The sequence below is a fragment of the Gluconacetobacter aggeris genome (assembly GCF_014174395.1).
Lineage (GTDB): Bacteria > Pseudomonadota > Alphaproteobacteria > Acetobacterales > Acetobacteraceae > Gluconacetobacter > Gluconacetobacter aggeris.
Window position 1 is genome coordinate 230,305 of record NZ_JABEQD010000003.1, and the last position, 57,671, is coordinate 287,975.

The following is a 57,671-nucleotide window of genomic DNA, read 5'->3' on the forward strand; positions in this document are numbered from 1 at the left end:
AGACCCGGTCGAACACTATGTCGGCCAGGTCGCCGTCGCCGAACATGGTCCCGACCGCTGCATCGTAAGCTGGGGTAGCCGCTTCGTGCCTGTGGGCCTGAGTGAAGCAGACGCGGCCGCACGATATCACGCCACTTATACGACGGCACTCGCACACGCAAAGAAGCTGCTGGAAGGCATGCCCTGACCGTCGCGGCATCCTCCAGTCCACTCATCACGATCATCCGCTGCTGAAATCACCGACAGGATAACCGAGCATGAAAAACATCCTCCTTCTGAACGGCGGGAAGGTTTTCGCACATTCGCACGGCCGCCTGAACGATACGCTCCATGCGGTAGCGGTCGAGGCCCTGTCGAACGCCGGCTTCGCCATCCGCCAGACGAAAATCGATTCCGGCTACGACATCCAGGAGGAAGTCCGGAATTTCCTGTGGGCCGATCTGGTCATCTATCAGATGCCGGGCTGGTGGATGGGCGCGCCATGGATCGTCAAGAAATACATGGATGAGGTCTTCACCGCCGGCCACGGCGCGCTTTACGCAAACGATGGCCGCAGCCGGGCGCATCCGGAACGCAAATACGGCTCAGGCGGCCTGCTGCATGGCAAGCATTACATGCTCTCCCTGACCTGGAATGCGCCGGAGGAGGCCTTCCTCGACTCCGCGCAGTTCTTCGAAGGCAGGGGCGTCGATGCCGTCTATTTTCCTTTCCACAAGGCCAATCAGTTCCTCGCCATGTCGCCCCTCCCGACCTTCCTGGCCTCGGACGTCATGAAGGCCCCCGCAATCGACACGACCACCCACCGCTATCGTCGGCATCTTGCGGAAACCCTGGCGTTCGGCGAGGCCTGAGCGCTCGGACGGGCGGCCCCGCGTTTCACGCAGGGTCGTTCCGCATGAAGATCTGCAGACGCGGAATCATGAAATCCAGGAACAGCCGAATGCGCTGCGGCATGCGCTGGCCGCCCGGATAGAGCGCATGGACCTCTTCCTCGTCGCCATGGCCGGCCTGGCCCAGCACTTCGATCAGCCGGCCGTGGCGGATATCCTCCCGCACATGGTAATCGCCCAGACGGGCCAGCCCCATTCCCGCCAGCGCCAGCCGCCTGACGGTTTCGCCATTATTGGCCAGCAGGTTTCCACCCACCATCCGATCGACGATCCGTCCGCCATCCTTCAGCGGCCAGATCGGGGCCGCACGCCGGAAATTGAACCCAAGGCAGTTATGCCGGTCGAGATCTCCGATCGTGAGCGGCGTCCCATGGCGTTCAAGATAGGCCGGGGCGGCGACGATCTTCCGGCGTGCGACCCCGATCCTGCGCGCAAGCAGGCTGCTGTCCGCGAGCGGACCCACGCGGAACGCGATATCGGCGCGATCAAGATAAAGATCGACAATCTCGTCCGACAGCGACAGATCGACCACCATGTTCGGGTAGGTTTCCCAGAACGCAGGCAACAGCGGCTCGATCCCCAGCACACCGAATGCCACCGACGCATTGACGCGGATCGTGCCACCGGCCCCCTTGCCGCCCTGACCGACCTCGCGCTCGATATCGTCCAGTTCCGCCAGCAGGGCACCGCTCCGCTCATGGAAGAGACGCCCTTCGTCGGTCAGTGACAGCCGCCGCGTCGACCGCTCGACCAACCGCACACCAAGGCGATCTTCCATGCGCGCGATCAGCTTGCTGACCGTCGATGGCGTCATCAGAAGCTGCCGCGCCGCTTCGGAGAAGCTACCGGACTCCGCGACCCGGACAAAGACCAGCATCTCTCCCGCCCGGTTATCCATCATCGCTCCGATCTGTGAATTCCTGTCGAAGATAACGGCATGACCGGGACAGGGCCAGCATCACGGCCTCTTCGATACAATCCGCTGCAATCCGTCCTCAGGAATATTGAGGAATAAAACTCAAACGCGCCGCCACAAGATGCATCATCGCAATATTTACCTCTGGCAATATTGCGAACTGCGGCAAGATCGTGACCGACAGCCTCATTGCCTGGCGGTCACGCGGTTCCGAAGAGAAGGAATACCCCCCTATCGCTCGTCGCCGTCCTCGACGAACGCCCGAAGCCCTTCGATACGGGCATCCCACACTGCCGACAGCCGGTCCAGATGCTCGCGGACGATCGCGATCTGTTGCGCCCGTAACTGCCATTGTCGAACCCGGCCAACCCGCGCGCTTTCCACCAGCCCGGCATCTTCCAGCACGCGCAGATGCCTGTTGATGCCCTGACGCGTGATCCCCCCCGTGCCGTCCTTCAACTGGACGGTGGGCAGCGGCCCGTTTTCGCTCAGCCGCGCGACAATCGACAGGCGGACCGGATCGCCCAGAGCCGCAAAAACCGGCACTGCGGATTGCAGATTGTCCGAACAATATCCGCTTTCCATCAGCGCGCTTTCTTTGGGGTCATTCGTAAGAACACCCTTGGCGGGCAAGCCTGTTTTTCAAACAGAGTGTCATTCGTCTCCCAGGGCGAGATATCTCTCCACCAACCTGGCCTGATGCGCCCAGCCACCATCATTCGCCTTGATCGCCTCCGCTCGCCGGGCAGACGGCAACCGGTCGAAACCCGTCTCCGTAATGGTAAGCCGGATGCCCTCCTCCACCTCCGCCAGTGCAAACGTAACCAGCGTCATCGGCTCGGCGGCATAATCATGGGCCGGATCGATGGCATATGGATGCCAGCGGAACGAAAACAGCCGCATAGGCTCGATCCGCTCGACGTGAACACGCCAGGGAGTGCCGCGATACGGTTCCTGCATGCGGGCGACATCCGGGTCGACCTGGGTGGGAACGATCCGCCCGATCGCCTCCTGCCCCGCGATAAAGGGGCCATCGACCTCCACACCGAACCACTGGCCGAAACGGGTGGAATCCGTGATCGCGCGCCACACACGGTCGTGCGTCGCCTTCAGCACGACCGTCTTTTCGATCCTGTTCGTCTCCATGAGCAACCTCTCAGTTGCTCGAACCCTATTGTCGCAGGCGTCGAAGCGCAACCATATTGTTGCGCTTCGACATACGATCAGCACAGACTGCCAAGCTGCTCCCGAAAATCCGTTTCCAGGGCGACTGTCCAGACGCGCGCGAAGAAAGGCGAAGGCGGCTGTTCGCTCAACCGCACCAACCCGATCGCCCCCGGCGAAAAACCGGCCAGCCGGCGCATCTGCAGGCGACCGGCCGGCGGCACCCGCAGCGGAAAAGAGGATAGCGGCAGGATGGTCGCCATGGCGCCACGCATGATTTCGGCATGGATCAATTCCAGTGACGCGGTCTCCAGACGAATGATCGGTTCCACCCCGGCGGTCTGAAACCCGATATCCACCAATTGGCGACAGCGCATGCCGCGACTGAGCAGGGCGAGCGGAAATGTCGCGGCCTCCTCCCAACTGATTTCCCCCTGGTCGGGAAAGACATACGCCGTGGTACCGGCCAGGACCTGCTCTTCCGCATAAAGCGCCCGGACCGTAAAAGCCTGCGCCTGCGGGCACTGATCATAATACATGATCCCGATATCAAGCTGCTTGCTGGCAAGCCTCCCGATAATGTCCGCATTCGGAAGAACGGCGACATCGCTCGAAAAATCGCCGATTTTCTCCTTGATTGCTTCCAGGAGGATCGGAACGATATGCACGGCGGTGGGGATGACGCCAATCTTGACCGATCCCACCAGTTCCTGCCGCGACAGCGAAACCTCATTCCGCATCTCCGACACGCTGCGCAGGATATCATGCGCCCATTTCAGTATGCGCGTACCCTCAGCCGTCAGGCCGAAGACTTTCTTCTTGCGATCGACGATAACGACCCCAAGCTCGTCTTCCAATTGCCTGATGGCGCGTGAAAGCGCGGGCTGCGAGACGTTGCACGCATCCGCGGCCTTCGAAAAACTCCGCAGCCTGTCGATTTCCCGAAGATAATGAAGCTGCCTCAGAAACATTTATCGTCTTCTCATTCAAAACCGACGCCGCCGTGCGCGCACTTTCCGCCCGGCGCCCGCTTATTGCACAAGTCGTTCCCCGCCGCAGAACAGGACCTGTCGATCACGTCGCGCAATGGCGATCAATGTCTGTTTCATCGTTTCAGCAAGCCGGCAGGCCCGATAGGTCGGGGCCGAGACCGCGACGACGATCGCGATCCCGCTCCGCAGCGTCTTGAGGGCCATTTCAAACGAATAGCGGCTGGTCAGGAGACAAAATCCCTCACCCGCGTCTTCGGCGCCACGCGCCCGCGCGCCAATCAGTTTGTCGAGCGCATTATGCCGCCCCACATCCTCGCGAATCATCAGGATATGGCCGTCGCGATCGGCCCAGGCGGCTGCATGCACCATCCGCGTCGCCGCATTCAGCGTCTGCCATTCGCCAAGCGCGTTCAACGCACGCCGCACCGCCTCGATCGAAACCACCGGCCCCGGCTCCAGTACCGGCGCCCCGATGGCATCACAGGACGGCACCGCATCGCTGCCGCAGATCCCGCAGCTCGAATGCCCGGTCTGGGCCCGCGGCCCGCGCCTGATCAGCGACGTCAACGCGTCTCCGGCAATCGAGACATCCACTGTCAGGCCGTCATCCGTTTCCGCCACGACGATCGACCGGATCTGCGCCGAGGCGCCGACAATCTGTTCCGTCAGGCAGTAGCCGACTGCAAAATCTTCCAGATCCTCCGGCGTCATCATCATGACGCCATAGGAAAAGATCCCGTTGAAGATCAGCCGGACCGGCACCTCATCGGCCACGTTCAGGTCGAACGCCCGGTCCGGTTGGCCCAGGGATGTAACCCGCAATCGGTGAAAGAGAGAGGACATCCCGCCAACCTTGCCAGAATCGGCCGCACCGGCCGTTCAGCCTCCGATATAATGCATTTCGATTTTCTCCGCCGCCCGGGCCTTTCCCTTCACGGCGCTGCACCCGCGTGGAATCGCGCGCTCCTCACTGTAGCGATCCGCACGGCCGCGCCAGATGCCTGACAACGTAGCGCGCAGCTTCATATCGCCCTGCACGGTGTCATCCTCACGCAGGATCGCCCGCAAATCCGTCCCCTCGGCCGCGAAGAGGCAGGTATAGAGCTTTCCGTCTGAAGAAAGCCGCGCGCGCGAACAATCCCCGCAGAACGGCGCGCTGACCGAGGAAACGAACCCCACCTCGCCTTCCCCATCGACATAGCGATAGCGCCGCGCCACCTCGCCGCGATAGTTCGGCGACAGGGGCATCAACGGCCAGCGCGCATCGATTCGCCCCAGTATTTCGCGTGAGGGCACGACATCGGCGCGCTCCCAGCCATTACGGGTTCCCACATCCATATATTCGATAAACCGCAGCACGATATCCGTGCCGCGAAAACGCGCCGCCAGATCCAGGATACCGGAATCGTTCACACCCCGCTGGATGACGCTGTTGATCTTCAGCCCGCCCGGAAACCCAGCCGCCCGCGCGGCCCCGATCCCGTCAAGCACAGTCGGCAATTCCGCGCGCCCGCCACTCATCCGGGCGAACACGGCCGCATCGGGACTATCGAGGCTCACCGTCACGCGATGCAGGCCCGCCGCACGAAGGGCAGCGGCCGACCGTGCCAGCAGCACGCCATTGGTGGTCAGCGCGACATCCTCGATGCCCGGCACCCGCACCAGCCGCGCGACCAGATCCGGCAGGCCGGGGCGCAGCAGCGGCTCGCCCCCCGTCAGGCGCAGCTTGGTCACGCCCAGCCCCGCCGCAACCCGCGCGACACGCGCGATCTCGTCGAAATCCAGCCGCTCACGCGGCGCCAGAAAGCGGAATCCCTCATGATAGGTCGCTTCCGGCATGCAGTACGGACACCGGAAATTGCACCGATCCATCACCGAAATCCGCAGATCCCGCATCGGGCGCCCGATCCGGTCCGCAAGCGGCGCATCCATGTCCATCAGGAAACTCTCATCCACCCACAGGCCGGCGATCGACGGTTATCCGGCAATCCTGATCGGCGCCGCCGATGCGACACTCTCCACCACCTTGACGGGAATGGACTTGGCAGCCGGCGTTCCGCTGATCTCATCGAAATAATCGAGCGGCAGCAGCGGATTGAGTTCCGGATAATAACCCGCGATGGCACCACGCGACATCGGATAGTCGATCACGGTCAACCCATCGACATAACGCCGGAACCCGTCATCGCTATAGGTCTCCAGCCCGATCACCGCGCCGTTCTCCAGCCCGCGTTCCTTCATGTCCTCCTTGTTCATGAAGATCACCAGCCGGTTATTGTAGACGCCGCGATAGCGGTCGCTATTGCTGTAGATGGTCGTGTTGTACTGGTCATGCGACCGGATCGTCGCCAGACGCAGCATCGCGCTATCCTCGACCGGAACATTCACCTCCAGCCCCGGCAGCACGAGAAAATTCGCCTTGCCGTTCGGCGTCTGCCACACCAGGCGACGCGGCGGAATGTCGAGGTGAAAGCCTTTCGGATTCTTGATCTTCTCCGAGAAATCCGAATAGATCTCCGGATAGACTTCGGCGATCTTGTCGCGGATCGGCGTGTAATCGACCATATAGCGCGCCCAGGGCGTCTTCGAATGGGGCAACGTGGCCATGGCCATCCGGCATACGATCTCCGTCTCCGGCCGCACATGCTCGGTGACGGGCTCGAACACGCCACGCGAAGCCGTCACATTCGCCATCGCATCCTCGATGGTCACGAACTGCTCGCCTGCTGCCGTGCGAATGATCTCCGATCGCGCCACCACCGGCAGCAGCAGGGCATCCCTGCCATGCACCAGATGCCCGCGATTGAGCTTGGTCGCGATGCCGACGGTCAGGTTGAGCTTCCGCATCGCCTCATAGGAGCGATCGGTATCCGGCACCGCCCGGATGAAATTCCCGCCCATGCCGATAAAGACCTTGGCGGTCCCGGCTTCCATGGCCTCCAGCGCCTCAAGCACATGGTGACCATGCGCGCGCGGCGGCTCGAAGCCGAATGCATCGCGGACCCGATCCAGGTAACGCTGCGTCGGCTTCTCGTCGATGCCGACGGTGCGGTCGCCCTGCACGTTCGAATGCCCGCGGATCGGCGCAATGCCTGCACCGGGCTTGCCGAAATTGCCACGCAGCAGCAGCAGATTCGCCACCTGCTGCAACAGGCGCGACCCTTCCTGGTGCTGCGTCAGGCCCATCCCATAGCAGATGATCGTCGCCTTGGATCTTTTATAGATCTCCGCAATCCGCCGGATCTGCTCCTCCGACACGCCCGAGATCCGGGTGATATCCGCCCACGAACACCCCATCACATCGTCACGCAACGCATCCAGGCCAGCCGTGTGCTGCTGGATGAACGCCATGTCGAGCACCCGCTCGCCCTGCTCCTCGGCCTCGAAGAGCGCCCGCATCATCCCCTTGAAGATGGCCAGGTCCCCGCCGATCCGCACATGAACGAACTCGCTGGAAATCGGGGTGGAACCGAACGTCGCCATCTGCAGCACATCCTGCGGCTCCGTAAAGCGGATCAGCGCGCGTTCCGGCATCGGGTTGATCAGCACGATCGGCACACCGCGCTTTCTCGCCTCCACCAGGTTGGTCATCATGCGCGGCGAATTGGTGCCCGTATTCTGCCCGATGACAAAGATCGCGTCGGCATGCTCGAAATCCGACATGACGATCGTACCCTTGCCGATCCCGATCGACGCCGGCAGCCCGCGGCTGGTCGGCTCGTGGCACATGTTCGAGCAGTCGGGGAAATTATTGGTGCCGAACTCGCGCACGAAGATCGAATAGAGGAACGCGGTCTCGTTGGCCGTGCGCCCCGACGTATAGAATTCCGCCTGGTGCGGGCTGTCGAGCGCCTGCAGGTGCCGCCCGATCATCGCAAAGGCATCATCCCACGCGACGGGCACATATTTGTCGGTGGCGGCATCATAGCGCATCGGCTCGGTCAGGCGCCCCTGCATCTCCAGCCAGTAGTCGCTCTTCTCCATCAGTTCGGTGACGGTGTATCTGTCGAAGAATTCACGCGTCACCCGCGCCTTCGTCGCTTCGTGCGCCAGCGCCTTGGCGCCGTTCTCGCAGAATTCCAGCGTCTTGCGATGGTCCGGGTCCGGAAACGCGCAGCTCGGGCATTTGAAGCCGCCCGGCTGGTTCATGGCCAGCAGCCCGCGCGACCCTTTGACGAGCACGCTCTGCTCCATCAGCACTTTCGCGGTCGCGCCCGCCGCTCCCCAGCCGCCGGCCGGATGATGATAGGGCTTGAACTCGGACGGCTTTTCTTTGCTCATGACATCAACCTCCCAAGGCCGCTTCCTGGAATACGCGCGTCCGTCACAGGACGCCGAACTCTCTCAGGGCCGGCACGAAATTCTCATTCTCATGCTGCGAGCGCGCGAGCTTGATCAGCGCAAAACGTTGCAGCGGTGTCAACATGGACCATTGCTCCGGCGTCGGGGGCGCCACGCCGTCCGCCTCGGCCTGCATCCGCACGGCCTCCGGCATCCGGTCGGCCTCCCGCCAGTCGTCAAAGCCATCCACGACAAGCGGGCGTGGCGGCTCATCGGTCCGCATCGCAACCAGATGCAGGACCAGCGCCCGATAAGCCGCCTGTTCGGCGACGGTCTCGCACGGCAGGTCGGCAAGCTGCCCCCGCTCTTCGCGGGAGAAGCGGCTCCATTGCCGCAGGCTCAGTTTTATGCCGGCGATATCGAGCTTCTGCCGTGCGATCATCGGGATACAGCGCAGCGAGCCCGCGAAGTCACTCTCAAAGTCAAAAATCATCGAACCAGGTCCGGAACTTCTTCTGTCAGTCGAAGCAGTCGAAAATGCGAAGAGCCGCCCCGTTTATTTGGGAACAAGCAGGTGCAGCAGCGACGCCATCGCGAAAAACACCACCGTGCTGAGCGCCCAGATGGCAACGAACCACCCGATCCGCGCGCCAAGGCGCTTCGGCGCATCGTCTCCATTGCCCTTGACGATCTCAGTGATAGCCATCGGCTTCCGTCACTTTCCCGCGGAACACACGGTAGGAATAAATCGTGTACGTCAGGATGATCGGCAGCAGGATGGCGGTGCCGACAAGCTGGAAGAACTGGCTCGACGGCGGCGACGACACATCCCACAGCGTCAGGCTGGGCGGCACGGCATACGGCCAGACCGTAATCCCGAGACCGGAAAGACACAGGAAAAACCAGCCCAGCGCACACAGGAACGGCACCCGCGAATGGCCGCGACGCAATCCCGTGCCGAGCAAAATGCCCAGCACGACGACCAGCACCGGCACCGGCGCGACGAAGAGGATGTTCGGCCAGCCGGTCCAGCGCCGCAGATAGGGCGCATGCAGCAGCGGCGTCCACAGGCTGACCGCCACGATGCCCAGGAACAGCCCGGCAGCCAGCCACCGCCCCCATTTGCGGCACGATGCCTCCAGCACGCCGGTCGTCCGCCAGACAAGCCAGGTCGCGCCCAGCAGGGCATATCCGCACATGACCGCCAGCCCGCACAGGACGCTGAAGGGCGTCAGCCAGTCGAACGCGCCGCCGCTGAAGGCGCCATCGGTCACGGCAATGCCCTGGATCACCCCTCCCAGGATCGCCCCCTGGGTGAAGGCGGCGATGCCGGACCCGGCCATGAAAGCGGTCTCCCACAGCCCCTCACGCGCGGTTCCCCGCGTCATGATGCGGAATTCGAACGCCACCCCGCGAAAGATCAGCGCCAGCAGCATCAGCACGATCGGCAGGTAGAACGCCGGCAGCAGCGTGGCATACGCCCCCGGAAAGACCCCGTAGAGCACGGCCCCCCCCAGGACCATCCACGTCTCGTTGCCGTCCCACACGGGCGCGATCGTATTGACCATCACATCCCGCCGCCCCTGGTCGCGTTCCAGCGCGAACAGCATCCCGATCCCCAGGTCGAACCCGTCGAGAATGACGTAGATCGTAATCGCGGCGACCAGGATGACGGCCCACACGATCGGGAGCCAATACGCGAAATCCATCATGGCTCAGGCTCCTTCGGCGGGAATGGGGCCGGCGATCCCCGGATGCGTGTGCGTCGCCAGCACGTCGGCGGGGTGCGCGGGGCTGGGATCGTGCTCGCCTTCCTCCGGCGCGCGCCCCAGCAGGCGGAGCAGGATGGCCAGACCCGATCCGAACACGATCACATAGACCACCACGAAAGCCGCCAGCGTCACCGCCATGCTGGACAGGACGATCGGCGAAACGCTCTCGGACGTCCGCAGAAGACCATAGACCGTCCAGGGCTGCCGCCCGACCTCGGTGGTGATCCATCCGCACAGCAGCGCGATGAAGCCGGCAGGCGCCATGCACAGCGCCACGCGATGAAAGACCGGGCTGGTGAACAGGGCGCTGGTCCGGCGCAGCCACAGCGACCAGAACCCCACCAGCGCCATCAGAAAGGCCAGGGCGACCATGATACGGAACGAGAAGAAGATGATCGGCGACGGCGGCCGCTGGTCGCGGGGGAAATCTTTCATCCCCGGCACCTTGCCGTCGAGACTGTGCGTCAGGATCAGCGAGCCCAGCAGCGGCACCTTCACGGCATAATCCGTCCGCTCCGTCTCCATGTTCGGAATGCCGAACAGAAGTTCCGATGCCCGTCCCTCGGTCTCCCAGTCGCCTTCCATCGCGGCGATCTTCACCGGCTGGTATTTCAGCGTATTCAGCCCATGCGCGTCACCGGCCAGGATCTGTAGCGGCGCCACGATCGCGGCCATCCACATGGCCATGGAAAACATCACCCGGACCGGTTCGCTCGCGATCGCTCCCGCCCGCCGCGCCTTCAGCATGTGCCACGCGCCGGTCGCCCCCACGGCGAACGCGACGGAGAGAAACGCCGCCAGCCCCATATGGACCAGCCGGAACGGAAAGGACGGATTGAAGATGATGGCCAGCCAGTCGTCGGGCATGAAGCGCCCGGTGGCCGGATCGATCGTATAGCCGCGCGGGGTCTGCATCCATGAATTCGATGCCAGGATCCAGGTCATCGAAATCAGCGTCCCCACCGAAACGCAGCAGGTCGCGGCGAAATGCAGCCCCCGCCCGACCTTGCCCATGCCGAACAGCATGACGCCGAGGAAACCCGCTTCCAGAAAGAAGGCGGTCATGACCTCGTAGGACAGGAGAACGCCCGTAATCGGCCCGGCCTTCTTCGAAAAGACCGACCAGTTGGTCCCGAATTCGTAGGACATGACCAGTCCGGACACGACGCCCATGCTGAAGACGATCGAAAAGGCCTTGATCCAGTAGCGATACAGATCGAGAAAGACCTGGCGCCCGGTTTTCAGCCACAACCCTTCCAGAACGGCCAGATAGGCCGCCAGCCCGATGGAGAAGGCCGGGAAGATGATATGAACGCCCACGGTAAAGGCGAACTGAAAACGCGCCAGGATCAGCGCAAGGGCAGCGGTCTGCATCAATACCTTCCTAAAAGCCCGACATCGGTGTCTGCGTCAGGCAACGGATTCCGGGGAATGAAGCGTGATGAAGTCTTCCCGCCACGGGCGACCGCCGTGCCTGTTATTTTGTCCTGCAGGACCTGCCACGATGTTCCAGCATCCCAGCCAGATCACGCGAGCGGCGGGGCGTCCAAGACCTTTTGCTTATGGCATTATGCACCACATGCATAACGATCAGTAATGTGTGACCATCCTGGTTATTTAGTTCATCCCGATATCTTGTCATGAACGATCATCTGCCTATGCTGAGCGTCCGCAATCGTTATACGAGCCCGCCCGCAGGGAGTTTCAGTCCGTTGGCCACACCGCAACCCGTTGGTACGAAGCTGACCCAGGCAGCCATTTTCCTTGTTGCGACATTAAGCGAGAGCCCTTCGATCAACACGCAGGTCCGCGATCTTCTGGGAGATCTCTCCTCTCTCGTGCGCGGTGTCGGATTCCGGGTCCCCGACGGGAGGTTAAGCTGCATCACCGGCATCGGTTCGAACGCCTGGGATCAACTCTTCGGCACCCCTCGCCCCCGGGACCTGCATCCGTTCCAGGAAATCCGGGGCGTGCATCACGCCCCCGCCACGCCGGGCGACCTGCTCTTCCATATCCGCGCGGCCAGGATGGATCTCTGCTTCGAACTCGCTTCTTCCATCGTCTCCCGGCTGGAGGGCGCCGGCAAGGTCGTGGATGAAGTCCACGGATTCAAATATTTCGACGAACGCGACCTGCTCGGCTTCGTGGATGGTACCGAAAACCCCTCCGGCCAGGTCGCGATCGACGCGGCCATCGTCGGCGACGAAGACCCCGTCTTCGCCGGCGGCAGCTATGTCATCGTCCAGAAATACCTGCACGACCTCAGGAAGTGGGATGCCATCCCGACCGAAGTGCAGGAACATATCATCGGCCGTCGAAAAGTATCGGACATCGAACTCGCCGACGCAGCCAAGCCCAGCTATGCCCATAACGTCCTCACCAATATCGAGGAGAACGGGCAGCAACTGCAGATCGTGCGCGACAACATGCCCTTCGGCGAAGTGGGCAAGGGGGAGTTCGGCACCTATTTCATCGGCTATGCGCGCTCCCCCGCGCGCACCGAGCAGATGCTGCGGAACATGTTCGTCGGCAAGCCGCCCGGCAATTACGACAGGCTCCTCGATGTCAGCACGGCCGTGACCGGGGCCCTGTTCTTCATTCCCACCGCCGAATTCCTGGATAACGCGCCGGACATGGACGCCGAAGCCCCCGGGGCCTCCAGCCCGGACGACCAGCCCTCCCTCCCTGCCTCCTCCCCCGATCGGCACGGCACAGGCCCGCACGACGGCTCGCTGGGCATCGGCTCCTTAAGGAAGGACATCTGACATGAACAATCTCCACAGACATCTCGCCCCCATCTCCAGCGCCGCCTGGGCGCAGATCGAGGAAGAGGCGTCACGCACCATCCGTCGCCACCTGGCCGGCCGCCGCGTCGTCGACACGTCGGAACCGCGGGGGACCGCCTTCGCGGGCGTCGGCACCGGGCGCGGCACGCTGATCGACGCGCCCGGCAACGGCATCCGCGCCCTGCGGCGCGAGGTCCTGCCGCTGGTGGAACTGCGCGTTCCCTTCACGCTGTTGCGCACGGAAATCGATGCCGTCGAGCGCGGATCGCTCGATTCCGACTGGCAGCCCGTCAAGGACGCGGCGAAGCAGATCGCCTTCGCCGAGGATCGCGCGATCTTCGGCGGCTACGCGGCGGCCGGCATCCCCGGCATCCGCAACGGCACGTCCAACGCCCATCTCACGCTCCCCGCCCAGGCCCGGGACTATCCTCATGCCATCGCCGACGCCCTGAACGCGCTGCGCCTGGCCGGCGTGAACGGCCCGTATTCGGTGGTCCTCGGCGCCCAGGCCTTCGCCAATGTCAGCGGCGGCGACGATGACGGCTATCCGGTCTGCAAGCATATCGAGAGCATGATCGACGGAAAGATCATCTGGGCCCCGGCCATCGAGGGCGCATTCGTCGTCTCGACGCGCGGCGGCGACCTGGCGCTGGATATCGGACAGGATTTTTCGATCGGCTACCTGTCCCACTCGGCGGATACGGTCGAATTGTACCTGCAGGAAAGCTTCGTCTTCCGCGTCCTGACCAGCGAGGCAACCGTCGCCCTCGATCAGCCCGGACAGGCCCCCGCCTGATCGCCGCACCCGCGCCCAAACGGCGCGGGCAACGGACATGGGCATGAAGCGTTTCATATCGCAGGAACCCGCCGCCCCGTCACAGCCCCTTGCGAGGATAATTGGAATGGAAAACCCCCTGGAATCCTCTCCCGAAAGAGACGCGCGCATTCTCGCCAAGGCGAAGGAGATGTGGATCGCCGACGGAAAGCCCGCCTCCGGCCCCGAGGCCTACAAGGAAGCCGCCGCCGACCTGATCGGGATGGAACTCAATGCCGACGCCGGGCAGATCCCGGTGGAACCGCCCGTTCCCCTCGACGCCAACGGCCAGCCCATCGAGGAAGCCTGGCTGGAAGAGAATCTGGGCAACCCGGGCGGCTACATGAACGAACTGGACGACAAGCGGGAAACCCCCTTCGCAACCCGGCAGGACGAGGAAAAGGCCCTGAAGGACGAAACCTGACGCCCCTTCGGCCGCCGGCCCCCGGCAGATCGCCCATGAAGGAGAATCCCGGATGATCGCGATCTATCTTGACGACAGGACCGCCCCCGTCGCGCCCCGCGAAAACGGATGGTACATCATAGATGGCACCACCATCCTTCTGGCCGGCCCCTTCTCCAGCAGGGAACAGGCCCTCCTGTCGATCGACGAGCAGGAACCGGACCCGGAACCGGGCGTCCCCGCCTTCTGACGCCATTCGTCCATCGCAGTCAGCGAATCGCAGTCAGCGAACGGGCGGATCGGGATGAACGGGGCCCCCAGCCTCACCGTCCGGTTCGCCACTCCCCGGGTCGGCGGGATGGTCGATCAGGCGCATCAGGTCGTCCGGAATGGGTTCGTCGATCACGCTTCCGAACAGGCGGCGCAACCCGCGCTCCAGCCACAGCGCAAATGCCTGCTGGCCGGGATCGGCCCGGCCACAGCCGGCCTCCGATGGGTCTCGCCCGCTCGATGGCCCGCTCAATGGACGGTATCGCTTTTCCGGCGCGCCGTCCTCAGCAAGGCATCGGCCCTGTTCCTGACCCGAAGCCAGAATACGGCCTCATCGGTCAGGTCATCCTCCACGCATCGCCTGATCTGACGCCGGATCACCCCAGGAGCCTCCCCGCCATAAATCCTGATCAGGCTCGCCGCGACGGTGGAAGCGGTTATCCCCGCTTCGTCAAGCTCTTCCATCCCCGCACCCCGATCGTCTCCGATGGACGTTCGACGCCAGCGCGCTGGATCGGGGAAAGAAGGGTACACGTCTCCCCCGCCGTCCCTGGCGTCGGGCGGTTAGCAACGTGTTTCAACTAGGCAAAAGCACGCCCTGCCTATTCCCAGACGACACGCGGCCGAAACCACGCACCGCTGGACCATAGGTCCGGGTGTTATATTCGGCAGGCCACCCGACAGAGGAGGCCGCCTAGTTGAAAGGCGTTGCTAAGCGCCACTTTCAGGATAACACAGGGTGATCGCTCCCGCCAACACCCGTACCGGCACGCGTGGCGAGCCGCCCCTTGCCGGACCAGCCCGTCCTACGCCGCGCAGGTGCCACGCCGCTCCACTCTCCTAATGAAAATCCCTCGATCTCACGGCGATTCTTTTTCCGTTCTTTCTCTGGCACCGGCCCGTCGCCCGGAGGGGCTGCTGGTTTCGCCTGTGGTGGCGTCCATTCTGCCGACAGCAGCGGGGAGTCGGATCGCTGGGAGACCGGGATCGCGACGATGAGGAGTACACGACCTCAGAACTGGAAGACTAAGGCCTGTTGGATCTTGATCCAATCTGCGGCTGCTGCGAGGTGAAGGTCAGCGAGGAATGAGGCGGCGGTTTTTTCGTATCGCATTGCGATGGCGCGCCATTCCTCCAGACGAACCCAGAGGTTTTCCAATAGCACCACGAAAATTCGTGGTGCCGGACATTATATTAATTCTTGACGGTAAAAACGACAGCATGCTGACCGGTAAAATAGTTTGCTGTTGTCACGGTCGCTGAGCACGAAGAATTCGAGTAAGCCGAGGGCGTCAGGGTCCACGTCACGGTTCCGTACACCGGGTCAACGTTCTCAAGGGTGCCCCAGTGAAAGGAGCAGGCTTTATATTGAAGCGTGCCGGCGTCCACAACACCATCTGTCGTAAACAGGATGGGGCCGCTCGTGCCGTTCGCAGGGATCGTTGTCGGTACACCAGGGCTCGCGGTCCCGCTGATATTGATCTTTCCGATCAAAGATACGGGCGAAGATGTCGCGTTATTGAACGTAACCGTTGTCTGGATTGTATCTGCCTGAGCCTTTGCGGTTAAACCTGTCAGGCCATAAGCGGAGAGAAGAACCAGAGCCGACGTGGAGAGGAATTTTTTCATTGGCAGAGTATCCTATGGTCACGAATTTTCGTCGCAACAGTATCATTACGAGAACGGTATTTGAGCATTGTCGCTGGAATACCACGTTGGATACGCTAACAATTTTCTCTTATGACAAAGAATTGTATTAATGAATTTAACTTATACGGAAACCGCATCACCAATATTAATGACTTGTTAACCATTGAACGGATTGTATCTGATTAACATTCGCATAGTGGGACAAGCTGATGACGACAGTCAGCGCGGCACAATCCGCCGCCATTTACCTTTCCGCGTCAAAAAATGATAGCTCGACACAAGAGTTAGACAATACGACAACGAAAATATCGGGTTATTCAAGCTCATCCACGTCCCACAGCGGAGATACGATTACCCTTTCTGCGGCTGCCACGGCTGCCCTTGCCGCAACATCCAGCACGACGACGGATTCGCAAGCGGCCTATTACGCGCAATTCTTTCCCACGCGCTCGGGCACGTCCGCGAGTTTCGGTGAAAATGTGCTTGATCCTGCGGCCACAACGATCTCGACCGGACTCAGTGCTTCAGGGATCGCACAGGCTGCGCGTGCCAGCATGGATGCGGAATACGCCTCCATGGACGCTAGCGGAAAGCCATTCAATTACGATAGTGCGAACGGGACGGACTGGTACACGCTGATGTCCGGTCTGGACAGAACTGCTCTCGCTGCGGTGTCGTCGAATCAAGGTGGTCTGTTCTCTACAAAAGAACAGGGCATGGCGCAGTACATCATGCTTCAGCAGGAGCAGCTTGCTACAGGAAATTACTCCGGACCAATGGACCTTGAGTCAAAATTCATCCCTGCACCTGCCAGTGGTCAAGGATATTCCATTGATTCAAGTGATGCAACGGTTTCAAACCGGTCGAATGTGACCTATTCTTCTATAGCCAGTTCGAAGAATTTGAGCATGTATTTAGACAAGGCCGGTTCTTACGAAAAATCAACGATCGGATGGGCCTTCAATCGTGCCTCCGTGCAGACTGCTTATGAAGAAGAGATGGGCGCGGCAAACAAGCCTGTCGATTCAAAATACGTCAGTAACCTATCCATCGTCGGGATGCTGAGTGAGTTGATGAAGAATGCCCAGAAAGCGCATGTCCGCAGTAACCCATCTGTTCTCAATGTCACCGATCTGTTCAACGAGACATGGGCCAAGGGGCATGAAGCCACGATCCAGGCGGCACTGACCACGCCCCGCAAGGAATTGGGGTTCTCCCAAAGTTGATTCAATCCGTCAGTCAGGACCACCAAACGATGTTCGTCTCCGCTACGACCACATACACCGGCAACGACCGTTCGTCTGTGGCGGATAGTGCGACCAACGGCAAGGTGGCCTCCACCGCCACCGGTCAGGTGGACCAGACGGACACGTCAGCCGTTTTGGTGACGCTTTCGCAGACCGGTCTCGATTTCCTGAAGGGAGCATCCCCCGACAGCGGCGCCGCGCTGTCCGCCCAACAGGAAGCCGTGACCCGGCTGGATCAGATGATCCAATCCGGCCGGCAGTTCGCCAAGGAGGCTGCGGAAGAACGGGTCAACATGCTCAATGCCCAGATGCGACTGCTTATGGAAATGAAAGCCCTGCTTTCACCCAAAGCCCTCGCTCTGGAAGTGGCGCAGCTTACCACCCAACTCGCGGCTGCCGTGGCGCAGTACGTGCAAAGTGGCGGAACGAACGCCAGCGGCTCAGCTGTCGGTAGCATGGTGCTGGCAACGCCGCAGGACGGCGGACAGGCTCCATCGGGAGCCGATCAGGCCGCAACCGACGGGACGGATCTGGATGCCCAGCAGGCGGCAACAGGTGCGACGCGGGATTCGGATGGATCTGATCCCATGCCCAGACAGGCCGTGACCGCCGGACAGTCCGGAGCGTCGGCAGACGGCAACCCGGAATTCCAGCAGGCCGTCATCGCCCTGGCCAGCCAGATGAAGGCCCTTCTCCGGGAAAGCAAGGAACACCTGAAAAAGCAGGACGTGACATCGGACAGCAATCTCCAGAGCGCTCAGAACGCCCTTGATACCGTCGACCAGCTCCTTCCGACCGTATCCTGACCGGCGGCCCGTGGCGGTAACAGCTCCGGGCCTGTCGGGTGAGCTGAACAAAGAAATTGCTGATGCCCTTTTTGGATCGTCCGGTCAGAAGAAGAAAACAGCAAAAAAACCTGAGACTGATACGAATCATCCGTCATCTGACAGTGATAGAACTTAAAAACGGAAGTTTTCTTAGCGCATATTTGGTTATTCTGTTTCTTTCGATTTCCCAATCTCATGCTCAGGGCGCCGGCAATGCGCCCACAGGCTCAACGGATGTCGTCGTTACCGGCCGACGGACACCAAAGACAAAAGACGTCATCGATCAATATTCGGCGCGAAACATCGACAATCTGGCCGCCATGACGATTGGGGAAGTCATCACCCGTCTTGAACGCCGAAATGGCGGTCGCCCCTTCTCGATCATCGTCAATGGTAGGCGACTGGCGGACATATCGGATCTGCGTGAGATCCCCCCGGAAGCCTTGGCCAAGATCGAGATCCTGTCCAATTCCAGCGCCGGCCGCTATGGCTTCAGCCCCGCGAACAAGGTCCTCAATCTGGTTCTGAAGAAGAATTTCTCATCGCTCACGGCGGACGCCGGCACCCGTTTGCCGACAGAAGGCGGGGGCGACAGCGGCAACGCCGCCCTCAGATATGTGAACATCAAGAACGAGAAACGCTTCAATGCCGCCCTATCCGGGCAGGCAAGCGAAGCCCTCTACGGGCGTGATCGCAAGAGCCTGCTTGATGACAGCGCCGACGACGCCGCGCTACTCCCATATCGCACCCTTCTGCCATCCAACCGCACCATCTCCCTGACGCCCGGCTTTGCTCTCCCCTTGGGGGCGGTGAATCTCAACGCCTCCGCGTCGCTGAGCGACATGCTGTCACAGCAGCTCGGCCGCTTCTTCTCGGCCGATGCAACGTTGGACGGAACGCCGCAACCTGTTAGCGCGCACGGCATTATCGACCTGTCGCACACGCTCTCATATCGGCTGGGACTGAATGCCTCGGGCATGATGAAGCGGATCAACTGGACAGCCGAACTGACCGGCTCCCTCGTGACCGGACAGACCAGCAGCCGCATCTCCCGAAAGCGCATCGCCGTTGCCTTGCCTGGTGGAAGCCAGACGATGCTCCCCACGGTTTATACGCCGCTTGCCACGTCCACGAACAGCTCGGACCTGGGAGGCGCGCTGACAGCCAATGCCCCGCTGACCTCATTGCCGGCCGGCGACATGACCATGAATACCCGATTGAGCGTGGATCTTCAGGATCTCGCTTCCACCACCAGATCCGCAGAATTCTCCCACCAGGCCAACGCGCAGATGCGCTCGCGGGCACATTTCGGGCTGGATGTTCCCCTGACCAGTCCGGATTTCACGCCTTTCAAAATGCCCGGCAGCACGTCCCTCTCCCTGAATGGCGATTATGAGCGGGCACAGCATGTCGGCGGCATGCCGAGTTACGACCTCTCCTGGGAATGGCAGCCGATCGACTCTCTGTCGATCAGCCTGGACAGAAGTGCGACGGGCTCCCTGACAGCTCTTTCCAGCAGCAATGCCCCCGTGATTTACACGCCTGGCGCTTTGGTCGTGGATGCCGTTACCGGCGATTACGCCCTTGTCACCCGGATTTCAGGCGGCGCACCCAATCTCCGTTCCACGTCACAGAGCGACATGACGGCCAGAATCAGCTTCAATAAGACAGTCGGCGCAACGAACATGGCTGCGACCGTAGAATACGAATCATCAAAGATCACAAATCCGATCATCTCGATTGTGACGCCGAACCCGCAATTCCAGCGCCTGTTTCCCAATCGGTTTATCCGAGACGCAGCCGGGCACCTGACAACAATGGATACCCGCCCCTTTAATGCCGCCGGGGAAATGATTACCGCCCTGCGACCCAACATTCATCTCTCTGGCACGATCGATACTCAGAGTGAGCGCCAGGATAACGGTGTGGATTGGGATTTCAGCCTGTCGCACGAATGGAAATTGAGCGATCAGTTGAATCCCACACAGGGGGCGGAAAGTGTCGATCTGCTCAAGACACCGCTTGACGGCGTGCGCGGAGCCCCACGCCATCAGGTGGATGTAGAAGCCGAGGCATCGTACCGCAGACTCAATGCCCAACTCTCCGCGAAATGGCGCTCTGGATCGCGTGTGCAAGATGTAACCGCCGCCGAACCCTATTCCATTCATTATGCAAGTTTCTGGACCGCCGATGCTGTTGTTTCCTATACCTTCAAGCTCCAAGGGAAGGCTGCGGGCACATCAAAATCCCTCAGAGTCTGGCTTTCGGTGTCGAATATATTCGACAGACGACAGAGTATCCGGGATTCTGCTGGTGATACGCCGGCAGCCTATCAACCGGCGTTTCTTGATCCAGCCGGACGCATCGTTGCCATTCGAGCAAGCGTACCTCTGTAGGAATACGATTGAGGCGCTTAGGCTTCGGCGAAGCTGTGGCATTCGACCTGCGCGAGAATGAGCTTTACCCGATCATCGCCTTCGACATGACCGTGCTGCTGGCCACACGACCAGCCCATAACCTGGTCCAGAACATCGTCAGGGATCACAAGCTTCTTGCGTCGGACATCATGCCTCCTTCTCCGGCATCACACCAAACACATGAAACTCAGGATAGGCCCGTCGCCTGCCCATAATGGGCTTATTGTAATCGGCATCTGGTGGAAAACCTCCAGGCTTGTCTGACGAATGGCACGCCGTCGCAACGCGATACGAAAAAACCGCCGCCTCATTCCTCGCTATCCTTCACCTCGCCGCAGCCGCAGATCGCACCAATATCCAACATGATTTAATGAAAATCCCTCGATATCACGTCGATTTTTTCCGTTTTCTTACCCTCTCCCGCCCCGTTCTCCAGGCCCGCTCCCCGGTTTCCCACATCGGCCAGCAGGTCTGAAAGATCCGTGATCTCGCGTGCCACCAGATGCACGACCTCCCCTTCCTTCTGCACGCTGCCCATCACGGCAAGCATCTGCCCCGACATGACCAGGCTGCGATATGTCTCGAACAGGTCGCGCCATATGATGACGTTCAGCGCACTGGTTTCATCTTCAAGTGTCAGGAACACCACGCCCTCGGCCGAGCCGGGGCGCTGGCGCACCAGCACCAGGCCGGCCGCCGTCAAACGCCTGCCATCCCTGGCCTCCATGACGTGCCGGCACGGCACGATCCCCATCCCGCGCAGATCGTCGCGCAGAAAGGCAACGGGGTGGTCGCGCAGGCTCAGGCCGATCCGGTTGTAATCCCGCGTCACCTCGGCCCCCTCGCGCATGGGCTGAAGCAGCACGGCGGGTTCCTCCGCCTCCCGCGCGACGGAGGCGGCCGCGAACAGCGGCAGGGGCTCGTCACGCAGCGCCTTGATCGCCCACAGCGCCTCACGCCGCGGCAGGCCCAGGCTGGGCCGGAACGCATCCGCCTCGGCCAGATGCGTCAGCGCCGCGACCCTCACCCCCGCCCTGCGCCACAGATCGTCGACGGAAGCGAAGGGCCGGTCCCCCCGGGCCCCCACGATGCAGGCCGTATCCCTGTCGCTCAGTCCCCTGACCAGGCTCATGCCCAGCCGAACGGCAAGATACCCTTTTTCCGTCGCCGGCCCTTCCAGCGTGCTATCCCAGCGCGAGGCGTTGATGCAGACGGGCCGCACTTCCACCCCATGCTCGCGCGCGTCCCGCACCAACTGGGCCGGCGCATAGAACCCCATCGGCTGGGAATTGAGCAACGCGGCCAGGAACACATCGGGATGCCTGCATTTCATCCAGGATGACGAATAGGCAAGGATTGCGAAACTCGCCGCATGGCTCTCCGGAAATCCATACGACCCGAATCCCTCCAACTGCTGGTAGATCCGTTCGGCGAATTCGGGCGCATAGCCGTTCGCCTTCATGCCTTCGACCAGCTTGGTCTGGAACCTGCCGATCGTGCCGGTATTCTTGAAGGTGGCCATCGCGCGCCGGAGTTGATCGGCCTCGCTGGCGGTAAAATCGGCGCAAACCATTGCCACCTGCATCGCCTGCTCCTGGAACAGGGGGATGCCCAGCGTCTTTTTCAGCACCTTCTCCAGTTCCGGGGTCGGATAATCTTCCGTCTCGATCCCTTCCCGCCGCCGCAGATAAGGATGGACCATATCCCCCTGGATCGGGCCGGGCCGCACGATGGCAACCTCGATCACCAGATCATAGAATTCGCGCGGCTTCAGGCGCGGCAACATGGACATCTGCGCCCGGGATTCGATCTGGAACACCCCGATCGTATCCGCCTTGCGGATCATGGCGTACGTGTCGGGGTCCTCGGCCGGAATGGTGGCAAGCGTGAAATGCTCCCCTTTATGGTCGGCCAGAAGATCGAGCCCCTTCTTCATGCAGGTCAGCATGCCCAATGCCAGGCAATCGACCTTCATGAATTTCAGGACGTCGATATCGTCCTTGTCCCATTCGATGATCTGCCTGTCATCCATCGCCGCAGGCTCGACCGGCACCAGTTCGTCCAGCCGGTCACGGGTCAGCACGAAGCCGCCCGGATGCTGCGACAGATGGCGCGGCACGCCGATCAGGCAGCACGCCAGGTCCAGCGTCAGCCGGATACGCCGGTCGGACAGGTCGATGCCGGTATCCCGGAACTGCTCGGGGTCCGCATTCTTCGACCAGCCCCAGATCTGGCCCGAAAGCGTGCGGATCAGATCCTCGGGCAGACCCATGACCTTGCCGACATCCCGCAACGCCCCCTTGGCGCGATAGCGGATCACCACGGCCGTCAGGGCCGCACGATCGCGGCCATAATGGCCATAGACCCACTGGATCACCTGCTCGCGCCGTGCATGCTCGAAATCGACGTCGATATCGGGCGGTTCCCCCCGTGCCTCGGAGACAAACCGCTCGAACAGCAGATTATTGCGCGCCGGGTCGATGGCGGTGATGCCCAGCACGTAGCAGACCGCGCTATTGGCCGCCGATCCCCGCCCCTGGCACAGAATATCCTCGGCGCGGGCATGGCGCACGATGCTGTTCACGGTCAGGAAATAGGGCGCGTAGTTCATGCGCGCGATCAGGGCCAGCTCATGCTTCAGGCTTTGCCTGACCGTATCGGGAATACCTTCGGGATAGAATTTCTCGGCCCCTTCCCACGTCAATTCCTCCAGCGCCTGCTGCGGCGTCCGGCCCGGTACCGACACCTCGTCGGGATATTGATAGGCAAGGTCATCGAGGCTGAACGTGCAGCGTTCCACGATCTCGATCGTGCGGCCCATCGCCTCCGGATAGCGGGCGAACAGGCGCGCCATCTCATGCGGCGGCTTGAGATAACGGTCGGCATGGCGCTCGCGTGCGAAGCCGGCCTCATCGATGGTGGTATTATGCCGGATGCAGGTCACGACATCCTGCACGATGCGCCGGTCGTGGGTATGGAACAGCACATCATTGGTCACCACGGTCGCTACCCGGGCCTGATGCGCCAGGTCGGCCAGCGCATACAGCCGCACCTGGTCATTGGGCCGCCGCAGCAGCGTCAGCACCATATAGGCACGATCACGAAACGCTTCCTTCAGCATGCGCAGACGCTGCGCACACGCCTCATCGGCCCCATCCGGAACCAGAAGGACGATCAGCCCCTCCCCCCATGCGACCAGGTCTTCCCACAGCAGATGGCACCTGCCCTTCCCGGCCCGCGCCTTGCCGATGGTCAGCAGGCGGCACAGGCGGCCATAGGCGGCCCGATCGGTCGGATAGACCAGCACAGGCGAAAAATCGGCCAGATCCAGGCGACAGCCGACGACCAGCCGCACCCCGGCTTCCTTCGCCGCCACATGGGCCTGCACCATGCCCGCCAGCGTATTCCGGTCGCAGAGCCCAAGGGCCTCGATCCCCAGCGCCTTCGCCTGCTGGAACAGGTCGGCCGGCGCGGACACCCCGCGCAGGAAGGAAAAATAACTCGTCACCTGCAATTCGGCATAACGGGTCATCCGAAGATCCCATGCAGGAACCAGCCCTGCGACCCGGTCTCGCCATGTTCCCCGTCACCGGCACGATAGATCCAGAACCGCTCTCCGGATGTATCCTCCACCCGGAAATAGTCGCGCGCCGTGGTCAGTTCGGCATCCCCCTTCCACCATTCGCCAAACACCCGTTCCGGCCCATCGGCGCATTTCACCTTCCGCCGCACACCGCGCCAGATGAAGAAGACCGGCGGCTGGTCGGGCAGTTCGGCCATGGCCTGCACGGGCTCGGGCCGGGGCAGCAGGCGCGTCGGGCGCGGCCAGTGATCCGGCCAGTCCCGCGCGTCGTCCGGCGCCAGGGCAGGCACCCGGCAGAAGGAACGTTCCGGAATATCGCTTTCGACCGGCGCGACGCGATACAGCGCCCGCATGCCGACACGATTGGACAGGATATCGATCAGGCCGGAAAGATCGGGTTCCTCCGCCTCGCCCAGCAGCGACAGGGCCTGGCGCGCCCCCACCCTCTCGGCCTGCGAGGCCGTCAGCACCATGCGCTCGATCCCGAAACCCGGATCGATGGTCTCGATCTTCTCGCAGAGCAGCCGGATCAATCGTCTGGCGTCCCGTACCGGCTGGGCAGTGGCGACCCGGATCGCTTCGGCACGATCGTCCACCCGGTGCAGCAGCAGGTCGAAACACCGGCCACCCTGCCCACGCTCCTCCAGCATCTGGCAGAGCGGGGGCACCAGCGTGCCGATCATGCGGGCGATCGTCTCGGCTGCCCCGATCGGCTCGGCAAAATTCCGGCAGACCTCCACCGGTTCAACGGGGCGCACAGGGACAATGGCCTCGGCCACACGCCCGAACGCCTGGTCCAGCCTGCACGCGACCTCCGGGCCGAACCGCAGGGCCAGCGGCGCGCGCGGCATGGCGGCAAGCGCACCGATGCGCGACACGCCCAGCGCATGCAACCCGTCGACAATGCCCTCAGGCAGACGCAGGGCCGCGACAGGCAGATCCGCAATCGCGGCCACCACCCCGCCGGGCGGCACGACCAGCATCCGCGCCCGGCCATAACGCGCCAGCGCATGGGCGGCCCCCAGCGTATCGGCGACAACCGCCTTGACGGTGATTCCGGTGTCGCGCAGCCGCTGGACCATCGCCGCCAGCATGGCCGGCTCGCCACCATGCAGGTGATCGGCCCCACTGGTGTCCAGCACGATGCCATCCGGCGGGTCGGCGGCCACGATGGGGGCGATACGGCGCTGCAACCACAAGGCCAGCTTTTCCAGCCCCTCACGGTCCCCCTGCGGATCGGCCTCCATGATGGTCAGGTCGGGATGAAACGCCTGCGCCTTGGCCACCGGCGTACCAGGACGCAACCCCGCCTTGCGGGCGGCAAGATCGACCGAGAGCACGACCCGGCTCCGCCCCTCGCGGCCAACCAGCGCCAGCGCCGCGTCAGGCGCGGGCGCGCCGTCGCCCAGCCTCTTCCTGACCCTGTCCGTCGGCCAGAATGGCAGGTAGAGCGAGACGATTCGCGACACGGGCGCTTTGGGCAAGCCTCCCTTCTCCATCGCAGGCCTCCACGTCGAAAACGGCTTCGTCCCCAGCCCGGGCCCGAATCAGCTCCAGCCTCCAGCGCGGCCGCCCCACGCCCGGCACCGGCAGGGCAACGGATGGCAGCACCGACACCCGCCAGCGCGTGACGCTGGCCGTCGGCTGGCCGAAATCGGCCGCCCCGGTCGGATGCCGCCACCGCCGGATCGCGATACCCAGCGCGCCCGACGTCTCGGCGGCCAGTTGCAGGCGGCGCGAGGCCGTCATCGACAGCCGCGCCACTTCGGCCACCACGGCCCCCAGCCCGCCATGCCGCAGCCCCTCTTCGAAACAGGCCAGCACATCGACCTCCGATCCCGCCTCGACATAGATGACCCGCCGCCCCGACAGCCCAACCTGCATCAGGGCCGGCGCGAAGACATCCTGTCGGCTGACGATCCACAGAATCCTGCCCCGCGTCCGGGCCGCGATCCCGGCCGAAAACTGGCCGGCGGCCGCGGCGTGCTGGGCATCGCACCCACCGCCCGCCACCTCATGCAGCGCCCCCAGCGTCAACCCGCCGCCCGGCAGGCGGCTGTCGATCTCCTCCAGGCCGAACGGCAGGACCGCCCGCCTGCGCCCGGCCCCGCCTTCCAGACGGCTGATCTGCTCCCGCAGCACCTCCAGCGCGGAACGGGGTTCGGGTGCGGGCATGCGGCAAGACAGTCCATCCATGATATCCCGACCGAGGCTTCCCGATCGGCGGCCAGGTAAATATGTTCCCTATTTGTTCCATATCAGGGGTCGGCGTCAACGACTTTCCAGACGGCCCCCGACATTTGATCCGCATTTGATCCGCGTCGCCCGATGGCGGAAACTATAGACACCCAACAGGGAACACCCTCATGTCCGGTGGGTTATGGGAGCAATCGTGGGCGACGGATATCTCGACAGGCTGAATGACGCGCAACGGGCCGCCGTAACGCATGGAGTCGCGCAGGGCGCGGCACCTCCGGCCGCCCCCCTGCTGGTCATCGCCGGGGCCGGCTCGGGCAAGACCAATACGCTGGCCCACCGCGTCGCGCATCTGGTCGTCAACGGCGCCGATCCCCGTCGCATCCTGCTGATGACCTTCTCCCGCCGCGCCAGTGCCGAGATGGCGCGGCGGGTGGAGCGTATCTGCGGCCAGGTGCTGGGCGACAGGGCCGGCGCAATGGCCGACGCCCTGACCTGGGCCGGCACGTTCCACGGCATCGGCGCGCGGATCATCCGCGACCATGCCGAACAGCTCGGGATGGACCCGGCCTTCTCGATCCATGACCGCGAGGATTCCGCCGACCTGATGAACCTGACCCGGCACGAACTGGGTTTTTCCAAGACCGAAAGCCGATTCCCGACCAAAAATACCTGCCTGGCGATCTATTCCCGCGTGATAAATGCCGAACAACCGCTGGGCGACGTGCTGCTGAAACATTACCCATGGTGCGCAGGCTGGCAGGAACAGCTTAAAACCCTGTTCGGCGCCTACGTGGCGGCCAAGCAGGCCCAGAACGTGCTGGATTATGACGATCTGCTGCTGGTCTGGGCACAGATGATGGGCGATCCGGTGCTGGCGGCCGAAATCGGCGGCACCTGGGACCATGTGCTGGTCGACGAATATCAGGACACCAACCGCTTGCAGGCCACGATCCTGCTGGGCATGAAGCCCGATGGCACAGGCATGACCGTCGTCGGCGACGACGCCCAGAGCATCTATGCCTTCCGGGCCGCGACGGTGCGCAACATCCTCGATTTCCCGTCCGCTTTTCCCATTCCGGCGACTGTCCTGACCCTCGACCGGAACTACCGCTCCACCCAGCCGATTCTCGCCGCCGCCAACGCGGTGATCGAACAGGCGTCCGAACGCTTTGCCAAGAACCTCTGGACCGACCGGGAATCCGACGCCCTGCCCCGCCTGGTCTGCGTGAAGGACGATGCCGACCAGGCCCGCTATATCGTCGAACGCGTGCTGGAAGAGCGGGAACAGGGTACGGCGCTGAAGCAGCAGGCGGTGCTGTTCCGGACCTCGCACCATAGCGGGTCACTGGAAGTCGAACTGACCCGGCGCAACATCCCGTTCGTGAAGTTCGGCGGTCTGAAATTCCTCGACAGCGCGCATGTCAAGGACGTGCTGGCCATGCTCCGTTTCGCGGAAAACCCGCGCGACCGGATGGCCGGATTCCGGGTGATGCAGCTTCTGCCGGCCGTCGGCCCGACCTCGGCCCGGCGGGTACTCGACGCCATGCAGGACGCGGCAGACCCGATCGCCGCCCTGATGCAGGCCAGGGCACCGGCCCGTGCGGGCGAAGGCTGGGCCGGGTTTGTGGAAACGATGCACGGCCTGGGCAACCGATCCGCCGGCTGGCCGTCCGAAATCGGCCTGATCCGCCATTGGTACGAGCCGCATCTCGAACGGCTGCACGAGGACGCGACCACCCGCCTGGCCGACCTGCTGCAACTGGAGCAGATCGCGGGCGGCTACCCCTCCCGCGAGCGGTTCCTGACCGACCTGACGCTGGACCCGCCGGATGCGACCTCGGATCAGGCCGGCGTGCCGCTGCTCGATGAGGATTATCTGATCCTCTCCACCATCCATTCCGCCAAGGGGCAGGAATGGAAGAGCGTCTTCGTGCTCAACACCGTCGATGGCTGCATCCCCTCCGACCTCGGCACCGGCGAGACCGAGGAAATCGACGAGGAACGCCGCCTGCTCTACGTCGCCATGACACGGGCAAAGGATTCCCTCGACCTGATCGTGCCGCAGCGTTTCCATGTTCGCGGACAGCACGGCATGGGCGACCGCCATGTCTATGCCGCACGAACCCGCTTCATCGACCGTGAGATGCTGCCGCTCTTCGAAACGCGCGCCTGGCCGCTCGTCACGCCAGAGGACGAAAAGCGCCAGGACGCGGCAAAACATGTCCGCATCGACATGGCCGCACGGCTGCGCGGCATGTGGGGGTAGAACCGGCCGACGCGCCGCGCCCTATTTGCCCACCATCACGTCCGATGCCTTGATGACGGCATAGGCTTCGTCACCCACGGCCAGGGCAAGCTCGTCGATCGCTTCGTTCGTGATGGCCGAGGTGATCACGACGCCTCCGCCGACATCGATCGTCACATGCCCGGTGGTCTGGCCCTTGGTCACAGCCGTGACCGTGCCCTTGATCTGGTTACGTGCGCTCAGTTTCATGCCGCCCTCCTTGCGCCCTGTCCGCGCCGCACCGATTACACGCCGCCATAACCATTGGGGTGGCTCAAACGCCAGCGATAGGCCGTCTCGACGATCTCGTCGAGCGCCACGAAACGCGGCGCCCAGCCGGTTTCCCGGCGCAGTCGCTCGGCCCCGGCAACCAGCCGCGCCGGGTCACCCGGGCGACGGGGGGCCAGATGCCAGGGGACGACGCGTCCGGTCACGCGCTCGACGCTGCGGATCACCTCCATGTTCGAATGGCCGCACCCGGTGCCGACATTATAGACCACACTCCGGTCCTGGATGGCATCCAGCGCCGCCAGATGGGCGTGAGCCAGATCCGTGACATGGATATAGTCGCGGATGCAGGTTCCATCCGGCGTCGGATAATCATCGCCGAACAGGTGCAGCGCGTCCCTGCGCCCCAGCGCCGCGTCGATCACCAGCGGGATCAGATGTGTTTCGGGGCGATGATCCTCACCGATCCGCCCATCCGGATCGGCCCCGGCGGCATTGAAATAGCGCAGGCACGCACTGCGCAATCCATGAATCCGGTCGGCCCAGAGCAGCGCCCGCTCGACCATATGCTTGCTTTCGCCGTAGGGAGAGCCGGGAATGATCGGCGTCTCCTCGGTAATCAGCGCATCATCGGTCTGGCCGAACAGGGCGGCGGTCGAGGAGAAAACGAAGCGTTTCACGCCATGGCGGATACAGGCGTCGATCAGGGTAAAGCCCAATCCCGCATTGGCTTCCATGTAGCGTAGAGGGTGCTGCATGCTCTCGCCAACCAGCGACAGCGCCGCGAAATGCAACACCCCATCCCACGGGCCGCTGGCCAGGATCGTATCGACCATGGCGCGGTCCGCCAGGTCCCCTTCGACAAACGTCACGTCATCGGGGACCGACTCCCGATGGCCGGTGCGCAGATTGTCGAAGACCAGCACGTCATGCCCCGCGTCCCGCAAGGCAGCGACGACATGGCTGCCCACATAACCCGCTCCACCGGTAACCAGAAAACGGGATCGATTCGTCATGTCCCTAGCCTCAAACTGTCTCGCGGCCTGCACTCCGCGCGTGATTCTGGCCCCCGATGAGCCCTCTGCAATCGCCTGACGATCCTCAGGTCCGGTTGTAAGTATCCTCGAAGCGGACGATATCGTCCTCGCCCAGATAGGACCCGGTCTGGATCTCGATCAGCACCAGCGGAATCCTGCCCGGATTTTCCATCCGGTGGGTGCATTCCTGCGGCAGGTAGATGCTCTCGTTCTCATGGACGGTGATCTGCTCGGCGTTGCGCGTCACCAATGCCACACCACTGACGACGACCCAATGTTCGGCGCGATGGTAATGCTTCTGCAGCGACAGTTTCTCGCCGGGCATCACGACGATGCGCTTCACCTGGAAGCGCGTGTCCTGGATCAGGCTCTCGTAGAATCCCCACGGGCGATAGCAGCGATTATGGGCTTCGGCTTCCTTCCGGCCCTGGGCCTGCAGGCGGGCGACGATCTTCTTGACATCCTGCGCCCGGCTCCGCTGCGTGACCAGAACGGCATCCCGGGTCGCGACCACGACGACGTCGTCCACGCCCACAACGGCGGTCAGGATCTCGTCCGAATGAACATAGCTGCCATGGACCGATTCCAGGCAGACGTGACCCTGCGTCACATTGCCGTCGGCATCTTTCTCGCCGATATCCCACAGCGCATCCCAGCTGCCGATGTCGGTCCACCCGAAATCGCCGGCAATGACCGCGGCCTGGTCGGTATGCTCCATGACGGCATAATCGAAGGAGATATCCGGCGTCGAAAGGAAAGAGGCAGGGTCGAGACGCTGGAAGATCAGGTCACTGGTGCGGCGCTCCACAGCCTGCCGGACCGGCGCCAGCACCACCGGGGCATGGGTTTCCATTTCCTTGAGCAGCGTGCGGGCGGTAAAGACGAACATGCCCGAATTCCACATATATTTGCCCGACGCCACCAGTTCGGCGGCGGTTGCCGCATCCGGTTTCTCGATGAAGCCGGCAACCATGCTGGCCTCAGGCAGTCGCGACAGCGGCTTGCCGGCCTCGATATAGCCATACCCGGTTTCCGGCCGCGTCGGCTGCATGCCAAAGACAACGATATGGCCGCGCTGCGCGGCGGCAGCGGCGGCGGGCAGGAGCTGTTCAAGCGTTTCCGGCCGGGTGATGACGGCGTCGGCGGCCATGATCCACAGCACGGCATCCGGGTCGCTTTCAGCAGCCAGCAGGGCGGCCGCGGCGATGGCGGGCGCGGAGTTGCGGCCCGCGGGCTCCAGCACGATTCGCGCATTCTCGATCCCGGCCTCGCGCAGTTGCTCGGCGATCAGGAAGCGATGGTCGTTGTTGCAGATCACGATCGGCGCGTCGAACATCGCGCCAACCCCGCGTCGGGCCGTTTCCTGCAGCATCGTCCGGGAGCCGACCAGCGACCAGAGCTGCTTCGGGTAGCTGGCCCGCGACAGCGGCCACAGCCGGCTGCCTGTTCCACCGGACAGAATGACCGGCACGATCCTGATCGTGCTGGCAGCCTTGGCGCCAATCATCGGAAGAGTGGTGTCAGACATGGCATGGTCCTTCTGCTCTACTTGCCTGCAAAATCATGTCGCCCCCGGCCCCGCTCGCCGCATGGTTCCGGCACCTGCCGCCGCAATATCTCCCGGCAAACTGGCCATGCTGGCCGGACCACGAGGAAATCGTGTAACATAGCAGGTAACACATGCCATGCCGAGTGTCAGCCAGAGACGACGGCATACCGTTCAATAGCTTTGTTTCGCCTTTATTATGGCAACCCGTTCGTTATGGATTCACCCGACCATACGCCCCGCCCCTGCATGGCAGCCAGCCTCCGCCACCATCCGGCGGTCTCCTCACTGGCTTCAAAAAGAAGCCCCGACGGAAGGCCTCAGCACAGACTGGACCGCCCCCACATCCCGACCGGGCGGCCCCTGAACAGCCTCATCCCGCTTCAAGCCGCTTTCATAAGCCAGGATACGCTGCCTTTTCGCGCCGAGTCCCCATGTGACCAGCGCATGCACGCGCTTGTAACGCTGATGGAGGTGATGGCGCAGCCACGTGGCGCGTCTCAGCCTGCGCCAATATCGCGCCGTTTGCGGAAAATCCCGCGCGACCTCGCCATATACCGCCGAGGTTTCGGCATTCCAGGGCGGAAACGTGCCCTCCCACGGCTTGGGGCGTGCCATGTAATGAACGATCCGCGGGCTGATCATGGAAGATACGCGGACATTGTTCATAAAGACCGGAAAATTCCACGACAGCGACATGGAAAGGCAATACGGCAGGCCGACGAGGTTCAGAACATCCTGATCGGGAAAACGGGACGCCACTGGCTGGCTGGAGAAAATCCTCCATGCCTCCGCTCCAATGCGCGCCCAACCCCAACGCTCGGCATAGATCACGCCGGAATTGAAATACCGGCATGCATCGGCCGACGACAGACCGAGCGATGCAAGATGCGCCGCAATGATGCGGCTCTGCCGGTCCGTATCGTCCCGCGCAAATGTCATCGGATCGGGAGCGCCGTAGAACATTCCATACGGAACGGGCTTCAGCAACAGATCATCCAGCGGACCGCGGATCTGGGTATCGCCGTCCACGTACAGAAAATAATCATATTGCTGCGGAAGAAGCTCCGACAGAAACAGACGCGCCAGCATGGCCGGGGCACCCCGAATATCGGCCTCGCTTCGGCTCATGAACACGATATCGGCGCGCGCGCAAGCCTCGGCGAATATTGCTTCGGCAACAGTGTCGATTCCAAAGGCAATAATGACAATATCCGCCAGATCACGCCGCGTGAACCGGCGTGCCTGCAGCGCGCTGACGAAACTCGGGAACAGATAGGACATATCTGTGGTGTAGCAGACACAGCTCTTTGTCACACGCTCGGCCTTCTTTGCGATTTTCACGGATTCTTCAGTTCCCATAGACTCAGACTCCTGAAGGAGATCACCCAAGGCATTCCCTGAAACGATAACATAACATGCGCTATAGCCGGCCAACCCCGTGAAATACGCTGTGACAATACTCCGGATAAAGCAAGCATCGCTCAACGAACCCGGTTATGGGGCGCTCCCGTTCCTTCGACGTCCATGAACGCGATTTCTGTCCGACGTCCGGTAGACCTTCACTGAAAGGAGTCCTGCGAGACGGAATCGACGACGATCCGGTTGGCGGGAAACGTTACGGGCTTACGAAAGATGCCGATAATTTTTCCTCTTATCGCGAACAAGGCCAGATAGCCACGATCGAAGACCAGTCGCTCGATACCATCAGGCCGACCGGACATGAACCAGAACATGAAAAGGGAACCTGTGTATGCAACCGCGCCACCGATGCCGCAGGCGGCCAGGTCAGCAGCGGCATGTCCAAACGTATCGACAGGCGGCAGCAGCCATTTCAGCATCTCGACCGCGAGCACCATGAACAGGGACGCCCCGACGCTGAATTTCCACTCCAGAATCTGCCGCCAGACGCCAAGGCCGATCAGGCCACGCACCAGGAAAAGACCGAAGATATCCGCGGCGAGTTCCGACACGAAACGCGCGGCGATAACGCCCGAGAATCCCGCCCACAGGACGCCGATGATCACCAGAGGGAATTTGACGATAAATTCCAGAAGATTGCGCATCAGGACAGTCTTTGTCCGACCGAACGCCATCAGCAGCGGCAGGGTGGCGAGGGTGAACACGGCGGGCGTCAGGCTCAGGGCCAGCCAGCGGACCATCGGAGCTGCCCCCGACCAGGCCGGGCCAACGACGACACGGACCGTACTGTCCGCAACCAGGCTTTCGCCAATCAGCAGCGGCAACCCGATCGTCGCCATGGCAGCGGATGCCTTCTGGTAGCTGGCCGCCAGTCGCTCCTTATCATCCCCCAGATGAGAGAACGCCGCCAAAAGAGGGCGCGCCATCGGCCCGAACAGCGCGAAGAAGGGAATGTTGGTGATGTCGCCCGCGGTCGCGAACAGGCCGAGAGAGGCCCGGCTCACCACCTTGCCCAACAGCAGGCGTTCAAACTGCCAGTTGAGCGCGCTGACGATCTGCGCCATCGTTATCCACCCGGCGAAGTCTATAAAGACATGTCTCTCGCGCAGGCTCAGCCGTGGCCGGTACGGCGCAAAACAGTATGACTGCATCATAATGGCGCCGGAATACATCACTGTATTGAGCGCAATGGCCCAATAGCTGTGCGTAAGGAGCGCGATCACCGTCCCGAGGACGAAGCTGATGCCCTTGCCGGAGAGTTCGATGGCAAAGTCGCGCCAGAAACTGAGCTGCTTCTGGAACGCCGCCATGCGCGGGCTCACGAGACCACGCATGAAGGGACTCAGCCCAAGAACACATATAAGCGGGAGCAGGCGCGCATCATTGTAGAAATGCGCGGCAGGCACCGCACTGGCCATAAGGATGGCCATCAGGACGGCACCGCGGATCAGACCGATGGTGAAGGCCGTATCGTAATGCACACGCTCGATGACCGGCAGACGCAGCAAGGCCTGATTGATCGGCAGCTCCAGGACTGATTCCATCAAGGCGCACAAGCTTGCTGCGATCGCCACCAGCCCGAAATCGGCCGGCAGCAGGATGCGCGTCAGAACCAACATGCTTGCGAGATCAATGAACCGCGTCACCAGTCGGGCACCAACCATCAGCGCCGCGCCGGTCGCCGCGCGCGCACCGATATTGGCCGGCTTCGCTATCTCAGACATGCATCCCCCTGCTGTCCGCTCGCAGAACGGGGGCTGACGGCTGCGTCATGTTCCGAAACAAGGACGCCACGAGACGATCCACGGGACGATCCCTGCCCGGCCCGACGCCTGACAATGATTTCTTCGTAGATATTCATATAATCCGGGACCAACCGCTTGGCATCGAAGATCTCGGCGCCCCGCCGCGCGGCTTGTCTCATCGCCTCCCGCTGGTCGGGATCGCGCATGATCTCGCCAAGTGCCTGCGCAAGAATGCCAGGCTGCCCCGGAGGAACCAGGCGCCCGGCCGCTCCGAACTCCAGCATCTCGGTCGTTCCACCGACCGATGTCGCGACAATGGCGCAACCGGCGGCACGGGCCTCGCCAATCGTCAGGCTACCGGGATCGGCATAGGACGCAAGGACAAAGATATCCGCCTGACTATAGAGCAGTTGGGGAGTATCCACATAGCCCAGGAAGATGACCCGTTCCGACAGGCCGCACGCCGCGACCCGCGCTTCCAGGTCCGCCCGATCGGGGCCCTCCCCGGCGATATAGACGGTCCATTCAGGCATCGACGGCAGAAGGTGCGAAGCAGCTTCAATAACGTCGGCAACTCCCTTGCGTGCATGAAGACCGCAGATCAGCGTGATGTTGGGATGACGCAATGTCGGCACGATCCCGGCATCTCCCTTCATGGATACCATATCATGCCTGGCGGACCCGACCGGCGCATTCCACACCACGCGCGTCCGCTCCGGCGGAAACCCGCGCTTGACAAGCGCCTGCCGCTCGGCCTCGCTGACGGCGACAATTCTGCCCCCCATGCGCATCAGGATCGAGTGCCGATCGAAGGAATTGTGAACTGTCGTCACCAGCGGAACGGAAGCGAGACGAGACGCGATGGCGCCGATCAGGGCACCACCCATCATATGGGCATGGATGATATCCGCCCGAATGGCGCGACACAGCCGCGTCAACGCCACCGCACTGCGCAACATCGCGAAAGGCTTCTTCTGGTCTTGCGGCAGCATCACGTGGCGGACGCCCTCGCTCTCCAGAAGTTCGACGAATGTGCCGCCTCCGCTGCAGAAATAGACGCTATGCCCGGCTCGGGCCTGCTCGCACGCCAGGTCAACGGCAACATGCACGTTGCCATTGGCACGGCCGCAATGCTTCGACAGATGAATGATCGTTTTACGGTATTCATAAAAAGCATTCATAACACTTCATCTTTCATACCGTGATGCTGCGACTCACGCGAGCGATCCGCCATGCCATCCCCCGCATCCCGCACGATCCCGATCCTGTCGGTCGTGCCGGACCGCTGACAAGAGCGCGCGGCCATGGCTTCGTCGACGATTTCCATGAAACGCCGACGAAATGCCTCCTCCGAGAAACGCATGGCGTTGGCACGACACGTTTCGGCACGGATACGATGGTGATTTTCCTCGAACGTCCGCACGGCCGCGACAATCGCCTCCGCCGTCTGTTCTGGAAACAGCACGCCGGTGGGATCGGTTTCATTTTCTCCGATCACGATATCGCAGGCTCCCCCCACGCCGTAGGCGATGACCGGCGTGCCACAGGCCTGCGCCTCGGCCATAACGATGCCGAAATCCTCCGCTGCGGCAAAAACGAAAGCACGAGCCTTCCCCATCAGCGCAACGAGTTCGTCGATCCGCACGGGCTTGCGGATCTCGATATTCGCGCAACCGGCAGCAGCCGCCCTGATCGCCGCATCGCCCTCACCTTCCCCAATGATGACGAGCCTGCGATCGGGCATCCTGCTGAACGCCTCGGCGATCAGGTCGATCCGTTTGTAAGGAACGAAGCGCGAGACGACGAGATAGAAATCCTGTCTCTCGGACGAAAGACGAAATTTCTCTACGGCGACGGGCGGATTGAGAACCAGAGCCTCCCGGCGCCAGGCCTTCTGCACGCGCCGGGCGATATAGCGCGAATTGGCAATAAACAGATCCACCCCGGAAGCCGAACGCGCATCCCAGTTCCGAAGCCGATGGAGAAGCCACCGCGTGTAAAGACCCATCGCCCCCCATCGCAGCCCTCGTTCCTCCAGATAGCGCGCCTGAAGGTCCCACGCATAGCGCATCGGACTATGGACATAGCTGACATGAAGCTGGTCCGGTCCGGTAATGATCCCTTTCGCAACCGCATGATGGCTGGAAATCACGAGGTCGTAGCCGGTCAGGTCGAATTGCTCGACAGCCAGCGGCATCAGGCCAAGGAACTTGCGAAAATGACGTTTTGCAAAAGGAAGTTTCTGTATAAAGGAAGTCCGGACGATATGCCCCTTCAGAAACCCCCTCTGCTTCTCCGACATGAAATCCGCGACCACGAAGACATCCGCCGAAGGATAGCAGAGCAGGACCTGTTCCAGAACCCGTTCCGATCCGGCATACTTCTCCAGCCACTCATGGATGACGGCAATCCTGGGGGACTGTTCCTTCGGTCCGCCCCCCTCCTGCGCCGGCACGACATGCGAATTGCGCATCATCTGGATGGCTCCATGCTGGAGGGACGATGAACAGGGGTGGGAACGGCGTGCCATGCGGCAGCGATAATGCCGGCCATGGCGGCACTGGCCTGCGCCCAATTGTAGCGCAGCAGACGCCCCGCCCCGGCGTCGCGAAGCCGTCCGGCCAACCCGTCCTCGTCGAGGATACGCATGACCTGACGCACGAAAGCATCCTGGGAGAACGGATCTGCGAACAGCGCAGCCTCGCCGCAGACTTCGCGCAGGACCGGAATATCGCTCGCAACGACCGGACAGGCGCAAGCCATCGCCTCCACCGCCGGCAGCCCGAACCCCTCGTAGCGCGAAGGAAACACAAAGCAGGCGGCATGCTCGTACAGCGCGCGCAGGGCGCCGTCGGATACCCGGCCCAGATAGCGGGCGACCCGTGGCATATCCTCACCACCCTGCTGCTGGAAGATCCCGTCCCGTCGTGCCCCCACAATGGCAAGCACCAGGCCGCGTGCCGCCAGCGCCTCGCCGAGCTTCGCGAGAACACGCAGATTCTTGTGCGCAACAAGATTGCCGACCACGAGCACATAGCGCCCGGGTACCAGATCATTCATGGCCAGAACCGTGGCGTCGGCCGGAACGGCCCGGACATGGTCCCCCCCCTCCGGAATGACGGAAACCTGCTCCTCCCGCGCACCCAGATGGTGCATGATCTCGCCCCGGGCGAATTCCGACACCGTGACGATCCTCACCCCCCTCGCAACCAGCCCGGCCTGCATCACGCGGTAAATCGTCCGGAAGCGTGCGGAATAGGCCTCCGGCACGCTCGCCCAGCCGCAATCATGGATCACGACGATCTGCCGGCGCGCCAGAAGCGGGGCGGTATTGCCAAGATTGACCAGAAGACCGCCGGACGTCGCCCAGGGAAGCACGGCCTGCTCCCACAGATGCCCTCCTCCGACGCCGAATGTCCTGATCCGGACATTCCCGAAACGGCCCCCCTCCCGCCCCCCGCCCTCCTTGCCGGAAGGCGGGACGACGATTTCCGAAATCACCCCCTGCCGCACAAGCCCGGCGGAAATTTCGGTCGCGAAACGCTGAACGCCGCTCAGCGTCTGCTTCAGGAAACGGCCGTTCAGATAAACGGGGAGTTCCCGCGCCTCATGCGTTGTCATAGCCGTGCAGATCCTGCGCCAGATAGGCATGCATGCTGCTGTCCCGCCCGAGGTCGTTCATGTCCGCCTGGGTCAGAATCCCACCCAGCACGCGCACACCGCACGCGTGAAGCCGCCGCATGGTCGTCAGCACGGCGTCCATCTCGGTCCGCTGCCACCGCACGGCGATGACCGCGCCATCCACCAATCGTCCGGCAGATGCGGCATCCGGAATGACCAGGACGGGCGGCATGTCGATCAGGATCAGATCGTAGAGCGTCCGCGCTTCCGCGATGATCGCCGCAAGCTGCTTCAGGTCGAGCAGATACCGCCCACTCCCGTTGGAGCGCGTGCCCCGCAGCGTGATCAGGTCGACATTCTGCATGATGTCCCGCGTAAGCCCCGGCAGCCGGGACGCGCCCGAGCCTTCGCCCTGGGGGGGCCGGAAGGTGGGACGGATCGACAGGCCGACCTGGTTGCGGCGGATATCCGCATCGATGATAAGCGCCCGCGCCTGGCTGCGCGCCGTGCTCGCGGCGAGGGCGACGGAAAGGAACGTCTTGCCCTCTCCCGGCAGTGCGGACGTCACCAGCACGACCTGCGCGCGAAACCGCTCGTCGCCATGACGCAGCATGTTGCAGATATGATCGACCGAAAGCGTATAGGACGATGTCCTGTATTCCAGCAGAGGCCGGCGCTCGCGCCCCGCGAAGGGAACGACACCGAGTGGAAACAATGTCGTCCTCTGTTCAAGCTGCTCCAGCGTGCGCACGCCGGGTCTCAGCCGCTCGAGCAGGATTGTGCCGAAGCAGCCAACCGCGAGCGAAAGGAGGCCGGCCGCGCCGATCAATTGTCCCCGATGCGGACCCGACGGGGCGAGAGGCGCCTGCGCGTAAGAGATGAGTACGGCATCCGGCTCCTGCATCGCCGCCTGGGCGGATGTCTGCTCAAACCGGGTCAGGTAGTCGCGATAGACAGCCTGCGCCGCCTCCGCCTCGCTGACGAGCTGACGCAGTTGCACCTCGGCCACGTTCTCACCCGCGACAGCGCCCTTGAGATCACGCACCCGCGCCTCCAGCGTCGCGACCTCCGCACGCGTCGCCTCGAGCTGCGCGCGCAGGCTGCCGGCAATATGGCTCTCCTCCGCTCCAAGCTGGGCACGAAGCCCCGCGATCGCGGAATTAAGCTGGCGCAGACGCGGGCTTTCCGACATATCCGTCGTCTGCAGATCAGCCCTCTGCTTTTCCAGTTGCGCGAGTTCGCCCGAAATCTGCTGGACGAGCGGCGACGCCACCACCGCGGGCAACGCCCCCAGCGATCCGCCGCGCCGCGCTGCCTGCACCTGGTCATAGATGCTCTGCTGCTCGGCGAGCTTGTTGGAGGCTTCCGTCAGCGCGATGTCGACGCGGCTCATCCGGCGGCCCGTCAGCGTCGTCTGGTCCCCATCGCGGGAAACCTCCTGACTCAGGACCAGGCCATGCGCCCGGCGAAACTCTTCGACGCGCCCTTCCGCCTCGGCCACTCGCGACTGAAGCGCGCCGATCTGCTCGTTCAGCCACTCATGGGCATGGGCAACAGTCGTGATCTTGAGATCGCGCATGAAGTCCAGATAGGTGGCGGCGTACGCATTCGCGATCCTCGCACTCAACGCCGCATCGTTCGTCTTGGCGCTGACCGCGATCGTGTACGAGCGGCCGTCATTCCCGACCGTCACATGCCGCAGCAACCAGTCGATCGCAACCTGGCGCTGCTCGGTGCGCGAGAGCGGCTTGGGGGGCGCGGGATCGAGGCCCAACCGGTGACGGACAACATCCATCACCCCCCACGGCCCGGGTGACGGCGCAGACGGATAGATGATCTTCTGAAGCTCGGGCCGATGGACGAGATCGATACGGTCGACCACCTTTCCAGCCATGTCTCTCGACAGGAGGATGTCGGTCTGAGTGTGAATCATGAGCGTGTCGCCGCTGACGGCGCCGCCATGAGCCTGAAGATCGGTGAACTCCGTCTTTCCCGTATCGACAAGGAGCGAGGACTGGGTTTCGTAATAGCGCGGGATGGAGAGGATCACGCCCGCCATGGGAATGAACAGCCCGGCTGTGATCAGCAGGACGGTCCATTTCCGACGCCGAACGATGACCAGCGCGTTTCCCAGCGGCACATGTTCCGCCGCCGTTGCCGCAAGCGGCATGGGCGGCGGACCGACGAATGATTCGTCGCGGACGGACAGCATTGTCATGGCGGGACCTATTGCGCACCGTCGTGCCGCAGCACGGCGGGAATCGTTTTCAGGAGAATCACGACGTCCTTCCAGAACGTCCAGTGGCGGACATAGGCACTATCCAGCGCCACACGCCGTGCGTAGCTGGTATTGCTGCGCCCGCTGACCTGCCAGAGCCCCGTCAGGCCCGGTCGGGTCGCATAATAATAGGTGATATTGTCGCCATAGCGCTCGACCTCGGCCTGGATGATCGGGCGCGGCCCGACCAGGCTCATGTCACCGCGCAGGATGTTCAGCAACTGCGGCAGCTCGTCCAGGCTTGTCGCGCGCAGAAAGCGGCCCAGGGGCGTAATGCGTGGATCGCGACGCAGCTTCTGGGTCTCTACCCACTCCTGGCGTGCGGCCTCGTCCCGCTCCAGAAGATCCTTCAGGACCTGGTCCGCGTTGGAAACCATGCTCCTGAACTTGAGGCAGCGGAAGCTTCGCCCGTTCTCCCCGATCCGGCTATGACCGAACAAGGCCGCTCCGCCGTCACGACGAACCAGCACGGCGATCACCAGCATGACAGGCAACGAGAAGAACAGCATCGTCCCGGCGACCACGACATCCAGCATGCGTTTGCGCGGATCGCGGATGGCCGCGGCGTTTTCGGGCCTGGCGACTTGCCCGCCGATAAGCCCGGCATAGGGAACAACAACCGTCGCGTCCTCCGCGGCGATAAAGGCGGTCCCCATGAATTTTTCTTGATGCAGACCAGACATACTAGCACCTCGTCATCTGCGAAGAAGGAAGCTGACAGGCAAGTTGAAGCGGCATGATCCCGATCCGATTGCTACCTCCCTGATATGATCGGAACGTTGCCTGTGCAGACGAGCACGGCGCAATAATAAAAGAAGCAAATAATGTGTTTTTAATCATTGACGAAAGTATTTATCATCCAAACCTATCGTTATTTACATGTTAAAATATAGATTGTTCGTTGAAATTCTTACATTTCTTCGTCAGGTCAGCTTTGCCGCCTTTCCAGGTTGCATAAAATAACGATCACATAATTGTGACCATTCGTTTTAGACATAAAAAATCGTCGTCAGGCGGAGAAAGCGATTTAACGCATAAATTGGCCATTTTTAACGTAATATTTTGCTGCTCCGTGGAACGATAGATCTTCGTACTTCTTATGTTGCCGCGCGTTTATTTCTTGCGGTGTCTTCCTCTCCCGTCCGGTGTTGTTCTTCGTGCCGGGCAGCGAACGGATGCGCACGGCAATAAAGCGTCGTGATTCTTTTCCTTGGTCAAGGAGTATGGCCTCACGCAGGACTGATCGTGAAACGATGCAGGAAGTAGGAACAACGCTAAAACAGGGAAGAAAGCGATGCGGGACGACAAGCTTGAAAAGACGCCGGGAATTCATACCGGACCGTCGATGTCGGCATCCCTGGGACCGCACCGGGCCGATCCGGCAGATGCCTTTATAACGCTATTGTTACTTGACGGGTACAGAACCCGCCGGCGCATATATGACAATCGAACAGTTGGAAGGTCGTTCTCTTCTCCACGGTCCCAATGCCACTCCCGACCGATCCGGAGACGCTCCGGGACACGGAACGTATGCGTTAGTCCTGCCCCCGGAGCACAGCCTCATTCTGATCCTCGCGCACAAGAAGGAAGCCGGAACGACGACCGTTCGTTTTTCGTATCCGATCGGGATACGAATTGGCGACACACGCTGCCCATCACGAGCGGGGAGTTAGCGTGACGTGCCGGGGCCGGGGGCAAACATCCTAAATATTCGACTGATCGGCCAGATGGTCGCCACGACCGCCACGGGAAAGAACGTCCTTCCCGCCGGCGCCCGAAGAACACGCGGATTGCTGGCCATTCTCGCCCTGTCCAACCGCAAGCCCGTCATGCGTCAACGCCTGACCGAACTTCTGTGGAGCAAACGTCCGACCGACCTCGCACGCGCCTCCCTGCGGCAGGAGATCCATCGCCTGCTCGACGTGCTTCAGCCTTTCGGCACCGAGATTATCGACATCGGGCGCCATACATTGACGCTCAAACCAGACCTGACATCGGTCGATGTCGAAGAAATCTACGCCGGCTGCCTGGATGCGCTGGACCACACAGTCGAACCGGAGGAAATCTTGTTTCCGGATCTGAACGGTATCGACCCGGCCTTCGACCTCTGGCTTCAGACCCAGCGCGCACGGTTTTCCCGTCACATCCAGCGCCTCATGAAATCCGAACAGGCGCCTCCGAACGATCCTGGCAGCATCCTCTCCCCCATATCATCATTCGGCTGGAAAGGTCCCCCGCCCATCGAAAGCGCTTCCGGCGCCCCTGCGCCGAACGCACAGACGGGCCAGTTCCATCCACCGCCCAATTCCCCGCTGCCTTCCAGCCATTTCCCCTGGAAGGAGGCGGCTCCGGCACTCGAAACCTTGCGCCGCCTGTCCGATCCACCCGAGAGCGGCTCACACCCGCAGACCGCGGAAGGCGAAGCTGCGCCCCCCGCCCCGTCGTACACAGCACGCTCCCTCAGCCTTGCCCTTATGCCGATTGAAACGAAAGAGCCGTCCTTGACGGCACTGGCGGACGAACTCGGGAGCCAACTCAACGTGCTGTTCGTCGGGTCCGATGCCTTTACGCTTGTCATCCCGCGCCCCTCCCCCGAAGGCACGCATGCCGTGGCTGACTGGATCGAGAACCTTCGAAGCAAGAACATCGATTTTCTGTGCTCGGGCATCCTGCATTCCGGTGCCGAAGGCCCGCAGGAATATTCCGTTCTGTTGCTGCGGCTGATCGACGTGCAGAATGGCGGCGAGATGATCTGGACAGTGCGGGCTGCCTTGCCCCCAGGCACCAGACAGAAGCCCGGCCTCGCCGTCCCCCTGCTCGCCCGGGCCGTATTGTCGGCGCAATGGGCTAGCATCCTCCGCCATGCCAGGGCCCTCCTCAAGCGCAGTGTTCAGACCCTGGCCCCGGATCAACTGGCAGCCCGGGCGCTGGTCACGCTGCTGCAAGCCAACCAGCACGCATTACACGAAGCTGAAACCCTTCTCAAATTCGCGGAATGGCTGGGTCCGACCCTGCCGCTCGTCGCCTGCGCGCGCGCCGTAATGGAGATGACACGCGCCGGCGCGTTTCTCCAGGGCGACTACCCGGCAGGGGTGGCACGTGCCCTGGCAGCCGCGCAGCAGGCGGCCAGTCTTTCACAGCACAATATCAGCCGCAATTTCCTGCTCGCTTTCGTCTATTGTCATATTCCCGGCTACGCGGATACGGCCGACGCGCTTCTATCCGCATTCAGGATCACCAACGAAGGCCCCGATCAGGCCTGGTTCGCCCCATACCGGACACTCCAGGCCCTGCTGGCCCTGGTCAATGGCCAGCAGGAAACGGCCCGCAAGATTCTGAGCCATTATCGCATATCGGGAAATGCCCAGCCGCTCAGCGTGGCGATGGACCCCTGCGCGGCGCTCTATCTGTTCCTGGTCGATCTGCCCAAGGAAGCCAGCAAGATCGGGCGGATGGTCGCTGCCCTCTATCCACAGCTTCCATCGGCCCTCGTATATCATCTCGTGGCACTCACCACCGAGGAGAATAGCACCGAACGCGCCGACATCCTGGCCCGGCTTTCCGCACTCGACCCCACCCTCACCATCCGGCGCGTCATGGCGGCCCATCCCTACTTGCCCGCCGGAGCCCGCGCGAAACTCGCAGCCGCGCTGCGCCTGACAGGCCTTCCGGAATGACGGGGGGCCGCTCGCAAGACCGGCCTGCCGGCGAGCGGCTCGCCCAGTTTCATGTCCGGCATGGTACTCCCCTGTCGAGACGTCGAACGACGGGAAACTGGCCGCACAAAGCCCAGGACATCCGCGCCCGATCGTCGGCGGCCCAGGCTCCGTCAGCGGCCTGAAAAGAAGTATCTTCGATCCGCTGTCATTTCCTCCGTGAAATCCTGATCCAGCGGCCGATCAACAGGGCAATCGGGAAACTGAGCGCAATATAGGCGCCAATGGCGGCAAGAATTGTCTGGATCATGCTTGTGCGCGGCCATCCCGGAAATAAACGTGTCAAAGGAAATTGTATATCATAAGGTTGCTGCCCGCTCCGGCGTCATCCGTCCGCGCACGAGATCGAAGAAGGCAAGCATATTTCCCACGAGGCGGCCACGTCTGTCTATATAGGGTTCGGGATGCAGAGCCTTCGCGATGTTGGAGAGCAGATTGCGGATAATATGCTCCCAGGCGCGGGTGCGGGGATATCCCTCCCCCTTTGCCGCGATATAAAGCGGATTGGCAACCTGCGAATATCCCAGCTTGATCCCGGAACTGCGCCCCCGCTTTACGCCGAGATGAACGCCTCGCGCGCCCGGCAGGAGCAATATTTCGCCGTAGGCGGCAAGCCGACGAGACAGATCCACATCTTCCTGCCATCCATAGAGCGGCAGACGCTCGTCGAACGAAAGGCCGAAAGCCCGCATGGGCGCAAGACGAAGCGCCATGTTGCAGCCATATCCGGTAAAGACAGTCTCGGGCGCCCCCGGGTCGTTCCCTTGCGCGCATGCCGCCAGAATGGCCCGACCCTCGGCGACAGCCAGGCCCGGTCCCTTGATCCCATCGGCGAGAACGGCCCCGGTTACGACAACCGTACGATCGTTCGCTTCCATGTGCGTCTCGACCGCCTCGAGATAATGCGCATCTGCAAGGAAATCGTCATCGAAGAACATCACGATTTCAGCATCGGGAACAGCGGCGATGATCGCATTGCGCTGCCGCGTCAGTCCGCGCGGGCCGGTCATCAGGCGCACCCCGGGAAACGCCTCCGCGGCACCCAGAATATCCTCTTCCGACGGCGCGCAGACCACCACTTCATCGGGCTGGCGGGTCTGGTATCTGAGATCATGAAGGGTTTCGGCAAGGACGGATGCCCGGCCGGCCGTGGCAATACCGACGACAATCTTCATCGCTCATCCCCCCGCAACGTCATGGTGCCTTCCTGCTCTGATAAACGCGGACGTAATCAACTTCCATTATCGCCGGGCTAGGCGCCTTGTCGATCGGCCAGCCGCCGCCCAGCCCCAGATCGACGAGCACATCGAGCCCCCCAAGCGGGCGCGACGGCGCAGGCGTACGCCAGATCTCACGACGGTCGAAATAGAAAATGACCCATTGCGGCGTCACCTCCGCGCCGTAAGTGTGGAATGCCTGCGAAAGGCTCCCGCTCGGCACGGGCTGGATATGCATCTGGGAATGGTTTTCATGGCTGTTCTTCGGATTCCATTCCGTGACAGTCGTATTATAGGCTGCCGGAAAACGACCGTAATGCTCGATGATGTCGACTTCCAGGGAATGTTTTCCAGACCCCGCCGGCGTCAGTTCGTCAAGCCAGAAGGCGGGCCACACCCCATCCCCGGCGGGCAGACGTGCCCGCATCTCGAAATAGCCATAAGGCGCGGTAAAGCCGCGGCCATAACCAGGCGAGGATGACAGAAGACCCGACTGCCACTTGCCGTCGGCCGTCTTCCGCATCTCGATCCGAAGGATTCCGTCCCGAACGCTGAACGGCAAACCCGGTTCCTTGTCGCGGAAGGCGGCATCGCCGAAATCGCCCCCCCAAGGCGTATGCGCACTCCAAACCGTGTCGGCACCGTGCGGCGAGACGCTGAGACGGTCGAATTCCTCGTCAAAGAGCAAAGTACGGCCATCGAGGTCGATCATATCACCTGGAGAAGCCCCGAACGCGGTCCCCCAGAGACTAGCCCAGCCGATACCCAACATGACAAAACTGCCCCTCATGGCGGGGATGATACGCTGCCTCAGTCTTTCGATGATCGCTGGAATGGACCTGGTCATGGTGCCTCCCTGGACAAAGCCGGTTTCTTGCGAGGCAACGTCGCCGCCGACCGGAGGTTGTCCCCCGTCCCGCTTCCAGTAAGCAGATACACGCCTAAAAAGAAACTTGATCTGCATTCGGACGTAGACGATGATTAATACATCCAACGCCTTCCGTCCATCTTTTCGATCCCGGTACGCTCGGGCGTCCAACACATAACGCCGCATAAAAGCGGCGGGAGGGGAGTCTCGTGGGCATCACGTTTTTCTTCCTGGTCTTGGCTCCTCTATGCATTATATGGGCCACCCGTCCGGACCGGCTTATCCAGCTCATGGTCATCATGGGGATCTTCGAGGCCAGCGCCGCGATCACGATCGGCGGCTTCGGCATCGCCCCGAGTATATTGCCGGCCATGACGATGATTGCCTATATAGGAATGCAATTCCTGCTCGGTGCCCGCTATCCCGGCCGCGCGCGGGTCTGGCCGCTCGCCGCTCCCCTGATCGGCATCGCGGGGTGGGCACTCCTGACATCCTGGCTAAGCCCCCGGCTCTTTGAGGGGCGCGCCTATGTCTGGCCGCAAAAATCTACCCCCCCCTTCGTCATTACCCCCCTCGCCCCGACCTCATCCAACCTCAATCAGGATCTTTACCTTCTTCTGAACATCGTTCTTTTCGTCATGGTCGCGTTGTATGCAACGCGGCAAGGGCCGGCGGGGCATCCTTTTCATCCTGTCGGCATCCTGCGCACCTATTTTGCGAGCGTCCTGCTCGCCTTCGGCTTCGGCGTCTGGCAGTTCGCCAGTCATGTCGCGCATGTTCCGTTCCCCTCCGACATACTCTATTCGAACCCCGGATGGTCTATCCTTACAGAACAAACCATCGGTTCTCTTCCACGGATCAATGCAACTTTCTCCGAGCCATCCGCGTTTGGCGGCTACATGGCGGCTGGCGCCTTCTGTTCAGGATGGCTGATCCTCAATGATTTTCCGGGCACACTGGTCAGAATTACTTTGGCCGTCGCCATTGCCGGCGTTCTGCTTTCCACATCAGCGACCGGGATTGTCTCCCTGGGAATCGGGGCTCTGATCGTGGTCGTCATGGGTCTCACAATCCATGCGAAACGATTCCTGCCCATCATCCGGCGGCGGGCCATCCAATTCCTGCTCTTCAGTGTCCTGCTGGCAGTCCTCGTGACCGTCATGGTCCCCGACCTCCTGACCAGTCTCGGCACGATCTTCGACAGCGTGACGAACAAGCAGGGCAGTGAATCCTATAACGAGCGCAGCTCTACCGATCTCGACAGCCTGCAGGCGGCAATAGACACGTTCGGATTCGGCGTCGGCTGGGGCAGCAACCGTTCGTCCAGCCTCATTCCCGGCCTGCTGGCGGCAATCGGCATCCCAGGCATGCTTGGCCTCCTATGGTTTGGATGGCGCCTTGTGTCGCGTGTCAGGTCGTTGGGAAAGATGGATCGCAAACTGCCCGACATCCAGCTTGTGAACGGGGCCAGCGCGATCGTCGTGAGCTACCTGGTCTCCGCATGCCTCTCCGGCCCGACGATCACCTCGGCCACTTTCTACGTCTTTCTTGCATTGCTGATTGCCGGCGTCGCCCGGGCGGAGAGCACGCAGGCAAGCAAGGCATCCGCACGCCTTTTTCCTCCGGCCGCACGACGTCAGTCCGAAAGCGGGACAGACATGCGGGACCGCCCCCTCCAGCACTCGTGGGTGATCACACCGTGACAATACGATTTCCCGTCACGCACGGGCCAGGCCGATCAGCGCGCAGAACGGGCATGTACCGTCTTGTGGGCGCCTTCGCCTGCGCCGCGCCGTTCTTTCCTGCTCATGCGTCCGCACAGGTGCTGAGCCAGTATTTTCCCGAGATCGGGCGGGGTGTCGGCGAAATCTGGGTCGATGAGGAACAGCTCCGGCTCAGCAGGGAATTCCAGCCGCAGGGGCTGCATCTCGGCGGGTTCAAGCTGAATGGAAACCTGAACGAGGGCGTCGGCTACATCGACAATGCCAATCGTCTGCCGGGCGGCGTGCAGAGCGCGATCATATCGACCATGGCGCAGATCGGCCTGACGTCGGACTGGTCGGCGGACCGTCTCTATACCAACGCCTCGGTCTCCGACCTCCGTTATCCCAGCCAGGGGTCCCAGAACCAGACGACCTGGACGGCGGCGATCGGCGGATACCACGATATCGCCAATGACAGGCTGGGCTTCGACTATTCCCATCTCAGCCTGGTCCAAGTACCCAACACGATCGGCAGCTTCGCGACGATCCAACCCGTCAAATACCGGGTCGACCGAGCAGCGCTGAGCTATACGATGGCACGCGATGGACGCTTTTCCCTGATTCCGGAGGCGAACATTACGAATTTCGCGTTCGATCAAAGCGCCCGCCTCCCCTCGGCAATCGGCATTGCCGTTCCCCAGACCTATCGGAATCGGGCAGTGATCGTCGAAAGCCTCACGGGCCGTTACCGCTGGACGGAAGCAGCCAGCGCGCTGGTCATGCTGCGCGGAACCGAAATCCGCTATACGCATGGGCTCGCCGGCTATCCGGGCCGCGATTCCAACGGGTTGGCGCTCCTGGCGGGAATCGATTACAACGCCGTCCACCTGGTCGACCTGCGCGTCATGGCCGGATATCAGCGCCGCTTCTACCGCAATGCCGCCTATCCCGATTATGCCACGCCGATCGTGGAAGCCCAGGCAAGGTGGGCCCCCACCCGCCTGACACGCCTCCAGTTGGACGTCCAGCACGGGATCGAGGACAGCGCCTTCGAAAACGTGGCCGGCTTTACCTACACAAACGTGCAGCTCGGCCTCACCCACCAATACCGGCGCGACGTCCTCCTGTCCGGGTATTTCACTTTTCAGAAAGGAGAATACCAGAACACGCCGACACACCTTGTCGGCAGCATCCTGACCCAGTCCGGCGGTAGCCAGACCATCTTCGGTGGGGGGCTTTCGGCTCAATGGCTCATCAGCCGACACCTCAGCCTGAACCTCGACTACACAATCTCCAACCAGAACGTCCTGGGCACGACAGGAAAATTTACCGTCAACACCGTCATGATACGGGTGGACCTGAATCTGTGACCTGACACGATCATTACCAACCAACCTCAGCAGGGAAGTTCCGACATGTCGTCGCTCCGTCATACTTTTGGTGTTCGTACCGCAAGACTCGGCTTCCCGCTCATGCTCACGGGGGCATGGCTCGCCGGGTGCGCGCCTGGAAGTGACCTGACACCAATCCCCCGGTATGATCCGGCGAGCTACACGATCGGCGTCGGCGACCGGATCAATATCTCGACGTTCGGCGAAAATCAGTTCCAGACCGACGCACGCGTGCCCGTCGACGGAAGCATCGCCTTTCCGCTGATCGGCATGGTCAAGGCCGAGGGGCTGACAGCCGGGGAGCTTGGCCAGCGTGTCGCCACCACGCTCAAGGACCAGCATATTCTCAGCAACGCGAAGGTGACCGTGCAGGTCGTGGAATACCGCCCGGTTTCAGTCATCGGCGAGGTCGAACATGGCGGACAGTTCGCCTATCAGCCCGGCATGACCATGCTGAAGGCCGTAGCGGCCGCCGGAGGGTTCTCCTACCGCGCGTTCCAGGACTACGCCTATGTCGTCCGTCAGGAGCCAGGCGGCGCGGTGGTCGGCCGCATCGAACCGCAGGATTACGTAAAGCCTGATGATGTCATCAAGGTTTACGAACGACACTTCTAATGCACCATCGGTGACAACAGGCCCTGGAACGCCAGAATCCTTCCTCTCGCATGGCGGAAGATTCCGGGCTCCAGGCTCTGGCCGTACCCCGGCCCCGGAGACCATGCCTGGCAGCGCATGATCCTTTCGAATGCCGTACGCATTGCCATGACCCAACCGCACGAATGGCATCCGCGAAGGAAACTGGCGCCTCCTGCGGCAGATTATGGCCGACCCCACCCGAAATCGGGCGGTGTACGCAGCGCCCGGTGCAGCGCGCCCGATAGGTCTCGGGCGCCGGGTCGGCCTGGCGGCCACACCGGCAGGACCAGCGGCGCGCCACGCGTGTCCGCCCGGTGGCGCCCAACGCCCCCGATGCATGCAAGGTCGAACCGTCGGCCATATGCGGCGTTGAAGTCTGGCGCGTGCAGGGTGCGCCTCCCACATGTGAAGACCAGCGGAAACGACCAGGAAGAAGCGGTTAACATCCAGCCGTCGATTCATCATGAGTACGATGATGCAGATCATCCCAACAAGGCCGGGTCAGGAAATGTCGATCACTTACGAAGGCACATTAAAGAAAGTTTCCCGCGCTGCCTTCGGCACAGCAAGTGTCATGCTGATGATCCTGTCCCTGGGACTCATCTTCTACGGTCTGTTCAACCTTCTGTTTACGCTGCTGACTTCCTGGCACGAAGGACGCGACGCCCTTCTTTTGGCCATCAGCTATGTCGTTATCGCCATCGCCGTATTCGACGTGGCAAAATATTTCATGGAAGAGGAAGTCATTCAAAGCCGCGTCAAGGTCTCGCCTCTCGAAGCGCGCCTGAGCCTCACAAAATTCATCACGACGATCATCATCGCCGTTTTCATCGAGGGTCTGGTGGCAGTCTTCGAGGTAAGCAGGGAACATATCCAGCAGATTTTCTATCCCATTGGGCTTCTCGTGACGGCAACGATCGTCGTCCTGTCGCTGGCGGTTTACCAACGTATCAGTGTAGATACCGAAAATCAGGAATCGCGCGCCGTCATCCGACCGAAATAGGGGTGCATCCCCCCCCCCGCCCCACATCGTCATGTTCATCATGCGTGACCGGGGTCGACGACGGCCGGTCTCCGCACGCGTGTCGAATCCCATACGCCGTCCTTATCAATGCGGACTGGACGGCAGCACGCTCCATTCCTCCTTTCGCCGCGGGCGACTCTTCAAACCGACCGTAAAATTCATCGTGATCGCTCGCAATTGACGCACTTTCCCCTGCCACCGGCAGCTATATCAACTGTCGGCGGGCAACCATGCCCGCATGCCAGGCTTCCGTACGCCGGATCATGGAAAGATGCCGCTTGATGCAGGACCGGAGGACTAGCGGGCGGCACGTTGCCGGGAAAGGGCACGCGCCGGAGACGGCACCCTGCGGGGCACTTCCACCGGATCGGCCACAAGCCCGCACCGCACGGTCATGAACGCGATCGTCCGGCTCGCGCTCGCCCGCCCCTACACATTCGTGGTCATGGCGATCCTGATCGTGATCGCCGGCGTGCTGTCGGCCGTCCGTACGCCCAAGGACATCTTCCCCGATATCAGCATCCCCGTCGTCGCGGTCGCCTGGACCTATACCAACCTTTCGCCGCAGGACATGTCGGGCCGCATCCAGCTCCCCTTCCAGCGTGCGCTGACGACGACGGTGAACGATATCGAGCATATCGAGGGCCAGGCCCTGACCGGGATCGGCGTCACCAAGATCTTCTTCCAGCCCGGTGCCGATGTGCGCCTCGCCAATGCCCAGGTCACGGCGATCGCCCAGACGCTGCTGCGCCAGCTTCCGGTCGGGACAACGCCGCCGCTCATCCTGAACTACAACGCCTCCACCGTGCCGATCCTCCAGCTCGGCCTGTCGGGAACGGGGCTGACCGAACAGCAGCTCTATGATTTCGGCTTCAACTTCATCCGCACCCGGCTGGTGATGGTGCCCGGTGCCGCCATTCCCTTCCCCACAGGCGGGCGGGTACGGCAGATCCAGATGGACCTCGACCCCAGCCAGTTGCAGGCGCGCGGCGTCTCGGGCCTGGACGTAGCCAGCGCCCTGTCCATCCAGACCCAGATCACCCCCGCCGGTTTCGTGAAAATCGGCGAATACCAGTATAATCTCCGCCTGAACAACGCGCCGCCATCGGTCGAACAGCTCGACATGCTGCCGGTCAGGACGGTGAACGGCGCCGTGGTCCGCATCCGCGACGTGGCCCATGTGCGCGACGGCTCGCTGCCGCAGCAGAACATCGTCCATGTCGACGGCCAGCGTTCGGCCCTGCTGACGGTGCTGAAATCGGGGGCGACCTCCACCATCGCCATCGTCCAGGGCATTCGCGACACGATACCCGACGCCAGGCGCGGCCTGCCGAAACAGCTTCGGATCACGCCCGTCAACGACCAGTCGCTGTTCGTCCGGGCCGCCGTCAGCGGCGTGCTGCGCGAAGGCGCGGTCGCAGCCGGGCTGACCAGCCTGATGATCCTGCTCTTTCTCGGCTCGTGGCGCTCCACCCTGATCGTGGCCACCTCGATCCCGCTTTCGATCCTCGGCGCCGTCGCCATCCTGTCGGCCTTCGGCCAGACATTGAACGTCATGACACTGGGCGGGCTGGCACTCGCCGTCGGCATCCTGGTGGACGAGGCGACGGTAACGATCGAAAATATCGAACGCCATCTGGAGATGGGCAAGGATGTTCACCCCGCCATCATCGACGGCTCGGGCGAGATCATCGTGCCCGCCTTCCTGTCGCTGCTGTGCATCTGCATCGTCTTCGTGCCGATGTTCTACCTGCCGGGCGTGTCGAGCTTTCTCTTCGTGCCGATGGCCCTGTCGGTGATGTTCGCGATGATGATGTCCTTCCTCCTCTCGCGCACATTGGTTCCCACCATGGCCATGTTCCTGCTCCGCCCCCACAACCATGGGGACGGCACGGCGGGCGGCATGTTCACCCGCTTCCAGCACGGATTCGAACGGCGCTTCGCATCACTCCGGGAGCAGTACGGCAGGGTGCTGGAGGCCGTTCTGGCCCATCGCGGCCGCTTCATCTGCCTCTTTCTTGGCTTCGCCGTCCTCAGCCTGGCCTTCCTGCCCTTTCTCGGCCGCAATTTCTTTCCTCAGGTGGATGCAGGGGCGATAACCCTGCATGTGCGCGGACCGGTCGGCATGCGGATCGAGGAAACCGCCTCGCTCTTCCTGAATGTCGAGAAGCAGATCCGCGCGCGCATCCCGGCCGGCGAAGTGCTGTCCATCGCCGACATGATCGGCCTGCCGAACAGCGCCATCAACGTGTCCTACAGCGCCTCCGGCACGATCGGGCCCGAGGACGGGGACATCCTGATCGCGCTGAAGGAGGACCACCATCCCACCGCGCGCTATATCCGCCGCCTGCGCGCCGACCTCCCCCGGCTGTTCCCGCAGGCCAGCTTCGCCTTCCTGCCATCGGACATCACCAGCCAGATCCTCAATTTCGGCGCCCCGGCCCCGATCGACATCCAGGTCAGCGGGCCGCAGCCCGACGAGACACGGCAGTTCGCCGAACGGGTGCTGCGCGACATCCGCCGCATCGACGGGCTGGTCGACGCCCGGATACAGCAGCCCGCCAGCTATCCCGAACTGCGTTTCGAGGTCGACCGTACCCGCATCAACCAACTGGGCCTGACGGAAGGCGACGTCACCAGCAGCATCGCAACCTCGATCGCCGGCACATCGCAGACCGCCCCGCTCTACTGGCTGAACCCGCAGAACAACGTGACCTACCCGATCTCGGTCCAGATGCCGGAGTACCGGATCGGCGCCCTGTCGGACGTGATCGGCCTGCCGGTGACCGGCACGGGCGCCCTGGCAACACGGCCCCAGGTGCTGGGCGCACTGGGCACGATCACGCGCGGCACCACCTCCCCCGTGGAAGGGCAATACAATATCCGCCCGCTGATCGACATCTTCGCCGGCAGCGACGGGCGCGACCTGGGTGCCGTCGCCTCCGACGTGCAACGGGTGCTGGACCGGCTGGAGCCCCAGCGCCCGGCAACGGTCACGGTGACGCTGCGCGGGCAGTACGAGTCCATGACCACCGCCTTCTCCGGCCTCGGCGCGGGGCTGCTGGGGGCCATCGTGCTGATCTATCTGCTGATCGTGATCAATTTCCAGAGCTGGACCGATCCATGCATCGTCATCCTCGCTTTGCCGGCGGCACTGGCCGGGATCTGCTGGATGCTGTTCGCCACCGGCACGCCGCTGTCGGTCCCGGCCCTGACCGGCGCGATCATGTGCATGGGCGTCGCCACCGCCAATTCCATCCTGGTCATCGCCTTCTGCCGCGAACAGCTCGCCGAACATGGCGATGCGCTGCAAGCGGCGATGGCGGCCGGCAAGACCCGCCTGCGGCCGGTGCTGATGACCGCGCTGGCCATGGTCATCGGCATGCTGCCCATGGCGATGGGCTTCGGCGAAGGCGGCGAGCAGAACGCCCCGCTCGGCCGCGCCGTCGTCGGCGGGCTGATCTTCGCCACCTGCGCCTCGCTGTTCCTCGTGCCGGCCCTGTTCGCCATCATCTATCAACGCCGCGCACGGGCTGCCGTGCATGAAGCCTCCGCTCATGCGTGACCCCGCTCCGACGCAGACGGAGACGGAGACGCAGACACAAGGCGGCAGGCCACCGCCCCGGCTCGGCCAGTTCGTCCTGATCGGGGCATCGCTATTCGCGCTGGTCCTGGTGGCGGGCACGCTGTTGCGCCTGCATGCCCGACACCGGCTTCATGCGGAAACACTGGCCGGCACAATCCCGACGGTGACCATCATCCATCCGGGCGGCATGGCGACGGACAGGCTGGTCCTGCCCGGACGGTTGCAGGCCTGGTACAGCGCGCCCGTCTACGCCCGCACCAACGGCTATCTGCGCCGCTGGTATGTCGATATCGGGCAAAAGGTGCAGCAGGGCCAGTTGCTGGCGGAAATCGACACGCCCGATGTGGACCAGCAGCTCGCCGCCGCCCGCGCCGCACTGGCAACCCGCACCGCCCAGCGCGACCTCGCCCGCATCACCACCCGCCGCTGGGACCGCCTCAATGCGCAGAACGCGGTGTCCCAGCAGGAAACCGACGAACGAAGGGGCAATTTCGCCGCCAGCGAGGCCACGCGCCACGAAGCGGCGGCCGAGGTGGAGCGGCTGGAAACCCTCTCTGGCTTCAAACACATCACCGCGCCATTCACCGGCATCGTGACCAGCCGCGCCACCGATATCGGCGCCTTGATCGTCGCCGGCACCACGGCGGCCCAGCCGCTCTTCACCGTTTCCGATGTCACCAGGCTGCGCCTCTATGTCAGCGTGCCCCAGGCCTATGCGGCCCGGATGCAGGACGGCATGGTGGTCGCCTTTACGGTACCCGATTACCCCGGCCGCACCTTCCAGGCCCACCTCATCCGCTCATCGAACGCCGTCGATCCCCAGTCCGGCGCCATGCTGGTGCAGCTTGTCTACGACAATGGCGAAAACCTGCTGAAACCGGGCGCCTATGCCCGGATCGCCTTCACTTTTCCCGGCACCGATACCACTGCCGGCACCGCATCCTCCCCCGTCCGCGTGCCCGCCAGCAGCCTGCTGTTCCGGCGCGACGGCACCACCGTCGCGACGATGGATTCCAGCCACCATGTAAAGATCCAGCCCATCACCATCGTGACCGATTTCGGCACCGAGCTGGAGGTCACGGGCCTGCCACCGCAAAGCGCCGTCATCGACAATCCCAGGGACGATCTGCGCGACGGCGACGAGGTCCGGCCGCAGGACACCCCGCATGGCACCTGATTTCCGTTGCAGAGCCCTGCTTCTCACTCTCGCGCTGCTTTCTGCCTGCAACCTGGCGCCCGACGACCACAAACCCGCTCCCCCTACCGTCCCCGCCTTCAAGGAAAGCGGCCCCTGGACCCCGGCACAACCGGCAGACACGGCCGGCCGCCCGGACTGGTGGACAATCATGGCGGACGCCAGGCTGAACGCGCTGGAGGCCCGGATCGCGCATAACAGTCCCCAGCTTGCGGCAGCGGTGGCGCGATACGATCAGGCCCGCGCCCTGGTGCGGCGTGCACGGGCCGAATTCTTCCCCCAGATCGACGCAGCCTCCAGCGCCGAGCGCGAACGCGCCGTGTTCGCCCAGACCGGCAATCGTTTCGATTATCGTACCTACGCCGCCGGCGGCACCATTTCATGGGAGCCCGATCTCTGGGGCCGCATCCGCAACCTCGTCGCCGCAGCACGCTCCGACGCCCAAGCCAGCGCCGCCGATCTCGCCACCATGCGTCTCAGCCTGGAGGCCGAACTGGGCGAGGATTATTTCCAGCTTCGCGGGCTGGATGCCCGGATCGACGTCCTGCGCCGCACGATCGCCGCCTATCAGGCGGCGCTGGACCTGACCACGACCCGCTTTACCGGCGGCGCGGCAAGCGAACTCGATGTCGGCCGCGCCCGCACCCAACTGGCCTCGGTCCAATCCCAACTGGACCAGCAAGTGGCCGATCGCGCCCTGACCGAACACGCCATCGCCGTGCTGATCGGCGAGGAACCGTCCCTGTTCTCCCTCCCTCCGGCCAGCGCCATGGACCCGGTGCCGGTCATCCCCGTCACGGCCCCATCCACGCTGCTGCAACGCCGCCCGGACATCGCCGCCGCCGAACGGCGCATGGCGGCGGCAAACGCGCGGATCGGCATCGCACGCGCGGCCTTTTTTCCTACCATCACCCTCGGCGCATCGGGCGGATCGGCAACGACAACGGGCATGCTGCTATCGGCGGGGACGGGCGTGTGGGCCCTCGGCCCGGCACTGGCCACGCTGGCCGTTTTCGACGGCGGCCGCCGCTTCGCCGATCTGGCCGCCATGCACGCCGCCTATGCCGAAGCCGCCGCGAATGACCGCCAGACCACACTCAACGCCTTCCGCGAGGTCGAAGACCAGCTCGCCCTGCTCAACCACCTGGCCGACGCCTCCGCACGACAGGAAGAGGCCGTCTCCGCCGCCGCCCGTACCAACCAGTTGGCAACCATCCAGTATCGCGAAGGCGCGGTGGATTATCTCCAGGTCGTCATCGCCCAGACCGCAGAGCTGCAGGCACGCCAGGACATGATCACCATCACCACCCGGCGCCTGGTGGCGGGGATCGACCTCGTGCGCGCCATGGGCGGCGGATGGGAACGATCCCCACGGGACCGTTAAATATTCGGCAAAGATTTCCCGTCCTGCAACCTGGTATCCGCGGCACACGTTCAGCGGCGACAACCCGATGGTGTTGTCCATGTGGAGCTTCTGTGCGCTGCATCCCCTGATGCTCTATGCCATCGCCATCGCGGCCCTGCTGGCGATGATGCTGGCCCTGGCTTCCGTCACCGGCAACCGGCGTGTCGGCCCCGCCCGTGGCGCATCGATGAACCTGCCGTTCGAATCCGGCATCCTGCCCGTAGGCTCGGCCCATCTGCGCCTGCCCGTGCAATATTATCTGATCGCCGTGTTCTTCGTGATCTTCGATGCCGAGGCGGTCTTCCTGTTCTCATGGGCCCCGATCGTCCGGCAGGCAGGGTGGCAGGGCTATGGCGCAGTGCTCCTGTTCACGGTCTATCTGGGGATCGCACTGGCCTATCTGTGGCGCAGCGGGGGTCTGGAATGGGGCCCCACGCAGCGACTGACCCGAAAGGTATCATAGGCATGCGCTGGTCCCTGACCTCGGCCTCGGCCACCCCGGCCTCCACGCGACCGGAGAACCCGACCGCGGCCGAGGCGGTCCGTCGCAGCCTGGTC

General features: G+C 62.7%; 48 protein-coding genes and 1 pseudogene (2 of these 49 only partly in view). 21 read left to right on the forward strand and 28 right to left on the reverse strand.

Going from position 1 to position 57,671, the window contains the following annotated elements; translation table 11 throughout:
- Both HLH36_RS06120 and HLH36_RS06125 read left to right on the forward strand, forming a co-directional pair.
- On the forward strand, nt 1-187 hold the 3' end of the coding sequence (locus tag HLH36_RS06120) for an SRPBCC family protein (RefSeq protein WP_182985556.1). Its footprint begins 233 nt before the window's first position; the window shows 187 of its 420 coding nt (coding positions 234-420); its start codon lies beyond the left edge, outside the window; its stop codon occupies nt 185-187.
- A gap of 70 nt (nt 188-257) precedes the next feature.
- A complete protein-coding gene (locus HLH36_RS06125; RefSeq protein ID WP_182965148.1) occupies nt 258-851 on the forward strand; it encodes an NAD(P)H-dependent oxidoreductase in 594 nt (197 codons plus the stop codon).
- Nucleotides 852-876: 25 nt separating this feature from the next.
- Here HLH36_RS06125 and HLH36_RS06130 read toward each other — a convergent pair whose 3' ends face one another.
- The 11 genes from HLH36_RS06130 to HLH36_RS06180 all read right to left on the reverse strand — a co-directional run bounded on the left by HLH36_RS06130 (nt 877) and on the right by HLH36_RS06180 (nt 11,389).
- Nucleotides 877-1,788 carry a LysR family transcriptional regulator gene (locus HLH36_RS06130; protein ID WP_182985752.1) on the reverse strand — a complete coding sequence of 304 codons (912 nt, stop codon included), beginning with the start codon at nt 1,786-1,788 and terminating at the stop codon, nt 877-879.
- Nucleotides 1,789-2,037: 249 nt separating this feature from the next.
- Nucleotides 2,038-2,391 (reverse strand): ArsR/SmtB family transcription factor, encoded by a 354-nt coding sequence (locus HLH36_RS06135; protein WP_182985557.1) that lies wholly within the window; start codon nt 2,389-2,391, stop codon nt 2,038-2,040.
- A gap of 69 nt (nt 2,392-2,460) precedes the next feature.
- The gene (locus tag HLH36_RS06140; RefSeq protein ID WP_220792724.1) at nt 2,461-2,952 is read right to left on the reverse strand and encodes an SRPBCC family protein; all 492 of its coding nucleotides are present in this window, start codon (nt 2,950-2,952) and stop codon (nt 2,461-2,463) included.
- Between the two features lie 77 nt (nt 2,953-3,029).
- Nucleotides 3,030-3,941 (reverse strand): LysR family transcriptional regulator, encoded by a 912-nt coding sequence (locus HLH36_RS06145; RefSeq protein ID WP_182985559.1) that lies wholly within the window; start codon nt 3,939-3,941, stop codon nt 3,030-3,032.
- Between the two features lie 60 nt (nt 3,942-4,001).
- A complete protein-coding gene (gene fdhD / locus HLH36_RS06150) occupies nt 4,002-4,805 on the reverse strand; it encodes a formate dehydrogenase accessory sulfurtransferase FdhD (RefSeq protein WP_182985560.1) in 804 nt (267 codons plus the stop codon).
- 36 nt (nt 4,806-4,841) lie between these two features.
- Nucleotides 4,842-5,900 (reverse strand): GTP 3',8-cyclase MoaA, encoded by a 1,059-nt coding sequence (gene moaA / locus HLH36_RS06155; protein WP_275943768.1) that lies wholly within the window; start codon nt 5,898-5,900, stop codon nt 4,842-4,844.
- Nucleotides 5,901-5,939: 39 nt separating this feature from the next.
- Complete coding sequence (locus HLH36_RS06160) at nt 5,940-8,243, reverse strand: FdhF/YdeP family oxidoreductase (RefSeq protein ID WP_182985561.1); 2,304 nt, start codon at nt 8,241-8,243, stop codon at nt 5,940-5,942.
- Between the two features lie 43 nt (nt 8,244-8,286).
- The gene (locus HLH36_RS06165) at nt 8,287-8,736 is read right to left on the reverse strand and encodes a nitrate reductase associated protein (protein ID WP_182985562.1); all 450 of its coding nucleotides are present in this window, start codon (nt 8,734-8,736) and stop codon (nt 8,287-8,289) included.
- Nucleotides 8,737-8,799: 63 nt separating this feature from the next.
- The gene (locus tag HLH36_RS06170; protein ID WP_182985563.1) at nt 8,800-8,949 is read right to left on the reverse strand and encodes a DUF2474 domain-containing protein; all 150 of its coding nucleotides are present in this window, start codon (nt 8,947-8,949) and stop codon (nt 8,800-8,802) included.
- Nucleotides 8,936-9,955 carry a cytochrome d ubiquinol oxidase subunit II gene (cydB, locus tag HLH36_RS06175; RefSeq protein WP_182985564.1) on the reverse strand — a complete coding sequence of 340 codons (1,020 nt, stop codon included), beginning with the start codon at nt 9,953-9,955 and terminating at the stop codon, nt 8,936-8,938. Before cydB ends, HLH36_RS06170 begins: the two co-directional genes overlap by 14 nt.
- Nucleotides 9,956-9,958: 3 nt before the next feature.
- Nucleotides 9,959-11,389: a cytochrome ubiquinol oxidase subunit I gene (locus tag HLH36_RS06180; RefSeq protein ID WP_182985565.1), complete on the reverse strand. Its 1,431-nt coding sequence runs from the start codon at nt 11,387-11,389 to the stop codon at nt 9,959-9,961.
- Nucleotides 11,390-11,727: 338 nt separating this feature from the next.
- On the opposite strand from HLH36_RS06180, the gene HLH36_RS06185 reads away from it, so the two are divergent.
- The 4 genes from HLH36_RS06185 (at nt 11,728) to HLH36_RS06200 (ending at nt 14,268) form a co-directional block, all read left to right on the forward strand.
- Complete coding sequence (locus tag HLH36_RS06185) at nt 11,728-12,780, forward strand: Dyp-type peroxidase (protein WP_182985754.1); 1,053 nt, start codon at nt 11,728-11,730, stop codon at nt 12,778-12,780.
- Between the two features lies 1 nt (nt 12,781).
- Complete coding sequence (locus tag HLH36_RS06190; protein WP_182965139.1) at nt 12,782-13,597, forward strand: family 1 encapsulin nanocompartment shell protein; 816 nt, start codon at nt 12,782-12,784, stop codon at nt 13,595-13,597.
- Between the two features lie 106 nt (nt 13,598-13,703).
- Nucleotides 13,704-14,039 (forward strand): hypothetical protein, encoded by a 336-nt coding sequence (locus HLH36_RS06195; protein WP_182965138.1) that lies wholly within the window; start codon nt 13,704-13,706, stop codon nt 14,037-14,039.
- A 52-nt stretch (nt 14,040-14,091) separates the two neighbouring features.
- Nucleotides 14,092-14,268 carry a hypothetical protein gene (locus tag HLH36_RS06200; protein ID WP_182985566.1) on the forward strand — a complete coding sequence of 59 codons (177 nt, stop codon included), beginning with the start codon at nt 14,092-14,094 and terminating at the stop codon, nt 14,266-14,268.
- A gap of 33 nt (nt 14,269-14,301) precedes the next feature.
- Here the strand turns inward: HLH36_RS06200 and HLH36_RS06205 are convergent, their stop codons facing one another.
- On the reverse strand, nt 14,302-14,541 hold the full coding sequence (locus tag HLH36_RS06205; RefSeq protein ID WP_182985567.1) for a NepR family anti-sigma factor: 240 nt from the start codon (nt 14,539-14,541) through the stop codon (nt 14,302-14,304).
- A 941-nt stretch (nt 14,542-15,482) separates the two neighbouring features.
- Nucleotides 15,483-15,917, reverse strand: coding sequence for a hypothetical protein (locus HLH36_RS06210; RefSeq protein ID WP_182985568.1), 435 nt, complete (start codon nt 15,915-15,917; stop codon nt 15,483-15,485).
- 230 nt (nt 15,918-16,147) lie between these two features.
- Here HLH36_RS06210 and HLH36_RS06215 point away from each other — a divergent pair, with 230 nt between their 5' ends.
- From HLH36_RS06215 to HLH36_RS19730, 4 genes and pseudogenes are all read left to right on the forward strand, one after another.
- Nucleotides 16,148-17,164: a hypothetical protein gene (locus tag HLH36_RS06215; RefSeq protein WP_182985569.1), complete on the forward strand. Its 1,017-nt coding sequence runs from the start codon at nt 16,148-16,150 to the stop codon at nt 17,162-17,164.
- A 29-nt stretch (nt 17,165-17,193) separates the two neighbouring features.
- On the forward strand, nt 17,194-17,991 hold the full coding sequence (locus tag HLH36_RS06220) for a hypothetical protein (RefSeq protein WP_182985570.1): 798 nt from the start codon (nt 17,194-17,196) through the stop codon (nt 17,989-17,991).
- Nucleotides 17,992-18,053: 62 nt separating this feature from the next.
- Nucleotides 18,054-20,408 (forward strand): porin family protein, encoded by a 2,355-nt coding sequence (locus HLH36_RS06225; protein ID WP_182985571.1) that lies wholly within the window; start codon nt 18,054-18,056, stop codon nt 20,406-20,408.
- A 212-nt stretch (nt 20,409-20,620) separates the two neighbouring features.
- Nucleotides 20,621-20,775 (forward strand): annotated as a pseudogene (locus HLH36_RS19730) (IS5-like element ISMex42 family transposase); the annotation flags it as partial.
- Between the two features lie 21 nt (nt 20,776-20,796).
- On the opposite strand, the gene HLH36_RS06230 reads toward HLH36_RS19730, so the two are convergent.
- The 3 genes from HLH36_RS06230 to HLH36_RS06240 are packed head-to-tail and all read right to left on the reverse strand — an operon-like array spanning nt 20,797 to nt 26,187.
- On the reverse strand, nt 20,797-23,961 hold the full coding sequence (locus HLH36_RS06230; protein ID WP_182985572.1) for an error-prone DNA polymerase: 3,165 nt from the start codon (nt 23,959-23,961) through the stop codon (nt 20,797-20,799).
- Nucleotides 23,958-25,421, reverse strand: a complete 1,464-nt coding sequence (locus HLH36_RS06235; protein ID WP_456305453.1) for a DUF6504 family protein — start codon at nt 25,419-25,421, stop codon at nt 23,958-23,960. Before HLH36_RS06235 ends, HLH36_RS06230 begins: the two co-directional genes overlap by 4 nt.
- Nucleotides 25,396-26,187 (reverse strand): ImuA family protein, encoded by a 792-nt coding sequence (locus HLH36_RS06240; RefSeq protein WP_182965133.1) that lies wholly within the window; start codon nt 26,185-26,187, stop codon nt 25,396-25,398. The genes HLH36_RS06235 and HLH36_RS06240 overlap by 26 nt, the downstream gene beginning before the upstream one ends.
- Nucleotides 26,188-26,404: 217 nt before the next feature.
- Between HLH36_RS06240 and HLH36_RS06245 the strand changes: the two genes are divergently transcribed.
- Nucleotides 26,405-28,477: an ATP-dependent helicase gene (locus HLH36_RS06245; RefSeq protein WP_338030188.1), complete on the forward strand. Its 2,073-nt coding sequence runs from the start codon at nt 26,405-26,407 to the stop codon at nt 28,475-28,477.
- Nucleotides 28,478-28,498: 21 nt separating this feature from the next.
- On the opposite strand, the gene HLH36_RS06250 is transcribed toward HLH36_RS06245, so the two are convergent.
- The 10 genes from HLH36_RS06250 to HLH36_RS06295 form a co-directional block, all read right to left on the reverse strand.
- Nucleotides 28,499-28,705 (reverse strand): TOBE domain-containing protein, encoded by a 207-nt coding sequence (locus HLH36_RS06250; RefSeq protein WP_182985574.1) that lies wholly within the window; start codon nt 28,703-28,705, stop codon nt 28,499-28,501.
- 35 nt (nt 28,706-28,740) lie between these two features.
- Nucleotides 28,741-29,739, reverse strand: a complete 999-nt coding sequence (gene galE / locus HLH36_RS06255) for a UDP-glucose 4-epimerase GalE (RefSeq protein ID WP_182965131.1) — start codon at nt 29,737-29,739, stop codon at nt 28,741-28,743.
- Between the two features lie 85 nt (nt 29,740-29,824).
- Nucleotides 29,825-31,288, reverse strand: coding sequence for a mannose-1-phosphate guanylyltransferase/mannose-6-phosphate isomerase (locus HLH36_RS06260; protein WP_182985575.1), 1,464 nt, complete (start codon nt 31,286-31,288; stop codon nt 29,825-29,827).
- Between the two features lie 312 nt (nt 31,289-31,600).
- A complete protein-coding gene (locus tag HLH36_RS06265; protein ID WP_220792725.1) occupies nt 31,601-32,668 on the reverse strand; it encodes a glycosyltransferase family 8 protein in 1,068 nt (355 codons plus the stop codon).
- Between the two features lie 200 nt (nt 32,669-32,868).
- On the reverse strand, nt 32,869-34,452 hold the full coding sequence (locus tag HLH36_RS06270; protein ID WP_182985576.1) for a lipopolysaccharide biosynthesis protein: 1,584 nt from the start codon (nt 34,450-34,452) through the stop codon (nt 32,869-32,871).
- Nucleotides 34,440-35,654: a glycosyltransferase family 4 protein gene (locus HLH36_RS06275; protein WP_182965128.1), complete on the reverse strand. Its 1,215-nt coding sequence runs from the start codon at nt 35,652-35,654 to the stop codon at nt 34,440-34,442. Before HLH36_RS06275 ends, HLH36_RS06270 begins: the two co-directional genes overlap by 13 nt.
- Entirely contained in the window at nt 35,651-36,790 is a 1,140-nt protein-coding gene (locus HLH36_RS06280; RefSeq protein WP_338030400.1) for a glycosyltransferase, read from the reverse strand. The genes HLH36_RS06275 and HLH36_RS06280 overlap by 4 nt, the downstream gene beginning before the upstream one ends.
- Before the next feature lie 155 nt (nt 36,791-36,945).
- Nucleotides 36,946-38,094 carry a glycosyltransferase family 4 protein gene (locus HLH36_RS06285; RefSeq protein ID WP_182985577.1) on the reverse strand — a complete coding sequence of 383 codons (1,149 nt, stop codon included), beginning with the start codon at nt 38,092-38,094 and terminating at the stop codon, nt 36,946-36,948.
- Nucleotides 38,081-40,312: a GumC family protein gene (locus HLH36_RS06290; RefSeq protein ID WP_182985578.1), complete on the reverse strand. Its 2,232-nt coding sequence runs from the start codon at nt 40,310-40,312 to the stop codon at nt 38,081-38,083. Before HLH36_RS06290 ends, HLH36_RS06285 begins: the two co-directional genes overlap by 14 nt.
- Before the next feature lie 8 nt (nt 40,313-40,320).
- Nucleotides 40,321-41,028, reverse strand: a complete 708-nt coding sequence (locus tag HLH36_RS06295) for a sugar transferase (protein WP_246376506.1) — start codon at nt 41,026-41,028, stop codon at nt 40,321-40,323.
- Between the two features lie 1,071 nt (nt 41,029-42,099).
- Here HLH36_RS06295 and HLH36_RS06300 point away from each other — a divergent pair.
- A complete protein-coding gene (locus HLH36_RS06300) occupies nt 42,100-44,049 on the forward strand; it encodes an AfsR/SARP family transcriptional regulator (RefSeq protein ID WP_182985580.1) in 1,950 nt (649 codons plus the stop codon).
- Between the two features lie 338 nt (nt 44,050-44,387).
- Here HLH36_RS06300 and HLH36_RS06305 read toward each other — a convergent pair whose 3' ends face one another.
- Together HLH36_RS06305 and HLH36_RS06310 are read right to left on the reverse strand one after the other, a co-directional pair.
- Nucleotides 44,388-45,263 (reverse strand): glycosyltransferase family 2 protein, encoded by an 876-nt coding sequence (locus tag HLH36_RS06305; protein ID WP_182985581.1) that lies wholly within the window; start codon nt 45,261-45,263, stop codon nt 44,388-44,390.
- Nucleotides 45,264-45,282: 19 nt separating this feature from the next.
- On the reverse strand, nt 45,283-46,299 hold the full coding sequence (locus HLH36_RS06310; RefSeq protein WP_182985582.1) for a glycoside hydrolase family 16 protein: 1,017 nt from the start codon (nt 46,297-46,299) through the stop codon (nt 45,283-45,285).
- An 83-nt stretch (nt 46,300-46,382) separates the two neighbouring features.
- Between HLH36_RS06310 and HLH36_RS06315 the strand changes: the two genes are divergently transcribed.
- The 9 genes from HLH36_RS06315 to HLH36_RS06355 all read left to right on the forward strand — a co-directional run.
- Nucleotides 46,383-47,876, forward strand: a complete 1,494-nt coding sequence (locus tag HLH36_RS06315; protein WP_182985583.1) for an O-antigen ligase family protein — start codon at nt 46,383-46,385, stop codon at nt 47,874-47,876.
- Nucleotides 47,877-47,929: 53 nt separating this feature from the next.
- Nucleotides 47,930-49,246 (forward strand): outer membrane beta-barrel protein, encoded by a 1,317-nt coding sequence (locus tag HLH36_RS06320; RefSeq protein WP_182985584.1) that lies wholly within the window; start codon nt 47,930-47,932, stop codon nt 49,244-49,246.
- 45 nt (nt 49,247-49,291) lie between these two features.
- The gene (locus HLH36_RS06325; protein WP_182985585.1) at nt 49,292-49,882 is read left to right on the forward strand and encodes a polysaccharide biosynthesis/export family protein; all 591 of its coding nucleotides are present in this window, start codon (nt 49,292-49,294) and stop codon (nt 49,880-49,882) included.
- Between the two features lie 493 nt (nt 49,883-50,375).
- Nucleotides 50,376-50,906, forward strand: a complete 531-nt coding sequence (locus HLH36_RS06330) for a hypothetical protein (protein ID WP_246376507.1) — start codon at nt 50,376-50,378, stop codon at nt 50,904-50,906.
- 415 nt (nt 50,907-51,321) lie between these two features.
- Nucleotides 51,322-54,492: an efflux RND transporter permease subunit gene (locus HLH36_RS06335; protein WP_182985586.1), complete on the forward strand. Its 3,171-nt coding sequence runs from the start codon at nt 51,322-51,324 to the stop codon at nt 54,490-54,492.
- Nucleotides 54,485-55,690 carry an efflux RND transporter periplasmic adaptor subunit gene (locus HLH36_RS06340; protein WP_182985587.1) on the forward strand — a complete coding sequence of 402 codons (1,206 nt, stop codon included), beginning with the start codon at nt 54,485-54,487 and terminating at the stop codon, nt 55,688-55,690. Before HLH36_RS06335 ends, HLH36_RS06340 begins: the two co-directional genes overlap by 8 nt.
- The gene (locus HLH36_RS06345) at nt 55,680-57,092 is read left to right on the forward strand and encodes an efflux transporter outer membrane subunit (RefSeq protein ID WP_182985588.1); all 1,413 of its coding nucleotides are present in this window, start codon (nt 55,680-55,682) and stop codon (nt 57,090-57,092) included. Before HLH36_RS06340 ends, HLH36_RS06345 begins: the two co-directional genes overlap by 11 nt.
- Before the next feature lie 67 nt (nt 57,093-57,159).
- Nucleotides 57,160-57,576 carry an NADH-quinone oxidoreductase subunit A gene (locus HLH36_RS06350; protein WP_246376509.1) on the forward strand — a complete coding sequence of 139 codons (417 nt, stop codon included), beginning with the start codon at nt 57,160-57,162 and terminating at the stop codon, nt 57,574-57,576.
- Nucleotides 57,577-57,578: 2 nt separating this feature from the next.
- Nucleotides 57,579-57,671, forward strand: the beginning of a protein-coding gene (locus tag HLH36_RS06355; RefSeq protein ID WP_182985589.1) for an NADH-quinone oxidoreductase subunit B. 549 nt of this gene lie beyond the right edge of the window; only the first 93 of its 642 coding nucleotides appear in the window; its start codon is at nt 57,579-57,581; the stop codon falls past the right edge of the window.

Bases quoted from the DNA above. Each gene is read 5' to 3' on its own strand.
- HLH36_RS06230 (WP_182985572.1), bottom strand. From the start codon at position 23,961: ATGACCCGTTATGCCGAATTGCAGGTGACGAGTTATTTTTCCTTCCTG.
- HLH36_RS06320 (WP_182985584.1), top strand. From the start codon at position 47,930: ATGTACCGTCTTGTGGGCGCCTTCGCCTGCGCCGCGCCGTTCTTTCCT.
- HLH36_RS06250 (WP_182985574.1), bottom strand. From the start codon at position 28,705: ATGAAACTGAGCGCACGTAACCAGATCAAGGGCACGGTCACGGCTGTG.
- HLH36_RS06200 (WP_182985566.1), top strand. From the start codon at position 14,092: ATGATCGCGATCTATCTTGACGACAGGACCGCCCCCGTCGCGCCCCGC.
- cydB (WP_182985564.1), bottom strand. From the start codon at position 9,955: ATGATGGATTTCGCGTATTGGCTCCCGATCGTGTGGGCCGTCATCCTG.
- HLH36_RS06140 (WP_220792724.1), bottom strand. From the start codon at position 2,952: ATGGAGACGAACAGGATCGAAAAGACGGTCGTGCTGAAGGCGACGCAC.
- HLH36_RS06305 (WP_182985581.1), bottom strand. From the start codon at position 45,263: ATGAAGATTGTCGTCGGTATTGCCACGGCCGGCCGGGCATCCGTCCTT.
- HLH36_RS06215 (WP_182985569.1), top strand. From the start codon at position 16,148: ATGACGACAGTCAGCGCGGCACAATCCGCCGCCATTTACCTTTCCGCG.
- HLH36_RS06135 (WP_182985557.1), bottom strand. From the start codon at position 2,391: ATGGAAAGCGGATATTGTTCGGACAATCTGCAATCCGCAGTGCCGGTT.
- HLH36_RS06220 (WP_182985570.1), top strand. From the start codon at position 17,194: ATGTTCGTCTCCGCTACGACCACATACACCGGCAACGACCGTTCGTCT.
- fdhD (WP_182985560.1), bottom strand. From the start codon at position 4,805: ATGTCCTCTCTCTTTCACCGATTGCGGGTTACATCCCTGGGCCAACCG.
- HLH36_RS06125 (WP_182965148.1), top strand. From the start codon at position 258: ATGAAAAACATCCTCCTTCTGAACGGCGGGAAGGTTTTCGCACATTCG.
- HLH36_RS06195 (WP_182965138.1), top strand. From the start codon at position 13,704: ATGGAAAACCCCCTGGAATCCTCTCCCGAAAGAGACGCGCGCATTCTC.
- HLH36_RS06145 (WP_182985559.1), bottom strand. From the start codon at position 3,941: ATGTTTCTGAGGCAGCTTCATTATCTTCGGGAAATCGACAGGCTGCGG.
- HLH36_RS06290 (WP_182985578.1), bottom strand. From the start codon at position 40,312: ATGACAATGCTGTCCGTCCGCGACGAATCATTCGTCGGTCCGCCGCCC.
- HLH36_RS06325 (WP_182985585.1), top strand. From the start codon at position 49,292: ATGTCGTCGCTCCGTCATACTTTTGGTGTTCGTACCGCAAGACTCGGC.
- HLH36_RS06345 (WP_182985588.1), top strand. From the start codon at position 55,680: ATGGCACCTGATTTCCGTTGCAGAGCCCTGCTTCTCACTCTCGCGCTG.
- HLH36_RS06330 (WP_246376507.1), top strand. From the start codon at position 50,376: ATGATGCAGATCATCCCAACAAGGCCGGGTCAGGAAATGTCGATCACT.
- HLH36_RS06265 (WP_220792725.1), bottom strand. From the start codon at position 32,668: ATGGGAACTGAAGAATCCGTGAAAATCGCAAAGAAGGCCGAGCGTGTG.
- HLH36_RS06165 (WP_182985562.1), bottom strand. From the start codon at position 8,736: ATGATTTTTGACTTTGAGAGTGACTTCGCGGGCTCGCTGCGCTGTATC.
- HLH36_RS06130 (WP_182985752.1), bottom strand. From the start codon at position 1,788: ATGGATAACCGGGCGGGAGAGATGCTGGTCTTTGTCCGGGTCGCGGAG.
- galE (WP_182965131.1), bottom strand. From the start codon at position 29,739: ATGACGAATCGATCCCGTTTTCTGGTTACCGGTGGAGCGGGTTATGTG.
- HLH36_RS06350 (WP_246376509.1), top strand. From the start codon at position 57,160: ATGGTGTTGTCCATGTGGAGCTTCTGTGCGCTGCATCCCCTGATGCTC.
- moaA (WP_275943768.1), bottom strand. From the start codon at position 5,900: ATGGACATGGATGCGCCGCTTGCGGACCGGATCGGGCGCCCGATGCGG.
- HLH36_RS06210 (WP_182985568.1), bottom strand. From the start codon at position 15,917: ATGAAAAAATTCCTCTCCACGTCGGCTCTGGTTCTTCTCTCCGCTTAT.
- HLH36_RS06170 (WP_182985563.1), bottom strand. From the start codon at position 8,949: ATGGCTATCACTGAGATCGTCAAGGGCAATGGAGACGATGCGCCGAAG.
- HLH36_RS06270 (WP_182985576.1), bottom strand. From the start codon at position 34,452: ATGTCTGAGATAGCGAAGCCGGCCAATATCGGTGCGCGCGCGGCGACC.
- HLH36_RS06180 (WP_182985565.1), bottom strand. From the start codon at position 11,389: ATGCAGACCGCTGCCCTTGCGCTGATCCTGGCGCGTTTTCAGTTCGCC.
- HLH36_RS06295 (WP_246376506.1), bottom strand. From the start codon at position 41,028: ATGGGGACCGCCTTTATCGCCGCGGAGGACGCGACGGTTGTTGTTCCC.
- HLH36_RS06300 (WP_182985580.1), top strand. From the start codon at position 42,100: ATGGTCGCCACGACCGCCACGGGAAAGAACGTCCTTCCCGCCGGCGCC.
- HLH36_RS06240 (WP_182965133.1), bottom strand. From the start codon at position 26,187: ATGCCCGCACCCGAACCCCGTTCCGCGCTGGAGGTGCTGCGGGAGCAG.
- HLH36_RS06340 (WP_182985587.1), top strand. From the start codon at position 54,485: ATGCGTGACCCCGCTCCGACGCAGACGGAGACGGAGACGCAGACACAA.
- HLH36_RS06190 (WP_182965139.1), top strand. From the start codon at position 12,782: ATGAACAATCTCCACAGACATCTCGCCCCCATCTCCAGCGCCGCCTGG.
- HLH36_RS06160 (WP_182985561.1), bottom strand. From the start codon at position 8,243: ATGAGCAAAGAAAAGCCGTCCGAGTTCAAGCCCTATCATCATCCGGCC.
- HLH36_RS06225 (WP_182985571.1), top strand. From the start codon at position 18,054: ATGCCCTTTTTGGATCGTCCGGTCAGAAGAAGAAAACAGCAAAAAAAC.
- HLH36_RS06260 (WP_182985575.1), bottom strand. From the start codon at position 31,288: ATGTCTGACACCACTCTTCCGATGATTGGCGCCAAGGCTGCCAGCACG.
- HLH36_RS06335 (WP_182985586.1), top strand. From the start codon at position 51,322: ATGAACGCGATCGTCCGGCTCGCGCTCGCCCGCCCCTACACATTCGTG.
- HLH36_RS06285 (WP_182985577.1), bottom strand. From the start codon at position 38,094: ATGACAACGCATGAGGCGCGGGAACTCCCCGTTTATCTGAACGGCCGT.
- HLH36_RS06275 (WP_182965128.1), bottom strand. From the start codon at position 35,654: ATGAATGCTTTTTATGAATACCGTAAAACGATCATTCATCTGTCGAAG.